The organism is Capsulimonas sp. (genome assembly GCF_039929585.1).
In the GTDB taxonomy this organism is placed as follows: domain Bacteria; phylum Armatimonadota; class Armatimonadia; order Armatimonadales; family Capsulimonadaceae; genus Capsulimonas.
Genome location: NZ_JBDSQY010000228.1, coordinates 1 through 48,681, shown reverse-complemented (window position 1 = coordinate 48,681; position 48,681 = coordinate 1). Strand labels below are relative to the sequence as shown.

The window sequence follows — 48,681 nt, the reverse complement described above, 5'->3', positions numbered from 1 at the left end:
AATGAAAAGCGGCGAATGTCCGTATTTTCTCAAAAACTCTCCAAATTGCCAGGTTTGATACCGCTGTTGCTTGTGATAGAATAGGATATGCGCTAGAAGAAACGGGTGAACTATCCAGGCCCTGATTCGAGACGCTCCCCCCTTGCTCCCAACTGCGTCCGTTGATACAGATTGTCACGTCAAGTTCCCTCTTCTAATTTTTGCCTCGCCTTGTTCTCAGCCGCATTGTGTCTGAGAAGGAGGGCGGATCGAACAGCGCTGGAAGGAACTTGATCTATGTGGCGCCGGTTTGACGAAGGTTTGAAGCGCGCGATTTTGAGCGCGGCCGAAGAAGCAAAAGACAAGCGACTGACAACAACGCTTCTCTTTCAGCGAGTGAACGCTGAGTGCGCCGAGGCGGCTCGGCTGCTGCGGCGATTGAACGCATCGGCGGCGTTGACCGATGGTGAGGATCTTCATGAGGCATTGGGAGGCGCTCTGGGGCTGACGCCGGAGGCGCGCGCTGTGTTCGAGCGGACTTACCAAATTGCGGCTGATCTTGGCGATTGGTCCGTTCGCGGCGAGCATTTTCTTCTTGCCCTCGTGCAAAATCCAGAAACAAGCGACGCCGGACGTGCGCTGGCGCGTGCGGGAGTCAACTGGGCGTCGGCAGGCGCCGCGCTAATGGCGATGCAGCCTCGAAGGCTCCGGGCGCCGGAGGGCGTCGCCGTTCCCGGTTTGGCCGCGCGCCGCCTAAAGAAAGGGGTTCGAGCGGCTGTCGGCCGCGCCGCGCGTTTGACCCTTGGGGCGCCGCGTTACCGCAAGTCGTTCACCGCCTACGCCCTGTTCCACGATCGCACCGCACGAAATCCTTACCCGATGTACTCCTGGATGCGGCGCAAGCCCGTCTTTTGGGATCCACGGATGCGGCAGTGGGTGGTGACTGGATACGCCGATGTATCGGCGGCGCTTGCGGAGAACCGGCTTTCGCTGCGCTCCTTTTCCCCGTCCGTGCTGTCCGATGAAGAACTGGCGCCGATTGTCCAGCAGGAGTTTCGTCTGCTTCCGGGGCATCTGGACCGGCAGATGCTGTTTCAGGACGCCCCGGATCAGGTGCGTCAGCGCGCTCAAGTGGCGAAGCGGTTTACCCCGCGCGTGATCGGCGAGATGCGCGCGCAGATGGAACTGCTTGTTGAGGAGATGCTGGATGGCGCCGCCGGTCGCGGGCGGATGGAGCTGATCGCCGATCTTGCGGTCCCATTCCCGATTGTCGTCATCATGCGCCTGCTCGGCCTGCCGGAAGGCGAGCGGGCGCGGTTCAAGAAATGGTCCGTGGATTACTTCACCCATATCACGTTTGAGACGACGCTGGAGCAGGATGTCGTCACGTATCAAAGCATCCGAGAGGCGTCGGAATACTTCCTGTCAGTGATTGAAGAGCGGCGTGAGAACCCGGGCGGCGACCTGATCTCCCTGCTTCTCCAGCCAGACGACCAGGGCGAGCGGCTATCCGATCAAGATGTGATCTCCAACAGCATGATGCTGCTTGCGACCGGCCATGAAAATACGACCCGGCTGATCGGCGCCGGCGTCGCCGCCTTGCTGACCCGTCCCGATCAGTGGACGATGCTGCGCAATGATCCGTCCCTGATCGCCGGGGCGGTAGAGGAATTCCTGCGTTTCGATTGTCCTGTGCAGTGGGTGGTGCGTCATCTGCGTGTGGACCTCGAATGGCGCGGCCACTCGATGAAGAAAGGGCAGGGCGTGTTTCTTGGTCTGGCGGCGGCCAACCGCGATCCGGCGCAGTTTCCCGATCCCGACCGGTTCGACATCACACGCGAGCCTAACCGCCACGTCGCCTTCGGCTACGGCTCGCACTTCTGCCTCGGCGCCGCCCTGGGACGCCTCGAAACACAGATCGTCGTCAGCGCTCTGATCGCGCGTTTCCCCACTCTCAAGTTGGAAGAACCCATCGAATGGCTGGACAGCGTCATCGCGTTTCGAGGTCCGAAATCGCTCGATGTCCGATGGAATTGATGGTAAAGCAGGAATTCTCCCCTCGCCGACGAAACGGTGTTCCGGGCGCGGAGATGCGATAAACGTCGCTGGGAGATCCTGACATGAGCGAGAAATGCTGGCGAGTGCGGTTTGGGGTAATTGTGCTGTTTATGCTTGCGATCTTGGGACAGGACGCGATGGCGCAAAACCTGACCGGATCGGGAGCGACATTCCCTGCTCCGCTTTATCAGAAATGGTTTCGGACTTACAAAGCCGAAACTGGGATTGAGATTGAATATCAAGCCATCGGGTCCGGTGGCGGCGTCAAAGCGATTACGGAGCACACAGTCGATTTCGGCGCTTCCGATTTGCCTCTGACCGAGGAACAGGCAAAGGCGGCGCCCGGGATTCTACAAATCCCCATGACTGCGGCTCCCGTGGCCGTGGTGTACAACATTCCTGGGGTTGACGGTCCTGGATTGCGAATGGACGGTGAGGTGCTCGCGGATATCTATTTGGGCAAGATCACTCGTTGGAGCGATTCGCATATCACACGGCTCAATCCCAGAATCAAGCTGCCGAATCTCAAAATTACACCTATCCATAGTGGAGACAGCCATACAACAATGCTGTTTACGCACTACCTCGATCGGCATAACGCGAATTGGCGTAAGGATTTGGGTTGGGGACGAAAAGTGGCGTGGCCCATTGGATATAACGCAAAAGGTTGTGCTGGCGTCATTGGCCTTATGGTTAGCTTCCCTGGAAGTATTGGCTATGTCGAGTTGTCGTACGCCTTGAAGAACACGACTCCTGCTGCGGACTTGCGTAATGAAAGCGGCAAGTACGTCGCTCCCTCCATCACATCGGCAATCACCGCCATGGAAAGCATGGCGTCGCCGACCGGTGAATGGAATATGGACGATACGTTTACGGCGACGCGAGGATATCCACTGACGGGATTTACTTATATCCTGGCGCCAGGGGCTGGAGCGAAGGCGTCATTGAAGCCGTTTCTGGTCTGGGCTCTGGTGTCTGGCCAGGGGTTTGCGGCCGATCTGCTCTATGCTCCTCTGCCGTCGGCGATACGTAAACGCGTGCTCGCAAAGGTGGCCGCGATGGATTGAATCGACTCTTCATTTCGTCAAATTCTCCGTATTGATTTGATCCCCTTGCTTGTTAGCTTTCATTCCTGACTGGGTATGAATCAGCAGAACCCATGGAATACCGCGTCGATGCGGGAGGGGAAACGGATCGGGAGGATCGGGGTGTGGCGGCAATACAAACGACGATAGGGGATGGATCGTGGACGGTGGAGCGGGCGTCCACGGGAATTGTGGGGCTGGACGATGTGCTCGGCGGCGGTTTTCCCCGCAACCGTCTTTTTTTAGTGCAGGGCGATCCGGGCGTCGGCAAAACGACGCTGGCGATGCAGTTCCTGCTGGAAGGGGCGCGGCAGGGCGAGCGTGTGCTTTATGTCACGCTTTCTGAAAGCCTGGAAGAGATCCGGGATGTCGTTCATTCGCATGCATGGTCGCTGGATGGGGTCGATATTTACGAGTTCAGCCAGGAAGACCAGCTCTCCGCGCAGTCGCACAGTACGGTCTTTCATCCGGCGGAAGTCGAACTTGGCGAGACGATGCGGCTTCTGCTGGAAGTTGTTGAGCGGGTTCAGCCCGCGCGCGTTGTCTTCGACAGCCTTTCCGAACTGCGTCTCCTCGCGCATGATTCGCTGCGCTACCGGCGCGAGATCCTATCCCTCAAACACTATTTTGCCGGCCGCAAATGCACGGTGCTTCTGCTCGACGACCGCACTACGGACGCGGGAGACCGGCAGCTGCAAAGTCTTTGCCACGGCGTGGTGGCGCTGGATAACACCGTTCCCGAGTACGGAGTGGAGCGGTACCGAATCCGTATCACGAAGATGCGCGGCGTGCGCTTTCGCGGCGGCTTCCACGACTATATTATTCGGACGGGCGGTCTGGATGTTTATCCGAGACTGGTCGCCGCCGAACACAAAACCGAGTTCATCAACAAGCCGATTGCAAGCGGCATTCAAGCGCTGGACGATCTGCTGGGCGGTGGTTTGGATCGAGGCGCCAGCATCGCGCTGATGGGGCCATCGGGCTGTGGTAAATCCACCATCGCCACGCGCTATATCGTCGCCGCGGCGATGCGCGGCGAGAATTCCGCCATGTTTTTGTTCGAGGAAACTCCTGCGACTCTCTTCCAGCGATCGCGGTTGCTGCATATGGACTTGAAGCCGCACGTCGACAATGGCTGCGTCGAGATCCAATCGATCGATCCGGCGGAGCTTGCGCCGAATGAGTTCATTCAGCAGGTGCGCGACTCCGTGGAGAAGGGCGGCGCGAAGATCGTCCTGATCGACAGTTTGAATGGCTACCTCAACGCCATGCCTGGCGAGCGTTACTTAATACTGCAGCTGCACGAGCTGCTCACTTATCTTTCCCAGCAGGGCGTCACCACGCTTTTGATCACCGCGCAGGCGGGAATGATGGCGGCCGCGCCGGTTCCTGGCCTGGATATCAGCTATATCGCGGATACGGCTCTGCTGTTCCGCTACTTTGAGTTTGGAGGCGCGATCAAGAAGGCAATTTCCGTGTTCAAGCGCCGCAGCGGCAGCCATGAGCAGACGATCCGGGAACTGACGCTGGGCGGCGATGCTGGCATCAGCATCAGTGAGCCTCTGACGCAGTTCCGGGGGCTGCTCACTGGTGTTCCCACGTTCGAGGGACCGATGGAGGCGTCCGCGTGACCGGATCTACAGAGCCGACGCCATCGGACACGCGCGTGCTTGTGCTGACGCCAACGGGCCGCGACTCCGCAACCACATGCGCGGTGCTTCAGGAAGCCGGCTTCCAAGTGGAGCCATGCCCAGACATGACTTCGCTTTGCGATTTTATCGCTGATGGGGCTGGAGCCGCCTTGCTGGCGGAAGAAGCCCTCACCCCCCAGGCGCTCAGCGCCTTTTCCACGGTGATCAAAGCCCAGCCGGCCTGGTCAGACTTTCCTATCGTCCTTCTCTCCTCCAATGGCCGAGACACGCACGAAAGACGGCAAATTTTGGCGGAGATCGACGCCTTCACCAATGCCGCCATTCTGGAGCGTCCCCTGCGAAAGGCAACGCTTGTGAGCGCCCTGCGCGTGGCGCTCCGCTCAAGGAAGCGACAGTACGAGATGCGTTCTTATCTGCGCGATCTTGCACTGCTCGAGCAGGAGCGTGAAGACCTTCTCGGCCAGCAGAGGCACATCGCGGAAACTCTTCAGCGCACCCTGCTCAAGGCGCCCGCGCCGGACGCGTTTCTCAATCTGGAAGTCGAAACGCAATACGCGCCGGCCTGGATGGAGGCGATGATCGGGGGCGACTTCTTCGATGTTTTCGCGATTGGGGATAAAGTCGCGCTGGTGGTCGGCGATGTGGTTGGCAAGGGGATGCGTGCGGCGTCGATGATGGCCGAGGTCAAGTTCGCGCTGCGGGCCATCGTGATGCAGAACCCGAACCCCGCGCAGGCGCTCGCGCAGCTCAATCGTTACGTGCTGGCCGCCGCGCCGGATGATGTGAACGACGATCCCCGTCTGGTCGCGGTGCTCCTGGCGGTGGTGAAGGCCGGCTCCGGCCAGACGGAGATCGCCGTGGCGGGCGCCGAACCGCCGGTGCTCATTCGGCGCGGGGCGAAGGCGGAGGCCATCCTTGCGAACGGCGTTCCAATCGGCGTAATGGAAAAAGCCGCCTACGACACGGCGTCCGTAACCCTGGGCGCCGGAGATATCCTGCTGCTCGCCACCGACGGCATCACGGAAGCGCGCCGGGGCGGCGAGTTCTACGGCCCTGAGGGACTGATGGCGGCCGCCGACGCCGCCGCTCCGCTGGGAGCCTCGCTCGCCTCCTGCGGGGAATCTATCGTCGCGGACGCCCGAGCCTACTCCGGCGGCGCTTTCCGCGATGATGTGTGTCTGCTGCTCGCCCGCTGGGGCGTGTGACGACCAGTCGAAACGGAATGACAACACCGCGTGGCTCCGCGCGGCGTTCGCTCCACGATCTTCTCACTTCCAACTCCTCTATTTTCGAATGGTGCGCGCGAGCAATTGCAGTGCGATATGCAGGCTTTGGTCGAGGTTGTCCGGACGCCCGAGAACGAACCTCTGAGCGCTGGCGTTCCGACAATCACCGCACCTGCGCTTACGAGAAGCTCCGTCTGGCCGCGCACGGCTGTGCTGGTGGCGAAACCATGCAGCAGTTCGCGGGGCGGCAAATCCCGAATGGAAATCAAATGCGTGGAGACCGCGTGTTTCTCCAGAACACGTCGAGCATGGCCGAGAACTCCGTGGGACACGGACGAGTGTGAGGGACTGCCGCTCAGAATGACGATATCGTACAATCGTTTATCCTCCAAAAACACGCAAGGCTGCGAGCGCCTCCAGAAGGAGGGCCCGCAGCCTCAAGTCGTCTCGCCAGCTTTCTTTAGAATAATTCCCTAGAAATATACTAGGGAATATAGTTTTATCCTGTTATCCAGAATGGCTGATATTTTGTCAAGGATTTTACGAATTTCTTCTCTACTCATCCTCGTCTTCCAAATCCATCTCCGCCTGATGGCGCCGAACGGCGGCGATCGCGACACCCGCTAGCGCCGCCGCGCCGACGCCGGCCGCGATTGCGGGAACGGGATCGTGGACGGGCGGGGGAATCGACACCACACCGTTCTGATCGAACCGGGCCGGCTGGTTCACATAGCGTCCGTGCGCCGGGCGATGGAATGTTCGCGCGAGCGTCTCCAGATCGTCCGCGACGCTTGGCCCGGAGAGTGGACGCCCATGTCCGGTCCCGACCACCTTCGGACGCAGGGACGCCAAACGCTGAACGGAATCGCGCGCGGCGTCCCAGTCGCAGGTGGCGTAGGAAGGCGGGCGCGTAATCTCGGGCTTCTGCGTCACGGTGTCGCGAAACGAGTCCGTGTCCATCGTGATAAAGGCGTCGCCGACGATCAGCACGCCATCCGACTCTCGGAAGAACGAGACATGTCCTGGCGCATGACCTGGTGTATGGTGAATATCCCAGCCCGGCATGATGTCCACCGGTCCGGATCCGGGCAGCAGGCGCACCCGGTCGCCCAGATCGATCCCTTTTTCCGGAAACGTGCGCGAGAGAGCGGGAAAGAAGCCGCCGACCGTCGGATCGAACGGTGGATAATCCGCGCGCCCCGTCACGAACGGCTCCTCCATCCGGTGAACATAGATCGGGACATCCCAATGATCCGCCAGCGCCTTCACCGACCCCACATGATCGAAATGCGCATGCGTCAGCACAATCGCCTCCGGCCTGCTGTCCTTCCCAAACCGCTCCTCCGCCGTTCTAATAATACTCGGCGCTCCCAGCGGCATTCCCGTATCCACCAGCACCCACGGCCCGCCCGGCTCGCCGACATAATAGAAGTTCACGATCTTCCCATGCGCGCACGCCACCCCCGGCGCGATTACTTCGATACTGTGACTCATCCCTGCGTCCTCCCCGGTTAACAATGATATTCGGTTAGTAGAGATTTATATCCAAACGTCGTATCTATCACACCTGACGTATTGTAGGCCAGAGAAGCGCATTGGCTTAGGTTACCAACGCACGGATCATTCTGCTCCTAATCTCTCAACTCAACACGCCGCGTTTTTAAGCTTTGCGCGGACTTCTTCCAATATCTTCCCCAGCATATTCTTCCCCGATCCGTCTTTACCAATGCCCCAGTAGTAGTCGCCGGGGGCGTTCTCAACGATCTCTTCGTCGCCTGTCGAAAGCAGCAGTTCGCGCAGGTCTGAGTGTGTTTCGAACTTTTTCAGAACGCAGGCGCGCATCACATCGTCTTTGACGGATTCCCAGTTGGGGCGCAGGGGGACGCGGCGGCTGCGGCCGAGGTCGGCGGCGAGTTTTGGGCTGTGGGCGTCGCGGATCTTGCGGCGGTAGGCGGCGTCTTCGAACTTTTGCGCCTGGAAGTAGTGCTCAGTGGTCGGCCACCATTCACCGTCGATTTTTACGCCATATAGGGCGAAGTTGGAGAACTCTCCGTAGGGTTCGCGTGTTGAGTAGAAGTAGAGAGGCATAGTTTTGTCACACTCGCTGTCACAGTTGTGACAACAATTTACCCGAAGACGCCGCCAAAGCGCGAATTTTTCTGGCGAATAGACGCCTAGATGGAACACAGTGTGACACTGTCACAGTTTTCGACGTCGGAGCGCCGCCCAAGGCTGACTCCCGCGCAGCGGATGCTGCAAATCGAGACGATCTACTATGAGCCGGGCGCAGTCGAAAGACTGCGTGGCCGAGAAGTGTTAGATCGCTTTCCCGATGCGGCGAAAATCGAAGTTGCTTCCCATCGTGATATCCCTGGTCTTTATGGAAATGAGGGGCGGGTCCGCGAATGGGTGCACACCAAGCGCGGCACGCTCGTACTGGGAGTGCGTAAGACGATGCCGGTGCGCGTCAATGGCCGCAGTGCGGACTTTATCGCGCCGGGGCAGGCGAGCGGCTGCGCGATGGCCTGCGCTTATTGTTACGTGCCCAGGCATAAAGGCTTCGCCAATCCTATCACTTTGTTCGTCAATATTGAAGAGATCAATGCGGCGATTGCGCGGCATTCCGTCTCGCAGGGCTTCAAATGGGAGCCGAGCCAGACCGATCCCGAGCTGTGGGTGTATGACATCGGCGAAAACAGCGACTGTTCCGTGGACGCGCTTTTGTCGGATAACATCAAGGATCAGGTCGCGTTCTTTCGGACGCTTCCCGGCGCGAAGGCGACCTGGGCCACGAAGTTCGTCAACCGCGAATTGCTGGATTACGATCCTCAGGGCAAGACGCGTATCCGTTTTAGTCTAATGCCTGCATCGATCGCGCGGGTAGTGGACGTGCGCACGTCGCCGATGGCTGAGAGGATCGCCGCCGTGAACGACTTCGTGGAGGCCGGCTATGAAGTCCATCTCAATTTCTCGCCGGTGATCGTCGCCGAAAACTGGCTTTCCCTCTACTCGGAACTGTTCGAGCAGATCGACGCTGTGCTGTCGCCGCACGCCAAGGCGCAGCTGGCCGCCGAGTGCATTTTCCTGACACACAACGAAGGGCTGCACAACGTCAACCTGGGCTGGCATCCAAAGGGGGAGGAGCTATTGTGGCGTCCCGATCTTCAGGAAACCAAGCGTTCAGAGATGGGCGGCGTGAATGTCCGATATCGCACTGGGATGAAGGGACGGATGGTGAGTGAGTTCATCGCTTTGATGGCCACGAAAATACCATACTGCCGAATGCGATACGCGTTTTGAGGGGCGCCGCCTTCTCCCAGCGATGATCGCCGGGAGAAGCGGCCTCGGGGTTATTCTTGTGGGACGGTCGGCTGAAGGATGCCGGCGAACGCGGAGCGGAGGCTGTATGCGAGCAGGCACCAGAGAACTGTCGCGAAGAGGCCCGGGCCGATCCCTTTCACATCCATCAGCGCGTGATACAGCAGAATATTGACCAGGACGGGAGCGATAATCGTGAGCGCCAGCGGCGCGTAGCGGTTTACCAAAAACAGAACGCCTGCGATGAGCTGGATCGCAAATATGAACGTGAAATAGTGAGACATCGCCAGGGCGCCTAGAAATTGTCCGGCCAGTCCGGCGGGTGGGGGCGGCTGGTGGATAAAATGCAGAAAGCCGTTGAGCCCGAAGACGACAAACATAACGCCGAGCAGAATGCGCGCGACGAGAGCGGTGATTTTCATGGAATGAGTTTCCTTTGGAGTAACAAACTGTCGTCGCGCAACACTTGTTGAATATGCGACAGATGTTGTATAGTACTCATTGTTGCGTATACGTTCAATGATCAAAAATTGCGTTCTGTCGCATAAGCAACAGAATTGGTAATCTGTTGGGAAAAAATATGGCTGAGAGTGTATTTCTGATCCTCCATGGCCGTGGCGGCAACGCGGTCGACCATTGGCAAAACCATCTGGCGCGTGGCCTAACCAATGCGGGCGTCGACGTTCGTTATCCACGGTTTCCCAGACCCGAGGATCCTGATCTCACGGATTGGCTTCACGCGTTTCGTGAAACTTTGAACGAAATTCCCGAGGACGCAAGGCTGACGGTAATCGCGCACTCGCTGGGGAGCATTTTGTGGATGCATCACGCTGCATCGCGGCAAGGGTTACAGGCGGACCGGGTGCTGCTGGCGGCGCCGCCGTATATCGTCCGGGAAGTTCCTCTCGCGGGGCAGCCGCTGGGGACGACTCGCTTTTATCCGCCCCCGATGGATAAAATTGGGATTGCAGCAGCGGGACGCGAAACGACGATCGTTGCTTCCGACACGGATGACTTTGCGACATTTGCCCAGACGGAAGCTTATGCGGCGGCCCTTCGTGTTCCGATTTACAAACTTCCCGGCGCGGGGCATATCTCGCCGTTCTATGGATACGGCGAATGGCCCTGGGTATTAGACTGGTCTCTGGGGCGCGCGAATTTCCCGCCGTTTCCGAATAGATGAATCGGCGGTTGTGACGGCGTTGGGTATGCTGGACGCGAGCTGGAAATCATTGGCAAAAAGTAGCGTTCCGAAAGGGTAACAACATAATGAGCGACGTTTTTCTCGTACTGCACGGCTGGGGCGGAAACAAGCCCGAGCATTGGCAGGAACACCTTGTCCTAAAGCTGAAGAATGAGGGCGTCGATGTCCGGTATCCCACATTTCCGGACCCGAAGAATCCGAACTTGGCCGCCTGGATGACTTCGCTGCACTCCGTGCTGGATAAAATTCCTTCGGATGCGAACTTGACGGTTCTGGCGCACTCATTAGGCGCTATTTTGTGGATGCATCATGCGGGGATGTCGGAGACGCCTGCGCATGGACCGCAGGCGGCGCGTGTGCTGCTGGTGGCCCCGCCTTATGTCATTCGCGAAATTCCTCCGCTCGACGCTCCTCCCGGAGCCGCCGATTTCTTCCCGCCGCCGATGAGCAAGACAGGCATTGCGGCGATCGGCCGCGAAACTGTAATCGTCGCCTCCGATACCGACGATTACTCAACTTTCGATCAGTCTTCAGCTTATGCGGGCGGTCTCGACGTTCCGATTGAGAAGCTTGCCGGCGGAGGGCATATTTCGCCCTACTATGGATATGGGGAATGGCCGTGGGTATTCGAATGGGCGCTCGGCCGCGCCGCACTGTCGCCGAAGCCCAATAAATAGGGCGCGCCGCCTCTTCGTTCTGGTCGCGAAGAGGCGGCGCGTGAAAAATTCTCTAGAAAAATGTGAGCATCGCAACCAACGCCGCCTGGCAAGCGTGAAAGATTCATGATACAATAGACTGATCGCGCCGGAGCTTTAGGCGCCCCGAAACTCCGTACGAAATTTTGCCTCATTCATCGCCACGCAGGAAAGGTTATTCTCCTTGCTTACGGAACAAAGTGGGACTTCCACTCAACAGGATGTCCTTAGTACATTTGTCAACGTCAAATTTGGCATCGTCGGCCGCACGGTCTCTACCAAGGATGACCCCAATACCTCCGGCCTCTTTCATTTCTGGCTTTCTCGTCACGCCGTCGAAGTCGGGACGATTGAGATTGGAAGTATTATCGCGGCGTATGCTGACGATGGCCGCGAGCTGACATTCGGTACGGTTCAGGAGATGCGCTCTTACAGCGAGGCCGAGAGCTTTACCGCAGACTTCGCCATCCATGACTATGGACAGCCCTACGCCATGATCGGAGGCGAGCAAGCTGAAGTGGTTGTCGCCACCTGCGCCGTGATCCGCAATCTTTCCTCGCGCACGCGTCCGATCGGACGCTGCCGGGTTTACTTCCCCAGCCCGCGCGGCATTCAGTTCGCCTTTGGCATTGTGGACGCTCAGGGACACTGGGCCTCCAGCGGCGCAGCCATCCCGATCGGCATCTTCGAGAATGGGGACGGCACCATCGCTCCTGTCAGCGTGGATGAGAACTTCCTGGTCGGACCGGAAGCCGCCCACCTCAGCGTCTCGGGCATCTCGGGCCTTGCCTGTAAGACAAGCGCTTTGCAATTCGCCTTGAAATCCTTGCAGCGGCACACACGCAAAAAGATTGCCGTTGTGGTGATGAACGTCAAAAGCAAGGACCTGCTTTACATCGATCAGATCAACACGCGCTTGCAGCAGGATCGCTGGTCGCAGCAGGTCTATGAAAACCTGGACATCCCGATCCAGGCCTTCGTGGATGCAAGGTTCTTCGCGCCGTCGCATCCCAAGAACCGCAATATGACCCAGAGCCTGCGCACCCTCCCCACGGAGAGCTACCGCTGGGATCTGAAGATGCTCTACGACGATATCCCCTCGCTCTTTCACGCCTCCGAGTGGGACGATAATATTGAAGGCGCCTGGTACGTAGTCCGTGAGGAGATTGAGCGCGGTCGCATCATCACCTACTCGGATATGATTATCTGGATCGACAAACTGCTCTCGACCTCGGGGCTGACGGAGTGGCCGCGCGGGTATACGTCGGCGACCTGGTTCAAATTAAAGGGACACCTGAAGCGGTTTACGCTGATGTACCGAGGGTTGATCGAGACCGATGAAGAAGGACGCGATATCCCGTGGAATCGCATTGGCCACGGCGACATGTACGTGGTCGATATCCAGATGCTCTCTCAGGGCGGCCAGAAACTGGTGTTCAGCCGGACGATTCAGGCAATCACGCAGCAGCTGGAAACGCGCAAGGGAGACCTGGATGCAGTTGTCGTTTTCGTGGACGAGTTGAACAAATTCGCCCCAGCGGCGCTGGATCGCACCCCACTGAAGACGAAACTGGTCGAGGTGACCGCGCGGGGCCGCAGCTTAGGACTCGTCCTGTTCGGCGCACAGCAGTTCGCTTCCTCCGTTGAGAAAGAGATTGTGGAAAACAGCTCCACCTTCATGTTCGGCCGCACGGAAAGCACGGAGATGCGGATGCCGAATTACTCCGGCTTCAGCCCTGAGATCAAAACTAAACTGACAATGCTTCCCCAAGGGCAGCTCCTGGTGAAGTTTCCAAAGTTTCCGCAGCCGATCTTCGTCAAATTCCCATATCCGCCTGCGCTCCCCGGCGACGATTATGTCGAACCTGCGTCATAGATTTTCGAAATTCTCATTGAGCGCCTAGCGGCCAAATCGGCCGCTAGGCGCCCAATATTGTTTTGAAGCTGGCTATTTCGCGATCGTGGCGGTGAGGAACTGCTTGAGTGCGATCTCGGTTCCCCAGGAACCGCCGTGCTCACTGCTGATCTTAACCATTCCATCCGCCGTAGCGGTTCGCGCCCAATCACGCTGCAGCTCACATAGGACACCGATCCAGCTCACGGGCTGCGCTCCTGCCTGATAGACTCTTTGCAGCGCTGCTTCGTGGGCCGTGACGGATGTGCCGGCGACTGCGTCGGCGACAGCGAATACTTCAAACCCTTCGCGAAGAGCGTCCAGCGCGGGAAACGCCAGGCACACTTCCGTCCAAAGGGCTCCCATTATGAGCTTCTTGCGGCCGGTAGCCCGCACGGCGGCAACGAAGTCGCTATCCTCCCAAGCATTAATGCTGGTCCGGTCGATCCCGGTCACGCCGGGCAATGCGTCCCGGAGCGCGGGGACGGTGTCGGGGTTCGCGCCGCTCGCGACGCCGACTGTCGACAGCACGACAGGAAGGCCGAAGAGTTTCGCCGTTTTCGCGAGCGCCACGACATTGGCGAGCAGAAGACCACTGTCCATGGAACGAACGGTGTTGAACTGAGGCGCCTGATAGTCGATGAGAACGAGCGCCGCGTTTTCCGAGGTGAGCAATGCGTCCGTGATCGGATCTCGCTGAATTTGACTTGCCATGTGTTTCTCCTGATTGAAAGTGGTGAGAGCGCCGTGCGCTTACATACGGTGCTTGTTCATGTGGGGCGGGGCATGAGGGGATTTCACAAAACTAACTCCAGAGGGACCATAACCCGTGATCTCGACGATCACGGGGCCATGCGTCATAGCGAAGTGGTTTGCGTGGGCCGGTTCGGCGTAGACGCTGCCGGCGGGCAGACGTTTGACTTTGCCGGCGTCGAACTTGGAGCCATATCCAAAGTACCAAGTCCCTGAAATGACCGTCGCGATACGATCGTCTGGATGAGAATGAGCGGCGATCCGCGCATGGGGGCCGACTTTCAGAAGGATTGTGTAAAGCCCCTTCTGAGATGGATCGCCCCGGAGGACGACTTCCTGGACAAGCGGATTGCGTGACGAGCCGGTTTGGGACGGCAAGCGTGAGTGCGCCGCTTTCACTTCCGCCGGATTCAAGCGCAATTGGCCTGCGGATGATGGGGATTGCGCGGATGCGCTCAGCGATGGAAATACGAGGGAGAGCAGCGCGATCATTGGCGACAGCCAAGTGGCGCGTCGTTTGTGGGGTGGTGTCAGCATCTAAGTCCTCCTGATCTTGAAGTTCTGAAGCGAACCTATTATCACAGGTGAACCATTATGGCGGCGTTAGATCTGGCTCTTGTTCTTTCTCCGCGAGCCGCTTTGCGGGCAAAGCGGCTCACGTGTCATCGCGAATTGAGGTGATGGGGATTCAGGATAAGGGCGTTTCTAACTTCCCAGAGCGCGCACGACAAGCGCCAGGGCGTCCGCCGGCAGGTCAAGTTTGAGGGCGGCCTCATGGCCGGCGTCGGACATCTTTTTCCATGTCTTACGCACGATATCGATCACCTTCTCGTCGTCATGTTTGACGGCGAAGTCGGCGAAGTAATCCTGGAGGAAGACGAGGCAGATGACGTCTTCGAGCGTTTTCATCTCGGGGTCGCCGTTTAGGTTTTCTTTACGAAGAAGGCTTTGGACGCGCGCGATGACATCGCCGTCATAGTTGACTTCCTGGAGAACGGCCCCGGCGATTTCGGCGTGGCGTTTCTTGAGGTCGGTGCGCCATCGGAGGTAGCCGGTGCGATCCATGGGATAGTCGGAGCGGGGACTGGCCCAGCGCTGGATGTGCTGGCTGCGCGCGGCGAGCTGCAGCGCGGCGGAGGCGTTCGGAGCGAATTTCTCCAATTGCCGCGTCATACGCTGTGCATAGAGAAGCTCGCGCGGATGGGCTGCGCCGTCGACAATGTCGTGATTCGGATCTTCGGCGTTTATGGCGTCGAAGCGCTCGAACGCGGCCTGTAGGCGTTCGTTTTCGGTCATAATATCTCTCCCGGCGTTCTTATTCCGCGTCCGGCGGGCGCTCTCCTGCTTGGAGCGCTGCGCCGGACGCGAATGCCAATAGAGATTATTTGGTTCCGGAGTCGATATCGTAGACGATCGTGACGTCCGCCGTGACGACAATCTCCTGTGGAACGATCGGCGTGGTCTCGGCCGCATCCGACGCCCCGGCGCGCATGTTGAACATGACCGGCTGATAAGTCGGCGCGCCGCCCTCGTCCAGACTGATCAAGCGGCCCAGGCTGACGCCGGAAGCGCCCGCCATCAGGTCGGCTTTGCTGCGGGCGTTGGCGACCGCCGCGACGAGCGCGGCGCCCTCGGCCTTTTTGCGGTCCGAGAGATCGAAGGCCAGGCCGTTGACGTCGGTCGCGCCCGCCTTGGTCGCCTGATCAATGATGACGCCGCCCTTGGTCAGATCACGGATCGTGACCTGGATCGAGTTGCTGACCTGGTACCCCGTGAGGGGCGCCGGAGACTTTTTGTAGTCGTATTGCGGCTGGACCGTGTAATACTGGGTCTGAATGTCTTTGTCGGTGACGCCGCCGGCGTGCAGCGCCGCCAAAACGGCTTTGACGCGCGCGGCGTTTGAGCTTACGGCGTCCGCCTGATTGCGGGAAATCGTCGTGACGCCCAGGGTGGCGCGGAGAACATCCGGCTTAACCTTCGTTTCGGCGTGGCCATGCGATGTGATGCCTTCGCTCTGCATCACGAGACGATCGACGCTGCGAATAGGGGCCGCCGACGCCGGTGTCAGCGATCCCAGGCCAGCCGTAAAGACCGACGCCGCGACCAATGTCGCGGAAATATATGAAACTCGCACTCGTTTCTCCTTCAGTGTTCCGAAAAATGGTCTTGCATTTGATGAGACGCTGGAACGAACGGTTTGGTTCCCAGGTTCATTAAGATACGGCATTGTACCCAGCGCTTCGATTATTCCGGCAGCAAATCCGCAAAGACGAAGCCGTCACGCTCCACGATTTCACCCAATGTCGCGGCGACTGGATGATGGAACATCGGGCCGTCGAACGCGAACGAATGGAACTCGCCGGACTCGCCGCATGGATCCACATCGGCTGGGAGAGCGGAGAGAAAATCGCCGTCGAACATTCGGCCTGCGTAATCGGCGGGCAGGCGGCGGGGATCGACGCAGGTAAGACGGGCTTTCAGCCCAGCGGCGATCATCTCCTCGGCGAGCGCGTGCGTTGGCCGGCCCCAGATTGGAAAGACCGGGATCAAGCCCGTCTCGGTCAGGGAGCTTTCCCGGTAAGCGCGCACGTCTTCCAGATAAAGGTCACCGAAGGCGATGTGGGTGATATTCCATTCGTCGCGCGCCCTTTGCAGCGCCCGCGCCATGGCCGCCTCGTAATCGGCGTTGGAGCATGGCCAGGGGATCGGAACGATCAGGAGCGGCAGACCGGCCGCCTCCGCTTGCGCTTCCAGCAGCGTCCGGCGCACGGCGTGCATGGCGACACGGTCGAACTCGGCGTTGATCGTGGTGAGAAGCCCTGCGATCTCGTATTCCTGAGACTGCTGAAGCGTATAAAGACACCAGGCGGCGTCCTTGCCGCTGCTCCAGGAGAGCAGAAGACGGGGCCTGGCGGCGGGCGGCGCGGGGATGGTCATTCGTCGAGGCTCCTTCGTGGGTGAGAACAGATTGTATCGGAGCGAGTGTCACTATGTCAACATTGATTTTGAGAGATAGAGCTTTGGGAGAGAAGAGAAGAATGCTGCATTTGTCCGATGTCGAGACCGCCGCGGCCGTGGTGCGTCCGGTCATCCATCACACTCCGCTGATGACCTGCCGTACGATCGAAGAGCGCCTCGCGGATGGCGTTTCCCTGCGGCTCAAAGCCGAGAACTTTCAGCGGACCGGGGCGTTTAAAATTCGGGGCGCTTATTACCGAATGTCGCAGCTGACGGACGCTGAGAAGCGATGCGGCGTGGCGGCGGTCAGCGCCGGAAATCACGCGCAGGGTGTGGCCCTCGCGGCGCAGTTGCTGGGAATTCAGGCGACGATCTTTATGCCCGAGACGGCCAGCATCGCCAAGATGAAAGCGACCGAAGGCTACGGCGCCGAAGTCGTTCTCGCGGGCAAGAACTTCGACGAATCGGCGATCGCGTGTCATCGATATGTCGCCGAGAACGATGCGGTCTACATCTCCCCCTATGACGACGACGGCGTAATCGCAGGGCAGGGGACGCTGGGACTGGAGCTGCTTCAGGACATGCCTAATGTCGAAACAGTGATGATTCCCATCGGTGGCGGCGGCTTGTTCGCGGGGGTTGCGATGGCGATCAAGGAAAGCCGACCACACGTGCGTATTATCGGAGTTCAGGCTGAAGGCGCCGATACGGCGGCGCGCTCGTTCCACGCTGGACATCTTCTGCCGCGTGAAGAACCCGTCAGCACGATCTGCGACGGCATTGCGGTCAAGTCGCCAGCAGCGCGGACCTTCCAGTACATTCAGAAATACGCTGACGATGTGGTGACCGTCTCAGACTTCGCCGTCGCGGAGGCGATGCTGCTTCTGGTGGAGAGGGCGAAGCTGGTGGTGGAGCCGAGTGGCGCGGCGGGGCTTGCGGCGCTGCTCGCCGGCAAGGCCGACGCGCGCGGTGAAACGGCGGTAATCCTCTGCGGCGGCAATATCGATGCGCTGCGGCTGGCGGATATCGCCCAGCGAGAGATGCTCCGCGCGGACCGTTACCTGCATCTATTCACGGCCTGTGACGACCGCCCGGGATCGCTCGCGCGTCTGCTCGAAGTGGTCGCCACCGAGCGCGGAAATGTCATTACCGTCAGCCACAATCGGCTGAGCCCGCATATCGCTTTGGGTAAAACCCGCATCGAGCTGCTGATCGAAGTGCGAGACCGCAGTCATCGTGAGCAGATTCTGACGGCGCTGCGCGGTGATGGTTACCCCGTGGAAACCCTGCTGTAGCCAGCTGGCGTTTTGGATGAAGCGCGGCGTTGATTATTGATTCTCGACGCCCATCACGCGATAGCCGTTTTTTTCCCGGATCAATCGGTACAGGGCGTGAACTTCCTTGCCGTTTACGCCCGTCAGCGACAGCTCCATGGCGATCATCTGTCCGTTCTTGCTCGCAAAAGCACTCTTGTACTCCACGCTCTTCGAATTGCTGAACTCGGGATAATTTTGACGGATGATGGTGCGGAACATGTCTGGCGATCGGAATTGACTGCGGAGCATGACGCTTTGAAAGGCCATGGCTTTATTGTAGTCGTCTTTCTTGAAGGCGTCCAGCTGTCCTCCGATGCAGGCAATTGCATCTGCCCGCTCCTTGGGAAGCGCCATGCGCCAGTTGCGCGGGCCTCCCATATGGTCGTCGTGGAAGTCACGGTTCGCTTCTCCCTTGAGCCTTGGTGGATGCTTGACCTGGAAGTGTCGCAAAACGACGCCGCCGCTGATTAGCATCATGGCGATAAAGGCCCCCGCCGCGATGGTTCTTGGTTTCATATATTACCTCGCGCGTGGGGAGGATGATTGGCGATGCTGAGTTCTCGATACCCGTCATTTTCCAGGATCAGAAGAAAATCCCGGTTGTAGACTTTGCCGTCTTTATCGATGATGCTGGTTTGCAGGGTGACCATTCGTCCGCCGCTGTCAGCGTAGGCTCGCCCATACTTCACGGATTTCTGATGTGCGAACTCTGGATGCGCTTTAAGGGTCGCTTGACGGTATTTCTCAACCTGGCGGTATTCGCCTCTGGCGAATGCGCCTTGATATTGTTGAGCGGCGGCGTAATCATCCCGCTGGAACGCTCCCATCAGCCCTTGAACGCAATGGATGGCTGCAGTCCGTTCGGGCTCGGTCGCATGACGACCGAGGGGTTTTGACGACCATGACATGGCGGCGCCGCCGCCGGGCGAGCCCGCAACGCCCTGGCCACCGATACTGCCGCTCCTATTTGCCGTTGCGCTTACTGGGGATCGCTGCGCCTGTCGGTATCTCAGCGTCGCCCCCCCGCAGATCAGCGCCACGGCAATAAAAACTCCCACAGCAATGGTTCGCGAGTTCATCACAATCTTTCACTGCGCCTTTCGCATACGCCCGTCTCCTTGACATTTCGTTTCCTGCGCCTTCTTTTCCTGCGCGCTTGGGCATATTTTTACGGCGGCTTTCATATTGGAAGCTTACTTGCTCAGGAAATGTTCTTGCTAGGATGGTCTCGGTCGGCTTGACATTCGTGACGAGCGCCCAGTATAATAATCCCATCGCGTCCAGTCACGGGCGATTAGCTTAGTGGTAGAGCGCCTCGTTCACATCGAGGAGGTCGGGGGTTCGAATCCCTCATCGCCCACCAAGATCACTTCTGCGGGGTATGATCACCGTGATTCATACCCGCATGGTCAAAGCTCCCGTAATCAACCCCTCATTCTCGCAGGCTTCAGTGTTCGGCTGTTCCATTTCAATCTTGGAAGGACCAGCGTTCGATGAAACTGCACGACGCCATCTCAGACTATCTCAACTACATTTCTGTCGAAAAAGGACACGCTAAATCCACGTGTAAATCATACACGGCATGGTTACGCCATTTCGAGAAGTGGCTTACGGAAAACGGCTATCCTGATGCCGATCTTGCCGCGTTCGACATAGCAGTGCTGCGTCGATATCTGTATACACTCAGTGGCCGTGGATGTCGCCCACGAACTATTCGGGGAGCTTTCGCTCCAATCAAGGCGTTAGGAAACTTCCTTTTAACCAACGGCGCAATTGACGCAAATCCATCGAACGCATTGACAATGCCAAAGAGAGACGCCGCCCAGCGGCTCACCGTTTCCACGGAGGAGGTTGGGCGGCTCCTCCAAGCGGTTGAGCGCATCAGAAACCCGCGTAAAAAAGCGCTGAATCGAGCGATCCTTTCTGTCTTAGTCTATTCTGGGGTGCGCGCTCAAGAACTTCTCGATTTGGAAGTGGGCCACGTCAATATCGCCAACAAAACACTGCTTGTCGCGTCGGGCAAGGGTAGCAAGTCACGTCAGCTTCATCCGCCTGCGGAATGCTTGTCAGCTTTATCCGAGTGGCTTGCATTGCGCGAGCCCGACTGCAAAGTTCCGTTTCTATTTGTATATGATCGCGGTCGCCGCATTGGCTACCAAACGCTGTGCCAAACGCTGGAGGACATTAAAGCTCTTGCCGACCTCTCTGGGCAGCCGAATATCAAGTGCCATAGCTTGCGTCACGCATTCGCCACAAGAATGATGGAGAACGGCGCGCCAATCAAGGCTATCCAATCCGCCATGGGTCACAGTTTGACCGAGACGACGTTTCGTTATCTCCATCATGCGGAAGTCCAGAACAAGCTGATGTCAGAATATGCTTCCTTGAATATTGCAACGGCGCAAGATGTTGCGGAAACGCCCAAAGCCGCGACGCGGCGATCTGATTTCATAAAGCGCAGGCGGGATGGTAACTCGTAGACCGATCTCGAACTGCTGACGGCGCAGTGCATCTTATTGCCTCGGAGTATCCGCGTAATGCGGATACTCCGAAGAACTTTAGAAGAGCACAAGTCTCAGAGCGACTATTCAATCGGCAAAGTCGCCCCCTCGAAACCACCGCACTCTCCACCATCCTCCAGATACTGCGGCCGAAACGGCCCAACGATCCCCTCCGTCAACATGGGGATCGGCGCGCCCGACCCGTTTTCAGCCAGCCGCTTGACGCGGCGCACATCGGGATGGCTGGCGGCGATCCGCTCCGCCCAGGCACTGGCATGGTTGTTGATAATGCTTTTAGCGGCGGCGACTTCCTGTGCGGTTCCGTGGTAAATGACGGTTTCGTTGGTAAATCCGCGCGGGGAGATTTTGATGTAGGTTGACATATCGATCCTTCTTGGCGGCTTAGGCCGCTGGCTTTGATATCTTGTATTCGTGCCTTTTTGCCAAAACCGCACAAGATTTTTTGATCAAGAAAAAATTATTTTTGAGATGGCGGCGCAAGTGGGAATCTTATTCGGGCGGTAAGAGCAGAGCGACTATGGAGAATACGGATCGAGTGTGCAGGAACAGAGTGATGCGCTCGCCATGAGGCCGAGGTATTCTAAGAAAATGTCTATTCAGTACAAGAATAACGCCTATCATGAAGCGGGGCACGCCGTGGTGGCTCACTTAGTCGGCCTAGACTGCGTGCAGGTCGCGATCCAAGTGCGAAATGGATACTGCGCTTTCATCGAACCCCCTGATCTTTACCTGCGGCTTCGAAGTCGAGATCAGGGCGCAACGTCGTGGGCGAAAGCGAAAGCTGTGATGTTGGCTGGAGGCGTGGAGGCGGAATCGGTTCTGCTGAGAGCCAGACACATTGTCGGTAATCAAGATGATCGAGGCCAGATTGCTTCTTTGCTCGCTGACATCAACCCCGCCCCAGAAATCGATGCTCCGTCGCATGAATGGTCATTGTGGCAGAGGAAAGATCAAGAGATGCGGCGGCGCATTAGACGCAGAGCGAGGCGTCTTGTCGTCTTTGCCTCTGCAGCGATTTCCACGCTCGCCGAACACTTGATGGAGAAGCGAACTATCGTTGGCTCGGAAGTGATCGAACTCATAGAGCCGCTGCTTCCTGCGCACCAGGACTGGTCAATGGTCGGCTGGTTGGATTGTTCCAGTGGCATATTGCATCAAGGATCAGTCGCTCAGAGAATCTCATGATTTTTCCGATTTTTGACACCCGATAATAAGCATATAAAGTATCGTGAGTAACCGCAACCCGATGGCGCCAACTACGGCGACGGATCAACTCCGTGGCGGACCCCGTTCACTTCGCGAGTTTCAATTCCGCCGTCCCCCGAACTGGGTATCATATGTAGAACGCAGAGGCGTGATAATCAAAGGACAAATCATCATGGCATTTTCAGCAGTCAGCAAAAAATCAGGCACAGAATACTTCCTCCATGCCCGCACCGCCGCGAACGGCAAGACAAAGCTCTACTTCTTCGGCAAAGAAGTGAAGGATGGTGCAGTCGATGCGCTGCCCGATGGATATGAGATTTCGGAGAACGCGCTCACGGGATTGCCGATCTTGAAGAAGGCTGTGGCAGGGTAGGGATGGATGTCTGCGTGATGCGCAGGCGATCAGTGTCGTGGCGGCGCGGGCGAAATGTCCGTGCCGTCTTTTTGATTCTTCCTATCTTGGCAAGATATGCCGCCGTGAAGCTGTCTTCGTGAATGGCGAGTTTTGGTGCTCATCACAGATTGCAGTTCAAGAATTCACAGTTCAGACATTCGGGTACAATCGATAATATGGCGGCACAGACGAAATTCACAGTGTGGCTTACGAGATGCGGATGACAGAACTGGAGCAACTACAAGACGAATTAGCGCGTCTGCGTCAGGATCATCATGCGTTTATCGATGATGCCTCCGATTTACTAGCCCGACTTGATCGTGGAGGACGATTTCTCTATGCCAATGGTACCTGGCTCCGAACGACAGAAGCTTCCGCCGCCAATGTACTGAGGAAGACGATGCGAGAGCTAGGAGTGCTGTCAGATCAAAACTTGTCTTTGTGGGAGCAAGCTGTTTCATCCGCCTTCAGTGTAGGGCGCGAAACGCACATTCACTTTGAACTTTCCAGTCCCAGTCGCGGTGTTGGCTTCTTCAAAGCGATTTTTCGACCTGAGATCGGCCCTTCAGGTGTTGCAGACGGCGTAATTGTTGTTATCCATGATCTCACCGAACGCAGAAACACTGAAGACAATTTTCGCGTCAGCGAAGATCGACTGCGGCTGGCGCTGGAGGCTGCGGAAATCGGCACATGGCACTGGGACATTCCCGCGAACCAGCAGACGTGGTCGGAGAAATGCAAAGTTCTCTTCGGTTTGCCGCCAAACGTCCCCGTGAGTTATGAGACTTACCGCGCGCGGCTGCACCCTGACGACAGTAAACTGGCGCGCTTACGTGTTGAGCGTGCGATTGAGCTGGGCGAGCCCGTGGAAAGCGAATATCGCGTCGTGTGGCCTGATGGGTCCATACACTGGATTTTCGCCAAAGGTCATCCCTTCTACGACGCGCAAGGACGGCCAGCACGCTTTGAGGGAATTATCCAGAGCATTGATGCCCGCAAGCAAGCTGAACATGCTGCGATGGAAGCGGCGGATCGAAATCGCCGCTTTCTGCAAGACGTGCTGCTTTCCGTCACTGATGGTAAACTGCATCTATGTCATTCTTCCGACGAACTTCCCCTACGTCTCACGCCCTGTTCTGATTCAATTGTGCTATCGACATCCGAAGGTCTTTCAGATATCCGTCATCGAGCTCAGGAAGTCGCTCTGAGTCAGGATTTTTCCGCCGAAGGTTGTTATGACCTTATCACTGCCGCGAGTGAAGCGGCCATGAATGCAATTGTTCATGCTGGGGGCGGAGAGGGCGTTGTGTGCAGTGACGGAGACAAAATCCAGGTTTGGGTGAAGGATAGCGGGAAAGGCATCGACATGGCGCACTTACCACATGCCACGCTGAAGATGGGATATACTACGGCGGGAACGCTGGGGCATGGCATGAAGCTGATGTTGTCTACCGCCGACCATATTTGGCTGCTGACGACACCATCGGGAACGACGGTGGTAATTGAGAAAGATCGCCTTGCGAAGGAACCTGATTGGTTTTAAGATGTATTTGTAACACGACTATCATTAGCGATTCTCTTTTTTCAGTTAAAGCCGTCTTTAATGCCAGGCGTTTATCATTATGCTAATCTGAACGACGATTTGCAATACATGAACCATGGGTATAATTATCGCTAGGTATGATCTTATCATACAGTAACTGAGGTTTCCATGCCACGCGCCAATTTGCTTCTTCACGAGGCAATGACCTACATTCTCAATATCGGCGACAGTATTCGAGACCCATTATTGATTCTAGATACCAATCTTCGAGTAGTGTCGGCGAATCGATCCTTTTACAAAACTTTTCGATCAACGGCGGATGAAACTGAGAATCAACAGCTTTCCGACCTCGGGAACGGGCAATGGAATATTCCTGAACTTATCTCGCTCCTTACAGAAATCCTCCCAAAAAAGAATTCCTTCGACGACTTCGAGATATCCCACGATTTTCCAAAGATCGGGCGTCGTGATATGCTGATCAATGCCCGAAAGCTGTTCGGTGCAGGTAACCGCGCTGATCTTCTCGTTCTCGCCATAGAAGATGTCACTGAACGTAAGCAGGCGCTGGAAGCGCTCGCTGTCTCAGAAACGAGATATCGCCGTTTGTTTGAAGCGGCTCGCGACGGCATCTTGATCCTTGATAGCGAGGATGGAAAGATCACCGACGCCAATCCTTTCATGACGGAACTGCTGGGTTATTCCCGTGAGGAATTTATCGGCAAAGAACTCTGGGAGATCGGCCTCCTCAAAGATGAAGCAGCAAGCAGGCATGCTTTTCAGGAATTGAAGCAGCACGGCTACATTCGCTACGAGGATATACCGCTCGAAAGCCAGGGCGCCACGGAGCGTGAAGTGGAGTTTGTGAGTAATATTTATCAGGAAGGGAATTCCTCGGTCATTCAGTGTAATATTCGTGATATCACGGAACGAAAGATGCTGGAGGCAAAGCTCGCCGCCGATCAAAAGCAGGACAAGAAGATCGCGGCTGATTTACAGCGCACTATCCTCTTCCAACCATCCGAAGACGCATTTTCTGGTCTGGCCGTTCAAACGGTTTATTCCATGGCATCGGATGAAGCGCTGGTCGGTGGAGACTTCTGGGATACGTTTGCCTTTGATAACGGGCATGTTGCTCTGGTTTGCGGCGACATCATGGGGCACGGTCTTTCGTCCGCCGTTTTTTCTAGCGAGATCAAATACATCCTGCGAGGCTACACTCGGGAACACGAACAGCCATCACGCATTTTACATGAGATAAATCATTATCTTTCGCAAAGCAATCGCTTGTTTTTGAACGGGATAAATACCGAAGGCGGCGATATGCCAGTGTGTCTGTCACTGGCGATCATAGAACGTGAAACAGGGATAGGTACGCTTGCGGTTGCGGCGATGGAGTGGCCGCTCTTGGTTCGCGCCGATGGCGCCACGGAGGTCTTAAAAGCGTCAGGGATGCCGCTGGGTATCCATATCGGTCAGGAGGCGGTTTACAACCAGGTGGACTTCAAGCTTGCAAAAGGAGATACGCTCGTGATGACCACGGATGGAATTACCGAAGCCCGTCATGGGAAGAAGTTCCTGGGCGATGACGGCCTGGCGCGGTTGGCAGTGAAGAATCACGGGGCGTCGCTGAAAGCAATGGCAGAGGCAATTCTCAACGGCGCGGTTGAGTTTGCGCACGGAGAATTGCGTGACGATGCTTGCCTGGTTCTTGTGCGGAAAACGTGAGATCATTCTTGCAGGAAAAACTTTGAGAACTGTTTAGCTTTGAATTTCTTCAGCGCAAACCGACATGATTTTGGGGGCGATGGCGGAAAGCGGCAGGATGAAATCCACATCGCCTGTCATTGCGGCGCTGCATGGCATGCGTGGAAAATCGCTGCTTTCTTCATCTTGAGCAATCGTGACGCCGCCATTGGATTTAATCTCCTGTATTCCCTCGGCTCCATCACAGTTGTTACCTGTGAGGACTACACCGATGACGCGGCTGCCGATTCTACTGGCCAAGCTCTGAAATAATACATCCACAGATGGCCGAGCAAAATGAATTTTCGGGCCGATAGAGAACGTGATGGCGCCATCGTGGGAAAGGATGAGGTGCTTGCCTGGTGGAGCAATGAACACGGTGTTTGCTGCCAGTCGGTCATTTTCCTCTGCTTCTCTGACGCAAAGGCGCGTGTGGCGGCTTAAGATTCTCGCCAATAAGCATTTCCTATGGGGACTTGTGTGTTGAACAATAATGATCGCTGCGGGAAGGTTGGAAGGTAAGGCCGATAAAATCACGCTGATCGCTTGAAGCCCGCCTGCGGAAGCACCGATACCAACCACATAATGCTGAGCGGAAGCATGGGGAAAGAATGATGTGTGATCGGTTGAAACAATTGGACTTACTTGAGCCATCATATGATCATTCTTCCGCCTGAACATCCATGAACTTGTGAAACTGACTTAATTTAAACACTCGTTCAGGCTGAGAATATGGCTGAACAATAATCCGTAGTTTACCGCCAATAGCCTCCACTTTGCGCAAGTGGAGAAGAAGAGCTAGACCTGCGCTGTCGATAAAGTCAACCTTGCTGAGATCAACAATGACGACATCTGGTTGAGTATCAGCCACGGCCTCTACGATGCTCGCCTGGACCGTTGGCGCAGAGAAGAGATCGAGATCGCCCTCAATACCGAAACGCATCACTCGCCCATCGCCTAAACGGTGTTGGACAACATTAGTCTCTTGCATAACTGTGGAAGCCCTTGAATGGTTGAGTTTCTCAGAGCATACCCAATTATTGGACTTGTCGGCCCACCCGCATGAACGATGGCATTCATTCCTGTTTCGCTGGCCGCTGTGACCAGATCATGCCGCCCTTTCTTCTGTGCGCCCTGTTCGCTCGGTCACTTCCCAAATTCTTTGTCGTAAATTTGTGCAATTCCGAGTTCAGATTGTGTAAATGCGTCTGCGCGTCGTGCAGCTTGGTGATATCTATGACAAAAAACATAAAGCCAAGCACGTTATCTACAGTGTCCGTTTCTGGACTGAGGATAGTACGGACGAAGCATCGTCCTCAGATGGCGTAATCCATCAGAATGTCGTAACTCACCGTATTTCCAGCAAGCGTATCTTCCAAATGGGAGCGAATAGTGAGATACGCGGCCTCGCCAATCACGTCCTGGATTCGCTTTCCTTGCAGATCAGGAGGCTGAAGGCCAAACCACTTCTTGTACGTTTGATTGTTGAATCGATAGCGGCCATCGGCACCGACATAAGCTATCAGCAATGGGTTGTTGTTTGCAATAAGCAGTAAACGCTCTCTGGAGATTTCGACCTCATCGGAGCCATGAGATTCTGATTCATCAGTGTCGTACATCGTGCTTCCTTGCAAATACCCTACTGGTATTTATACCGTGAAATCGACGTGTATTTTGTGTGCTTATCTCACAGCATAAAGCGCTAATTGCGTCGCGCCAGCAAAACCGCAACGTCGTCACGGAATGAACCATTAGCAAAAGCACTAGCCTTGGCGACCAGCGTTTCAGCTTGAGATTGAACATCAATGTTCATGGGCAGTTCTGTCACAAGCCGCAATAATCCATCAGTCCCGAGTAGATCGCGACGATCTTGTCCCGCCTCGCTGATGCCATCCGTGTAGAGGAGAAGAGCATCACCTGATGACAATGTGAATTGTTGTTCACCATATTCCACATGCGCCGCAACACCCAGCGGTGGCCCCGTGGTTCCTGTGGCTTCCACCCTTCCGTCTGCTCGCTGAATCAATGCAGGTTCGTGTTCGCATGAACAAAATGTAATCGTTCCTGTGGCGACATCGTAGACACCGACCCAGGCAGTGACGAAACCAATGAGCAGATCATGGGCAGTGACGATGGAGTTAAGTGCTGTGGCGGCTTGAGCGGGGGCACGGTAAAGGTAGAGTGTCGTGCGCAGGCTATTGCGGATCAGGGCGAGCTGCTGGGCAGCGGCAAGACCCTTCCCAGATACATCGCCGATCACGATGGCATACAGTTCTTTATCGATAGCAAAGACATCCATGAAGTCGCCGCCAACCGACGCCTCATCGAGTGCGGGCCGCGTGAAGCTACCGATGGATAGACCAGGGACATGCGCGGGAACCGCTGGCTGCAGGGCCTCCTGAAGATGCTGAGCAATCGCATGTTCTTTGCGGCTGACGCGGGCTGTTTCCAACGCCGTTCGCGTCAGTGTCGCGGCTTGTTCGATCAGCGCGATTTCATGCGCCGTCCAGATGCGTGGCTCATCCATGGAAGCCCACAGCGCGGCTACCAATTGCCCATCGTCGAAGAAAGGCACCGCCAACAGCGCGCGATTTTGGGAAGAGAGCATCCCCTGGGCGATGGCTGGGGACAGCACCGCGTGTACATCGGGAATAACCGCCGTTTCGCCACTTGCGAACAGTTCCGTGAGCATCTCCTTGAAGTCCGAGAGGCGGTAGTCGCCAGCAAGAGAGGCAAGGTCGCGTCGGTGGTAATCACGCCCCGCATGGGCGGTGTCATGAGGCGCATCGTAGGTAAGATAGAAGCAGCGGGACACGCCCAGCGCTTCCCCGACCAGTGTTGCCGCCTGTTCCTGAATCGCGTCGGGGACGAGTTCGCTGCGAATGGCTAGGCCGATACGTCCGATAAGCGCTTCTTCTTTCAGACGTGCTTGCTGCTCGGTAAGTAAACGCGCCGTTTCCACAGCGGATCGAGTCTGGGCCGCGACCGCCTCCACAAGTCTGATCTCTTCATCTGTCCACTTACGCGGCTCGTCGGCCATCGCCGCAGAAAGGGTGGCAACTAGTCGCCCCTCCTCGAAAATTGGTACGGCGATAGCGGATCGCAATCGAAGCTGGCGAAGGGCTGTAAGAAGCACCTCGGGAAAAGCCCACTGCTCGTCCATCGCATCGGTGACCACGAGAGCCTGCTCATTGGGATAATAGTCTTCTGGGTTTACCTCGAAGTCTGAAATTCGATAGCGGCCCGCCACGGATGGTAGATCGGCGTGATGGTAGTCCTGGCCGACCCAGTTCAAGTCCGCCGCAAGATCGAAGAGTGAAAAATAACATCGATCAGCGCCGAGCGCCTCGCCAAGTGCGCGCACCGCCACTTGCTGGATTTCTTCAGGGTTCGTGGTGGCGCGGATCGCCTGCAAGATGCGGCTTAGCAGCGCCTGATGCTCGGCTCGCGTTCGCAGTTCAAATTCGACTTTCTTCCGTGAAGAAATGTCGATGGTGATCCCATCAAAACGGATGGGAGTTTGATCTGCCGCATAGTGGAAGCGCCCGATTGCATTGATCCAACGTATCTGTCCTTCCTGGCTGATGGTGCGATATTCCACGTTATAATCGACGTGGCCAGCCATGGCGCGCTCGATGGCGACGCGAGTTGGCTCACGGTCATCGGGATGAAGGATCAAGTAGAACAGCGCAAAGTCGATATCCGCGTCAGGCGGCAGAAAGAAATGGCGCTTGCACGTTTCATTCCAAACGATCTTGTCCAGCGGCAAGTCGCAATAGAACGTCCCAAGTTGGGCCGCGCTGACCGCGAACGCCAAATCGTCTTGGCTTTGCCGCAGCTCTTCTTCGGTTCTTCTCAGATCGGCGATATCCAGAAGAATGCCTTCCATACGGTATGGAGCACCTTGGCTGTCATAGTAACACTGGCCGCGCGATATTTGCCAATGCACGCTTCCGTCAGACCAGACGGCGCGGTACGCGACATCGTATCTCTCGCCGCTTTTCACGGCGTCCGTGATCGCCTGCTGTGTTCGCTCCCGATCATTGGGATGGATCGCGTCCATGAACATTTCGTAGGTGGGGGTATCGACCGTGGGCAAGCCCAGGAGATCGCGCGTTGTATCCGACCAGAACAGCTCGTTCTTGACGATGTCCCAGCGCCAAGTCCCAATTTGAGCGCCCTCCACAAAAAGCTGCTGGCGTTTCTCGCTGTCTTGCCGTTCGTTCTCCAGATGCTTACGTGTGGAGATGTCCACAATCACGGCGATCAAATAAAGCGGGGTGTTTGTGGTTGTATCGCGTTCGAGGGAGGCTGATACATTAGTCCAAAGAATGCCGCCGTCTTTCCGTAGATATCGCTTCTCCAACGAGCAGGACTCGATTTCGCCCGCCCATAGTTGTCGAGACAGGTCGATATCTTTGGGAATGTCTTCGGAATGCGTAATCTGCTGATCGTTGAGCCTGAGCAGTTCGTCATGCTCGTATCCCAGCATGACACAGAAACATCGATTTACGGCGCGCCACGAGCCGTCAGGGGCGATGTAGGCGAGACCGATCTGAGCCGTATCAAGGAAAGATTCCCATTGATATTGCGTAGAGGTGTTCCTCATTGAGGGGCCACAGCGCGATCTACAACTTGATTGTCTGTGTTTGACATGAGGTGGATTAACGTCCAATGGAAAATCAAGGCGCGAAGGAAGCAAATGTGCGAGGGGATTATTGTCCATCGCGTTGAAGCACAAATCCGAGAAGCCTGAATCGCTGGGAAATGGACCGTGCAACAAGCGTGGACGGTCAATTGTCGCTGGCCACGGGTCAATTGCTACGCTATATGTAAATTATACCACGGAGGGCGCCGAAGAGTCAGGAAATGGGTTGCGCGATGCTACGGGAACATGGACTGGGTGCGGCGCTAATACGAGAATGTTCCTGCCAAAGGGATATGAAACTACCGCGAACATGCTTAAGGTGTTGCCGATCCTGAAGAAGAAAGTTGCGGCGTAGGGGACGAATGGGGCTTTAGCGACTTCCGCACCATAAGCCCCATTGAACTCATCACGGCCACTATGAAGCGACGCGATCTACGTGAGTAATGTCTTCTCGGATTTACGCAGCATCACGGCGTTCACGGCGACGATGATCGAGGAAGCCGACATAAGCAGCGCCGAGACTTCGGGGCGCAGCGACCATCCCCATGCGTGGTAAAAGACGCCCGCCGCCACGGGAATCGCCGACAGATTGTAAATACTGGCCCACACCAAGTTCTGTTTCATCTTTCGGACGGTCGCCTTCGAAATCAAAATCGCATTCAGGATGTCGAGCGGGTCCGACTTCATGAGTACGACCTTGGCCGCTTCAATCGCCACGTCGGTGCCTGCGCCAATGGCGATGCCTATATCCGCCTGCGCCAGTGCTGGCGCGTCATTCACGCCGTCGCCGACCATTGCAACAAACTTCCCTTCGACTTGAAGCTGCTTGATATAGTCCGCCTTGTTCTCTGGAAGCACTTCGGCGAAGACGCGGTCGACCCCGACTTCCTTGCCCACAGCCTCGGCCACTATCTTGTTGTCGCCGCTGATCAGCGCGGTCTGGATGCCCAATTTCTTGAGCTCCGCCACAGCTCGCTTTGCCGAAGGCTTGACGGGGTCGCTCACGCCGACCACCGCCACCGCTTTATTCTCGACGGCAAGCAAGATGACCGTCTGCCCTGCCGCCATAAACTTGTCGAGGCTAGACTGAATGGGTGTGAGATCGATTTTAGTATCGGTGAGGAAGCGGGCATTTCCCACAAGAACGTGCTGGCCCTTCACAACCGCTTTCAGACCATGGCCTGCGATGTTTTCGAAATTCTGGACCTTCTCTTCGAACTGAAGCTTGCGTTTCTTGGCTTCTTCGAGGATCGCCACGGCAAGCGGATGACTGGAATTGCGTTCGGCTGCGGCAAGTATCTTCAGCGCCTCATCTTCCGTGGTCCCGTCCGCCACCGCGACATTTACGACGCGCGGTTTTCCCTCGGTGAGAGTGCCTGTTTTGTCCAGCGCCACCGCCGTGATGCGCGACGCGCCTTCCAGGGTCGCCGCATCCTTGATAAGGATATTGTGCTTTGCCCCGAGCCCCGTACCGACCGCCACCGCTGTTGGTGTCGCCAGTCCCAAAGCGTCAGGGCATGCGATCACGACCGCTGAAATTGAAAACGTCAGCGCGGTCAAGAACGATGCGCCCGCTCCCCATCTCCAGGCAACGAACGTGATGACTCCCGCGCCGACCGCAAGCACGACTAGATAGGCCGCAGCTTTGTCCGCCAGACGCTGACCTGGCGCTTTCGAATTTTGCGCCGTTTCCACAAGCTTGGCGATCCGCGCGAGAGTCGTTTCCTCGCCGACACCTGTCGCTTTGAACTTGACCGATCCCGCGCCGTTGATCGATCCCGCTACGACCTTGTCACCAGGATTCTTCTCCACGGGCAAGCTTTCGCCTGTTACCAGCGCCTCATCGACAGACGTTTCGCCTTCCGTAATTTCGCCGTCCACGGGAATGCGGTCTCCTGGACGCAGTGCGAGTAAGTCACCCTGGACGACTTCCGATGTCGCCACTTCGATTTCTTTGCCATCGCGGATCACGCGCGCTTTAGGCGGGACCAATTTGAAGAGGGCCTGCAATGCATCGGATGTGCCGCGTCGAGACTTCATCTCCATCCAATGGCCGAACAGCACAAACGTCACCAGCATCGCCGCCGCTTCGTAGAAGAGGTCAGACGAACCCACGAGCGTCAGATACACGGAAGCGAGGTACGCCGCCAGCACGCCGACCGCGATAAGCACGGACATATCCAGCTTGCGGGCCCGCAGCGCGAAAAATGCTCCCGAGATAAACATCCAGCCGCACCAGAACACCACGGGGGTGGTCAGCGCCAGGAGCGCCCACGATCTCGCCGCAGCAGGAATGCTGATTGTAATCCCAAGCATTTTGCTCATTGGCGAAAGCAAGACGATGACCACGGAGAACGCGAGTGCGACCCAAAATTTATGGCGGATGTCCGCCTCCATCCCCTTGGCCATCTCGGAATCGTTCATGTCGTGGGACATCCCTCCGTGGTCGTGGCCCTTCAGTTGATGCTTTTCGCCGTCGTCAGGCATACCCGCCATGTCCTCCATCGCGGGGCGGGGCGCGTCGGATTGATCTTCGGCATGTTCATGGGCATGCCTCTCATGAGGATTGCCTTCGTCCACTGATTCGTTGTTTTTTGCCGTCGCTGTGTGATTCTCATGTGTTTGTTGCATAGTGTTCACCATCTTTTCTTTCGCCCATCACGTACGCTCGCAATTAACTGACGTGTCGCAACCGCGATGCGACCACTGGAAGTTGTTTCCATCCGAGCAAAATACCGATAAGGAGTAGGGACACGCTGGTCAGCAAATACGGCGCCTGCGCTTTCCAGGCAAATAGCGCCGCGCCGATGATCGGACCTAACGCTTGCCCGAGATTGTTCGCCGAGTTTTGCAGGCCAAGGGCGGCGCCAGTGGCGGAGCCGCCGCTTTTGGAGATGGCTGTCGAAAGGTTGGGAGAAACAAATGCCATGCCAAGAGCGATCAACCCCACAGTCCCATAAACGAGCGGCTCGGCTCGCAGCGCCAGGAGCAGCAAAAGACCGATCCCCATAAGAAAGAACCCAATGGAAATCTGCGTTCTTTCCGCCACTCGCCCTGACAAATAGCTCACCGCGCCTGCCTGGAATACCGACATTACGGAACCGCAGACCATGAACGCGATGGCGACTTGCGCGGGGTCGTAGCCGAGCTTGGCCTGCGTGAACAACACAAACGCGGTCTCAAATAGCGCGAGACTGAGCTGGCTCATCACCGACAAACCTAGCGGCAGTCGAATTCTGCGGCTCACCTCTCGCCAGTTCGACGCCTGAGTTGGCGGCGATGTAGATTTTGGATGGATCGATTTCGATTCTGGAAGCCATCGGAGAGCGGCGAGGAGGGCGGCGAACGACATCAGCGCCGCCGCGAAGAACGGGAGCGAAAAACTGTTGATCAGAAGGTGCCCAAATCGCGAGTAGAGATGCCCGTCGCGCCATGCGACCATGCCGCCAAGCGCGGGGCCAGTCACCGCGCCCAGGCTCACCGCAGTCCCGAGCCAGGCCATGCCCCGCCCTCGGGCTTTTTCGTCCGTGGCGTCGGCGACGTATGCGGCTGCGGCTGGCATCGTAGCCGAGGCTAAAATACCGCCGAGGATACGCGCGAGGTAGAGGAGCGGCAAGGTGGTCGCCATGCCGAACAGCAACTGCGCCATGCCGTAACCTGCCATTCCCATCAATAGGAGTGGTCGCCTCCCGACTTTGTCCGAGAGCCGTCCCCAGAATGGAGCCAGCAGAAGCTGCATGAGTGAAAAGACACTGGTTAGCATCCCCACATGCCAGGCCATCGTCTTGTGCGAATCGCCAGCGGACATCGCCAGGCGCTCGGCGTAAAATGGCAGCACGGGCAGGGTGACGCCAAATCCTATCGAAACCACAAAAAGACATGCGATGAGGACGAAGAGATGTTTTCGCATTGTGGTCAGCATTTTCGAGCGTGTTTGGCGCAGGGGCTGCGAATGAACGAGATGGTTTATTCGCAGCCTCTTGTGGTCAGACAGTCATTCCATGAATTCGCCCATGCGAATTACATCTTCATGCCAGCCATGGAGTCTTCTTTCGCGGCATCATGAACTACGCCGTGCATCGCCAGGCTCGTATGGATACCTCCGTCAAGGATTTCATGAGCGCGCGAAACTTCGTTCGCGCTTCCATGAACCACGACCAGGAACTCGCCCGCTTGCAGTCGCTCCTGATAGATCAGGGCTTGATCTCTTGGGATACCGAGCGCCACGAGGCCGTTGATGAGCGCTCCCACGCCCGCGCCGCCGATGGCGCCAGCAATCATTCCCGAGAGCGGGCCCATCACCATGAACGCCCCGAGCGCGGGCATAATGAAGAACCCCATGGCTCCGAGCATTAGGCCGAAGATGCCGCCAAACCATGCGCCGTCGCCTGCTCCCGCAAGCGCTGCGTCCGCTGGCCGATAGAAGCCCTGAATATCCTCGTGAGTTTCAAAGTTGCGCCCGATAATCGAGATCGTTTCGACGGGCAGGCCATCGGCTGCGAGGCGGCGCACCGCTGCTTCCGCGTCAACGTGACTGCGATAGATCGCGACTATGGACTCAGGCGCCGCATTGACCGTATTTGGAAGTATGCTGTTCATGTGATTCTCCTGGCGACTCCGTAGACTGCGTTACTTGGACTTGGGCGTGACCATCATATTGCAATGGTATGTCTGGCCCATACAACTCATGGTTCCTGACATCTTCATGGGTTTGTTCATCGGCATTTTGCCCATGTCCATCCCCTTACCATCTTTGCCCATCATGGAATGCGCCTTCATTCCCTTGGATTTCCCCATGGGCATCATATCGCACTTCATTTGACACGCCTTGCCGTTGGCGGTCACTGGGCCGTCCATTTTCATTTCGCCCATCATGCTGCATGATTGGCCCGATTTCATCTGTCCGCTTTGGGCGTGAACGACTGCGCCAAGCATCAGGGCAGCGGCGGCGTAGACGGGGACTTTCTTTAACATGGATGTATTCATAGTCGTATTCCTTTTGGTCTTTCAATCGTGAATTTTGCAGTCTCTTTCAACTGCGGGACTGCGTATTGCATCTGAACCTATTGCCAGCAAGCTCCCTTCTTGCACCCAACGGACTATCGGATAAACTCGGGTCGAAAACCATTCATACCTTTTCATCGCTGCTGGTTGGATCGGTCCCTGTTGACGCCTCCATCCGAGACATGTTGTGTGCTCCATGCCCGTGGTGCATAAAGAGATGCATCAGCGGGCAGGCAAGCAGCAAGAGGAACGGCCATTGCGGCCAAACATGTCGTCAGTGCGTCGCGGCCAAGACCGCAGCGACAATGCCGAGTGAGACGCACAACGCAGTGAGCGCCCAAAAGCCCTTGCCGCGCTTCGTCTGGACCGTCTTTCGCATGTCGATCTGGTTTTCCATGTTCATCGTACCGTTTCTCCTGCGGCGCCGTTTAAAGAATGAGCTTATGCATCGGCTATCATGACGGAAACGTTAAAGTCAGAAGCTCCTGGGCCATACTCAATTGTAGTCGAAGCGCTGCAAACAAACATCCGCGTTATGGCCGATTCTACTACCGACAGTAGAATGTCAATTTGTTAAAGTCGCACATTCTTGAGACGAAGCGAATTGGTCACCACAGTGACGCTAGAAAACGCCATTGCCAGGGCCGCGATCATCGGGTTCAATAAGCCCATTGCCGCCATTGGAATGCCGACGATGTTGAAGATAAACGCCCAGAACAGGTTCTGACGTATGATTTTCATCGTGCGCCGCGACAGAAGTATCGCATCGGCAACCCCTCCAAGATCGGCGCGCATCAGCGTAATGTCCGCTGCTTCCATGGCGACATCCGTTGCCTTGCCCATCGCGATCCCAAGATCGGCCTGCGCCAGAGCGGGCGCGTCATTCACGCCGTCGCCTACCATCGCCACGGCTTGCTTGCCGTCGTTCTGCCAGGACTTGATCGCGGCGGACTTTCCTTCAGGTTTCACGCCCGCTTGTACGTCACCGATGCCCAATTGCCGCGCCACGGCGTGCGCCACGCGGGGCGCGTCGCCCGTGAGAAGCGCAATCTCGATTCCCATGGCCCGAAGCCGAGACAATGCTGGAGCGGCGCCTGGCCGCACCGTGTCCGCCACCGCGAGTACGCCTGCGATTTCATTGTCCACGGCAAGGAGCATCGCCGTCTTTCCTTCGGTTTCCAGGCGCGCCATATCTCCACCCACTGCCTCGGGTATGGCTACGCCGTTGTTCTGGAGAAGGGTGGTCGTGCCGACCAGCACATTCCGTCCATTAACCTTGGCGAACACGCCCTGACCAGCGACACTGTGGAACCCCTGCGCCTCGGCGGTCAGATGTTCGGCGTTCGCCGCTTCCACAATGGCCTGACCGAGCGCATGCTCCGAGCCGCGCTCCGCCGCCGCTGCCAGCCGCAGCACTTCGTTTCGATCCAGGATTGTGTATACCACGACATCCGTTAGGACAGGACGACCTTCCGTGATCGTGCCTGTCTTGTCGAAAACGATGCGGCTGACTTTGTGCGCACGCTCCAGCGCCTCTCCATTTTTAATGAGTACACCCAGGGATGCGCCGCGACCTGTTCCCACCATGATCGCCGTGGGAGTGGCGAGACCGAGAGCGCAGGGGCAGGCGATCACCAGCACCGCCACCGCATGTGTCAGGGCTACCGCGACCGCCGCATGTCCGAGCAGCAGCCAGCCGAGGAATGTCAAGGCGGCGATCCCGAGCACCACGGGCACAAACACGGCGGAAATAGAATCGGCGAGACGCTGCACGGGGGCCTTACTCCCTTGAGCTTCCTCCACGAGACGCACCATATGGGCGAGGACGGTATCCGCTCCCGTGGCGGTTGCACGGTAAAGCAGGCTCCCGCTGCCATTAACCGTGCCGCCGATTACCGCGTCGCCCGCGTTCTTCTCCACAGGAAGGCTTTCTCCCGTGAGCATCGCCTCATCCACGGTGGACGCGCCGTCGACAACGTCTCCATCCACGGCGATCTTCTCGCCAGGACGGACGCGCAGCAGCGCGCCTGGCCGAATGCCTTCGATAGCCACATCAGTTTCACTTCCATCCGCATTCACGACACGCGCCGTCTTTGGCGCCAGCGCGACCAGCGATTGGATCGTGTCCGACGCTTTGCGCTTCGCCCGCGCTTCCAGCCAGCGTCCCATCAGGATCAGCGTCACGATGGTCGCCGCAGTCTCAAAGTACACCTGCGGCATCGACGGCACGGTGATGAGCTGGCTCAAACTGTAGAAATACGCCGCTGATGCTCCAAGAGCAATCAGCGTGTCCATGGTCGCGGCTCCGCCCTGACGCAGCGCATTCCAGGCTCCCTCGAAAATCGCTCGCCCCGCCCCGAAGACCACAATGGCGGTCAGCGCCGCGAGTGTCCATTCCACCCACAGCGGTCGCATCATCCAGGTCATCGATAGGATCAACACAGGCAGGGTTAGCAGCGCCGCTCCAATGAGATTGATCAGCGATCCGTCGAAGCGTGAAGCCTTCGGCTCACTTTGGACGGCGGATTCTGGTTTCGCGCTGGCTCCATATCCCGCCTTCACCACGGCAGCGATCATGGCGTCCGTGGAAACCTGGCTAGGATCGTAGGTGATGCTGGCGCGGTTCGTCGCCAAATTTACGGCGGCGTCCGACACGCCCGCGATCTTCTTCAGGGAGCGCTCGATGCGTCCTACGCACGAGGCGCAATGCATTCCCTGGATATCTAAGGTGCATGTTTCGGGCTTTTCTATTGTTTCGGCAACCATCATTCGCTCTCCCGCAATCTCTGCTGCTCTGCATCTCTCCGCTGGCCGAGGAAGTCCTGCGCCAGCGGATGCGATCAACTTTGCGCTTCGATCAGTTGCTGCAACAGGAGCTCTGGGACTTCTCTTGCGCTTCGCCGTCGCTCGCGGCCTGGTCTACGGCAACTAGGTCAATCGGACTGGCCGTATACCCTTCTTCCGCAACTGCTTCCATCATCTGATCGATGCTGGCGGCTGCGGGATCGAACGTCACCACCGCCGTCTTTTCCTGCAAGTTCACCTGAGCGGTCTGCACTCCTGATACTCCTCGCAGCGCGTTGGTCACATGCTTCACGCATGCATCACAGGACATTCCTTCAATATTCAGCGTCTGAGTTTCCATCTTTTGATCCTTTCATTTCAAGAAGCTGGACAGCACGACTGACCCCTCTTCCACGAGCCGCTCCTGATCCCGCACCCTTCGAGGCGGCTGGTCAGCAGTTTCACGCCGTCACTTGTCCCGACACGCGATTGGCTTGGCTCTTGAGGTTTTTGCGAGCTTGTTCGTTCCTTGGTATACCCCCGTAGGGTAATTGGCTGTCAGTAATAGTATATACCCCCATGGGGTATTAAGTCAAGCGCCCGAACCCAGTTTTTTGACGCCGCGCAAAACTAAAGGGCGACTCCAAATTGGAGTCGCCCTTCGATATGCAGCATTGTGGGCGCCGCCTACATCTTCATTCCGCCCATTTTCGAACTCATCGCCTTGACGGGAACGAGCTTGCCGCCGTCCATGGGGTCTTTGTAATGATCCTTTTTCGCCGTCGCCGCGCTCATCTTCATGTGACATTTCTGACACTGATAGGTCGTCGCCTTCATCTTCTTAGCGTGATGCGCGGCGTAGGCGGAAGGGCTGCTCGCGAGAGCGGCGGTGACGGCAAGCATGGCGCTTGCAAGCATGATCGATTTCTTCATTCGGGTTTCTCCTGTGATTTGACCGTCTGAGCGTCTGCTCGTGGGAGCAGTGTGTCGCGGATCGCGACTACATCTTTTCGTACTTACCCTTGGCGGCATGGGCCGCAATCCCCGCGCGATCTTTGTCGAAGCGCGGCTTGCACTCGGGGCAGCAGAAGTAGTACGTTTTGCCTTTGTATGTCTCGTGGCCAACAGCGGCCTTTGTCGATGCGATTTTATCGCCCGTCACGGGACAGATCATTGCGGCGGACTTCATCGCCGATTTCTTGTGCATGCCGCTCGGGTGCGCCATGGCAGTGGAAGTCAAAGCGGCGAGCAGCGCCACGGTGGTCATTATTGTTTTCATATTTATCTTTCTGAGGCCCAGCCTCTTGTGTTGTGATCTACTTGGCGTTGAAGTTGAATGTCGCCGTCTGCGCGGCTCCTCCGCTTGGCGGCGTTACTTTGATGGTGACGCGCCATGGCCCCGACATGCTGAAGTTTGCTGTGGCGCGGTACTGACCGTTGCCAATTTCCTTCGGCTGAGGATGCGTGGTTCCCATGTCCATGGAGGTCATCGCCACGGAAGTGGTGATTTTTGCTCCTGTCACGGGCGCGCCCGATGCGTCCTTGATAGTGATCAGCAGAGAGTTATCTCCGTACTTCGGACTGCCAATCGATCCCATGATTTTCAGCTTGGCCGATGTCGCTTGCGGCGCAGGCGGCATTTTCATTCCAGGCGTCGTGCTTCCGCTTGCGCCTTTTTCGGATGACGGCGCTGGCTGCATCGTCGGCGCGTCTGTCGGCTTCTGCGTCTCGCCTAGGGCTTCACCATCCATCTTCATCCCAGGCATGGAAGTGTCCCCAGGCGCAGTCGTCGGTGGGCCGCTGTCTTCGTCGTCTTTGTTCTCGGTGAAGTTCTGCTCATCGAACTTCATCTTCATGGCGGGCATTTTCATCCCTTCCATGCCGCTGCCGCCGACCATCATCTGGCTCATCATTGCGACCATGCCCGTATTGGCGCCAAAGCCTGCCCGCGCCTTCCAATTTTCCTTGCCCGTGGCGACGTATGTTCCTTGTTCTTGAAGCTGAGGCATCTTCATAGGTTTCATGTCATCCATGGCGGCGCCTCCGCTTGAGGCATCCATTTTCATGCCGCTCATTCCGCCGCCATTGGTCTTCATTCCAGGCATGTTCATGCCAGAGGCATCGCTGGAATCCTCGGACGGTTTCCCGTAAGGACCGTAGCCTGGAAAGGGCAGATCGGCGATTGGCCCCGTTCGGCTGGCGGATGAAGCCGAGTCAGACCCTCCCATGGACATTCCGCCCATGTTCATGCCTGCCATGGTGGAACTTGCGACGCTTGCCTTGGAAGCGTCGTTGTTCGTGGGACTGAATGTGACAGTCGGAGACTTCCAGGCGGACTTCCCGCCAGCGTCGAAGCTCAGCGCCGCCTTGCCGATCTCTGAGCGAAGCGTGGTGCGCCATGGGCCAGCCATACTAAAATTCACGGTGAGACGGTAGTGACCGTTGCCCATGTCCTTCACGGCGGGCTGGGTGGTTCCCATGTCCATGGAGGTCATTTGGACACGTGCTGAGAGCTTGAGTCCGCTCACAGGTTTGCCGTCCGCATCCACGATCATCAAGTCAAGGTCATTGTCGCCGACGCGCGGCGACGCTGGGGTCAGCGTGGCGGTCAATTTGAGCGGCTTGCCAGTTTCCGCCTGCTGCGTTTGGCCTGCGGCGGCGGCACCTACGGTGAGCATCATGGGGCCGATCATGGCGACCCCAATTGCGAAGCAAGAGACCACGCGAATATTGATTGGTTTCATACGAAGTACCTTATGGACGTCCCGCTAGTCGGGGATGTACTGATGGTTGAGATTGAGCAGCGAGCGGCGCGGGCCAATACTGCGATTGAACGTGGCGTCGAAATTGAAGATCAAGCCGACCTGAACCGAGTTCTCCTCCCGCCCTCCGCCGTAGGCATTGGCGAGGGCGCCGTCGCGACGCTGATACACGTACTGCGCCACCGCGTCCACGCCTTGGCCCAGGCGCTTCACGCCCGTGAGAGCGGCGCCGTAGGAATTGGCGTTGGAGACTTTGTCATAGCTCTTGTAACCCATGGTCAGTGAGAGCTGGGACGACGGCATTCCAAAGGGGCTGTGCAGATAGCGCACCGCGACCGCGACCGCGTTGGAGTTGGCGCGGAACGTATCCGAGGTATTGCTGAACTTGCTGGTGTTGTTGCCGAATGTGTAATTGTCCAGCACGCGCAGGTCCACCAGGTTATTCAGACTGGGTTTGAGATTAATCACGCCGCCCGCGTAGACTGCCTGGGAACTGCCGCCTTCGGATCGTCCGACGCTGCGATATTCGTAGCCTGCGCCATACGAGACGACCTTCTGGATCGCCGCCAATGTCGGTGGGCTAAGATGCTGAAGGCTCACGCCATACGAGTTCAGGCCCGTATCCCCCGACTGTCCCGCCGTATTGATCAGGTGCTGAACGTGAAAGTTCGCGAATGTGCTCAGTCCTCTGTTGAGAGTGACGGCGGCAACGTTCGAATATCGATGCTCTTCCACGTTTTCGCCGTTGGAGAACGGATTGAGAATGTTGGTGAACGAGATCAAGTCATCGCCGCGCAGGGTCGGGAACTGCACGATCTGCGCCGTGGGCTGATCCGTGCGTCCCAGGTAAGTCTCGAAGCTATGGCTCTGGTAATCGACATACGCCTGATGCAGGAACAACTGCGTTCCACTTCCCGTGTTCGACTCATCGAGGGTAAGCCCGCCGAGTGAGAAACTTCCGATTGCGCCTTTGTAGAGACGCTGCGCCGCTCCGAACATCAATGCGGAATCAGAGATATTGATCTGGCTGCTGCTCGCCTTGCCGCCGCCTGGAAGCGCATTGGGAGACCGTCCCAGGTCCAGAGTCGCGACGCCCGTGCCCGCGATCTCAATCTGCGGCTGTGTGCTTGGCTCTTCTGGAATAGGCGTTTGCTGGGCCTGGGCAAAGCCCTGCGGCGCCGCCGCTGCGAGCAGGCCGATCATTGCGGCTCCCGAGAGGACGCCCGCCGTGCGGCGGGCCTGTGAGAAGGGGCGATGGGTGCGCGAATACGGTTGCGAGAATCTCAATGCTGCGTCTCCTTTGTCTGTCCGTCGTTCTTCGTTTTTGTTAGGAATCGATCATGATCGTGTCTTTGAACGTGACGCCGTACTTCTCAGCATCCTCGTACATCAACATTGTCATCATGCCGCCTGGGTGAATTCCATTGTTCGTCGTGGACAGATCGCTGTGGTCGTGAAAGTGCCAGTTCCCTGGATTTGTCCCCTGGATGATGATGTCCGAGGTGGCGCCTGGGAAGATCGGGATCGTGTTCAGCCGCACGGGCGCCGCCAGCGGCGAGCCATCCTGGCACACGTGCCAGAAGTCGTGTCCGTGCAGGTGAATGTAGTGGGGCATCATGCCGCCGCCGATCAGACGCACGCGGATATTCTCCCCATACTTGATGAACAACTCATCCGTCATCGGATACGACTTCCCGTTGATCATGAAGAAGTTCGGGGTGATGACGCGGTTTGCCCCTGTCATGGAGGAAAGGTAGGGCGGCGTATATCCGCCCTTGATGGCGTCCAACAGGCTCTTCTTATCTTTGAACCAGCCCATCATTCGACCATTCATCTCCTTCATGAGCTTCGGGTCTTTGTTCATGGCGTCCATGGTCATGCCCATGCCGACCATTTCGTTGAGCTGCTCCCTGGCCCAGGCGGTATCGATCTCCGACAAAAGCATCGTGTATTCGCGCTCGTAGGGGAACGTTTTTTTGACGATATCGTCTTTGGCCTCGACGATGAGCGACCCGACCAACCCCGCCATCTGATGCAGCGTCGTCATGACGTGGCAGTGGTAAAAATGCGTTCCCGCAGGCTGGGCGCGGAACAAGTATCGGAACGTCTGATCTTTGAAGACGGGCCATTGCGTCCCCATCGGCACGCCATCCATCTCATTGGCCAGGATCATGCCGTGCCAGTGGATCGTATGGTTCTCGGGCGAGCTATTGACCAGATCGATCTGAACCCATTCGTTCTCGGGAACTCGAATTTCTGGCCCAGGGTACATGTTGTTAAATAGAAACATGTGCGCCTTAACCCCAGGCACGATCTCGTGTTCGCCAATCGTGACTTCGATGCGGAACTTGTGGATTTTCTCGCCTTCCTTGGGCGTCTCACGCGGCGCAAACTGTGGCCTGGTGGCGAGAGCGTCGAACGATGCTGGCCAGGCGGTCGCGGGCTTGTCCAGCGGAGCACTGCCGTCGCCGAAGGCGGCGGTCGCGGATCGACCCAGCAGAAGACTCGCGCCAGCAGCCGCCCCGAGGTGCGTCATGAACTGACGGCGTGAATTTGTAGCCTCTGGCGCACTTGGCGCTTCATTTTTCTTCTTTGCAAATCGTCGGAAGATACTCATGAGAATGGTCCTAACTATGATGAATGGAATCGACTGACGGGGCGATTAGCGGACTTGGATTACTCCCCACATCCCGCCTGGAGCGTGACCGCGCACCGTACAGAAATAGGAGTATTTTCCAGGCTGCTTGGGCGCGGAAATTACCATCGCAGCCGCGTGAAGCTGGGCGCCATCAACATGGGGAAGCTGGGCGGCTCCAACAGATGAGGCAATAAGACTGCTCTCGCCTGTTTTGAAGCTGCCGCGCCACGCGCCGAACCTCACGTTGTGGAGCATATCGCCGTCATTGTTGACGAACAAAACGCGCAGTGTGGAGCCATGGGGCGCAACGATAGTCGGATTTCGTAGCCCATTGATCCGATAGGAAAGCATGTCGTTCTCTGGACCTGTGTGGACGACTAGGCGGATCGTCTTTTGAGTAAACGTCAACGTTTTCTTGTCACGGGAGATGACGCCATGAGTGGCGGCTTTCTCAGCGGAGGCCATGGTCGCCGCCGTCACCGTCTCGTTTCTCGATGACACGAGCTTGAATGGAGACGCTTTTACAACGACGTTCTTTGCGAGCGGCGCGGCGGACGCCGCAGTCTCTTGCCTTCCCGAAAGCATGGACGCTGCTCCCAAAATGATGGAGCCTACTAATTTCCAACTCACAGCCATGATTGTTGCTTCCTATAATTGAAATTCTACTGACGGTCGAACTATGAAGCATAGAGTTGCACTCCCCAGATGGAACACGCCATGTCTACGGAAACAGCTTCGCGACCGCCTCCAGGCTGCAATGCGCGAAACACACGGCTTGCGCTGAGACAAGCACAGTGACACCGATAGCCGCGAGCAGCAGCGTGACCGCCCAGGCTCCGAGCGCCTGCATGGGCGGCTCAGTCGGCTGGGGCAGCGTCGCGTTTTTAGCTTGGGCAATCAGCCGCTCGACCCTCTTGCTCGGTGCGCAGGCGGTTTCATCGGCAAAGGCGAGAGCCGTCGCGGGAAGAGCGCGGGCAATGGGGCGGTTTGCAACAGGAGCGCCGCTCGCCCGCAGGATCGCGGACGCCATCGCCAGAGGGTTGCGCGTCGCCGCCACCGCCGCGTCGTCACACGCCAGTTCCGCCGCCTCTCGCCAGCGCCTTGCCAGAAGCCGCACGGGACGAAAGGCGAAGAACAGGCAGTTCAATGCTCCCACGGCGAACGTCGCCAGTACGTCGCGGGACCGCATGTGAGCGGCTTCGTGTGCAATCACGGCCACCAGTTCGTCGTCTGTCGCTTCTTCCACGAACTGACGCGAAAGCACGCAGCGGGCATTGAAAAATCCGAGCACGCTGGAATATGACGCAGGGATCGCGCACTCATAAAACTTGGTCGCCTGCAAGTATGGCGCTCGCTGGGCCACCAGTACCAGAGCCATGGACAGTTTCGGTGTCGGCGCCATCAAAAACGGAGCCAGGCCGCGCTCCAGTGAAATCGTGGCGGTGAAGAGCCGAACCAAAAGAGAAATGCCCGCGAGCGCCATAATCCACGCCCAGCCGTTGACCACAAAGCCCACGGCGGTATTTCCATTGACACTCGTTGTTTGGAAGACGCTCGTGAACATCTGCTGGCAGAGCATACTGTGATGCTCCATCCCTCCCATCGCGTGGCTATGCTTGAACGTCGCGCCGCCAACCGTGGGGACTGCTGCTAGAACAGGAGGCAATGTGAGCGCGGTCATGAGAACACGTTTGGTCGCGGCATGGCTGATGCGTCCGCGCAGAATCCGTAGACCCGCAGTTGTGATCAGCCAGGAGGCCAGATAGAGAACGGAACTCAGGGCCAGAAAGAATAGGGCGCTGACCAAGATCAGAGGCGGGTTAATGACCATGATCATTCTCCACGTCCGTACTGTTCTGCATGCTCTCAATTTGCTGAGCCAGTTCAGACAGCGTCTTTTCTGGCGAGCCTTGATCGGCGGTCGGCTGCTGCGCAAAGTATGTGGCGACCGCGCGCGGAAACTGCGCAATCAGTCGATCCAGCACGCCGCCGACGATGCGCTGCTGCAGCGCTTCTTCGGTCACGGTCGCCCAGTATCGGTAGGCTTTGCCGACGCGCTGCCGCTGCACGATTTCTTTGTCGTGGAGACGGTCCAGTGTTGTCAGCACGGTTGTCAAAGCGATCTGACGATCCTGTTCAATGTTCTCATGGACCTCGCCGCCAAGCACGCCTTCGGCGCCGCTTTCCCACACGCGGCGCATCACGGATAGCTCAAGGTCGCCCAGCGGTGCGTTCAGTCCCGTCTTTTCGGGTTTCGTTCGTCGGATGGGGTTTTTCACGTTCGTTTCCACTCAATAGCGCCAGTGTCTGGAGTCGTTATACCATGCTATACGATTGATCTCAACAATTAGTTCTATCGTCGGTAGATTATTTCCGATGCGCCGAAAATAAAGAAACATCTCGCGCAATATTGAGCTTCTACCGACAATCAAAGCAAATGCCCGAGAGGTAAACCCGATGAAGAAAACAACTGTTGTAATCCTGTTCGCAGTTTCCGCTATCATGCTGACGCCGTCCGCCAGCCGCGCCGATCACACCACGCATCCCGAACTCGCGGCGGCGATTAAGATGCAAGCAGAAAAGGTCCAGCATGACGCCGCCATCTACCAACGCCACCGTGTTACGTCCGAGGTGCTCTCCATCGACGCCGACGTTCGCAAACTCGATAAGCTCATCGCGCCACACGGCTGCCTTAAGACACAGCGCACGTCATTGCAGGAGGCATTGTCTCAGCTCCACTCGGCGAGTCAGGATAACAACGCGGATCGCACGACCGCTGCCGTGAACGATGTTGCCGCCATCAGCAGTGCGGTAATCAAGCTGTCGTGTGATATGATCGCCAAATAATTCCAAGGGCGGTGCTGCATTCGGCCTGTGGTTGGAAGCTTCACGTTAGTACACCAGACGGATCAATTCATAGCTGAACGCCGAGATAAAGACCCAGGCGCGGCGCCGAGCATCAGCGGCTTGACGCCTTTTTCCTTGAGTTTCTTCACGCTGATCTCTAAACTCATCGCCGCGAGCGATACCGCTAGGAGAAACTGGTTCGCGGTGATGATCATCTTCTTGATGTGCTGCGGCAGGATGTTCAACATGTTGAACGTGTGAAGATGTACTATACTAGGGTACAGTATATGAGAGATTTTTGAGAAGGCGTTAAACAACTATGTCTCACACCATTCGTGACAAAAAGAAGCTCCTCGACCGCGTTCGCCGCATTCGTGGACAAGTGGACGCCATTGAGAAGGCGTTGCAACAGGAGCAGGAGTCAGGTCCAATATTGCAGACCATCGCCGCTTGCCGAGGCGCGATTAACGGTTTGATGGGCGAAGTGATCGAAGGGCACATTCGCCACCATGTTGTCGATCCTAATGTACCGCCGACAGACGACCAATCCGAAGCTGTCGAAGAGCTAATCGATGTTGTCAGAACATATCTCAAGTAGAAAGGACGAAGATTATGGATATAGGTCAGGAAGCCGCGCCGCACGGCGGCATGTGGACGAAAACAGAAAACGGATTCGTTGAAATCAGTGTCTTTGAAACAGGTGTTCCGCCGCAGTTTCGATTGTATTTTTTCGATAATGAAAAGAAGCCCGTGATGCCGCCTAAAGACGCCGCCGCATCGCTGGATACCATGCGACCAGAGGGCGTAAAGCAGGTTTTCGACTTCACGAACGAAGTCGTTTACTTGAAATCGACATCAGACATCCCAGAACCGCACGAATTCAATGTCGTTCTCAAATTGTCCCAAAATGCACGAGAGGAAATCCACGAAGCGAAGTTTACCGAAGAATCACACGGTCATTCTCACGATCACGGGCATAGCCATGGTCCAGAGGGGCATTCCCATGACCATGGCGGCGGATTGCTGGGATGGTTTAAGGGAACATTCGCGCATTCGCACGCTGCCGCCGACAAGATCGACGAAACGATGGAGTCTAACGCTCGCGGAATTTGGGCGCTCAAAATTTCGTTGATTGGCTTGCTGGTCACGGCTCTGCTGCAATTGGCGGTCGTGATATTTTCGGGGTCCGTGGCGCTCATGGCCGATATGATCCATAATTTTGGAGACGCCACAACCAGCATTCCTCTCTGGATTGCTTTTGCATTGGCCGCGCGGGGAGCGAGTCGTCGTTTCACGTATGGCTATGGGAAAGTTGAGGATGTTGCGGGCGTTGTGATTGTGCTGGTCATATTTGCGTCCGCCTGCGTCGCCGCTTATGAGAGCGTGATGAAGATCATCCACCCTCATCCCATGCAGCATCTCTGGTGGGTCGCGGCTGCTGCTGTGGTAGGGTTCTTAGGCAACGAGGCAGTGGCGGTGTTCCGACTTCGGGTGGGCAAGGAAATTGGCTCGGCGGCGCTGGTCGCCGATGGGATGCACGCCCGTGTGGACGGCTTTACCAGCCTGGCCGTTTTGATCGGCGTGCTGGGGACATATTTCGGTTATCCTATCGTGGACCCAATCGTCGGAGTCCTCATCACCGTCGCGATCCTTTTCATTGTGAAGGACGCCTCCATCGCCGTATGGAACCGTTTGATTGAGGGCATCGAGCCAAAGATATTATCGGAGATCGAGCACGCGCCGATGCACGTGCCAGGAGTACAGTCGGTTCATCAAGCTCGCGCTCGCTGGCATGGTCACCGTGTGTTCGCGGACCTGCATATCACAGTCGATCCCGATCTTTCCGTTCACGACTCTCACGCTATCACGGACGCAGTTCAAGATGCGCTTCGTGAACATGTCGCTTCATTTGGCGAGGCCGTGGTGCATGTTTGCCCTGGAGAGAGGAAAGCGCTGGCGGCGTGATACCAACAGGAAACGAATACAAAGGAGTGCGAGCTTGGACAAGAAAACCCATTGGGTAGAGGTCTTCGGTCTCAAGTATTCTCACAAAGACATTCTCCTGTAATCGCCTCGCGCCCCTCCTTGATCAAAAACGGGATCAGCGCCAGCGCCACCACGCTGTCGAGCCACCACCAGCCAAACAACCGTGTTGCCGCCAAGCCGACGATGAGAACGATGGAAAGATAGCCGCAGGTGATCGCTTCTATTGCATCGGCGCGCAACGCGCGGGAACCGAGACGTGCGGCGACTTTCAGCTTGTAACCCGCCAAGATCGGCATGCCGATCTTGGCGATTAAGCCAATCACAATTCCCCAGACGCTCTCATGCGTGTCCGTATGGCGCGGGGCGAAGAACAGTCCATATGCGGACATGCCAATGACATACGCCGCAAGACGTACAAGCTGTAACCCACCAGGAGCGCCGCGCGGCGCTCCACGCTTTCAATTCT

Annotated in this window: 50 protein-coding genes, 1 tRNA gene and 1 pseudogene; 19 read left to right on the top strand and 33 right to left on the bottom strand. The window is 57.0% G+C overall.

Annotated features, from left to right (window positions below; genetic code table 11):
- The first annotated feature begins 276 nt into the window (after positions 1-276).
- The 5 genes from ABIZ35_RS17205 to ABIZ35_RS17185 all read left to right on the top strand — a co-directional run bounded on the left by ABIZ35_RS17205 (position 277) and on the right by ABIZ35_RS17185 (position 6,344).
- A complete protein-coding gene (locus ABIZ35_RS17205; RefSeq protein WP_348221139.1) occupies positions 277-2,016 on the top strand; it encodes a cytochrome P450 in 1,740 nt (579 codons plus the stop codon).
- A gap of 83 nt (positions 2,017-2,099) precedes the next feature.
- Positions 2,100-3,104, top strand: a complete 1,005-nt coding sequence (gene pstS / locus ABIZ35_RS17200) for a phosphate ABC transporter substrate-binding protein PstS (RefSeq protein ID WP_348221138.1) — start codon at positions 2,100-2,102, stop codon at positions 3,102-3,104.
- A gap of 92 nt (positions 3,105-3,196) precedes the next feature.
- Positions 3,197-4,753 (top strand): ATPase domain-containing protein, encoded by a 1,557-nt coding sequence (locus ABIZ35_RS17195; protein WP_348221137.1) that lies wholly within the window; start codon positions 3,197-3,199, stop codon positions 4,751-4,753.
- Complete coding sequence (locus tag ABIZ35_RS17190) at positions 4,750-5,979, top strand: PP2C family protein-serine/threonine phosphatase (protein WP_348221136.1); 1,230 nt, start codon at positions 4,750-4,752, stop codon at positions 5,977-5,979. Before ABIZ35_RS17195 ends, ABIZ35_RS17190 begins: the two co-directional genes overlap by 4 nt.
- Positions 5,980-5,996: 17 nt before the next feature.
- Positions 5,997-6,344 carry a hypothetical protein gene (locus tag ABIZ35_RS17185; protein ID WP_348221135.1) on the top strand — a complete coding sequence of 116 codons (348 nt, stop codon included), beginning with the start codon at positions 5,997-5,999 and terminating at the stop codon, positions 6,342-6,344.
- Positions 6,345-6,555: 211 nt separating this feature from the next.
- On the opposite strand, the gene ABIZ35_RS17180 is transcribed toward ABIZ35_RS17185, so the two are convergent.
- Together ABIZ35_RS17180 and ABIZ35_RS17175 are read right to left on the bottom strand one after the other, a co-directional pair.
- The gene (locus ABIZ35_RS17180; protein WP_348221134.1) at positions 6,556-7,494 is read right to left on the bottom strand and encodes an MBL fold metallo-hydrolase; all 939 of its coding nucleotides are present in this window, start codon (positions 7,492-7,494) and stop codon (positions 6,556-6,558) included.
- Positions 7,495-7,644: 150 nt separating this feature from the next.
- Positions 7,645-8,088, bottom strand: a complete 444-nt coding sequence (locus ABIZ35_RS17175; protein ID WP_348221133.1) for an NADAR family protein — start codon at positions 8,086-8,088, stop codon at positions 7,645-7,647.
- 162 nt (positions 8,089-8,250) lie between these two features.
- On the opposite strand from ABIZ35_RS17175, the gene ABIZ35_RS17170 reads away from it, so the two are divergent.
- Positions 8,251-9,300, top strand: a complete 1,050-nt coding sequence (locus tag ABIZ35_RS17170) for a spore photoproduct lyase family protein (protein ID WP_348221140.1) — start codon at positions 8,251-8,253, stop codon at positions 9,298-9,300.
- A gap of 50 nt (positions 9,301-9,350) precedes the next feature.
- Here the strand turns inward: ABIZ35_RS17170 and ABIZ35_RS17165 are convergent, their stop codons facing one another.
- Positions 9,351-9,740, bottom strand: a complete 390-nt coding sequence (locus ABIZ35_RS17165) for a hypothetical protein (protein ID WP_348221132.1) — start codon at positions 9,738-9,740, stop codon at positions 9,351-9,353.
- Between the two features lie 158 nt (positions 9,741-9,898).
- On the opposite strand from ABIZ35_RS17165, the gene ABIZ35_RS17160 reads away from it, so the two are divergent.
- The 3 genes from ABIZ35_RS17160 (at position 9,899) to ABIZ35_RS17150 (ending at position 13,093) form a co-directional block, all read left to right on the top strand.
- Positions 9,899-10,501, top strand: coding sequence for an alpha/beta hydrolase (locus ABIZ35_RS17160; RefSeq protein WP_348221131.1), 603 nt, complete (start codon positions 9,899-9,901; stop codon positions 10,499-10,501).
- 86 nt (positions 10,502-10,587) lie between these two features.
- On the top strand, positions 10,588-11,199 hold the full coding sequence (locus ABIZ35_RS17155) for an alpha/beta hydrolase (RefSeq protein ID WP_348221130.1): 612 nt from the start codon (positions 10,588-10,590) through the stop codon (positions 11,197-11,199).
- Between the two features lie 202 nt (positions 11,200-11,401).
- Positions 11,402-13,093, top strand: coding sequence for a hypothetical protein (locus ABIZ35_RS17150; protein WP_348221129.1), 1,692 nt, complete (start codon positions 11,402-11,404; stop codon positions 13,091-13,093).
- Positions 13,094-13,165: 72 nt separating this feature from the next.
- On the opposite strand, the gene ABIZ35_RS17145 is transcribed toward ABIZ35_RS17150, so the two are convergent.
- From ABIZ35_RS17145 to ABIZ35_RS17125, 5 genes are all read right to left on the bottom strand, one after another.
- Entirely contained in the window at positions 13,166-13,825 is a 660-nt protein-coding gene (locus ABIZ35_RS17145; protein WP_348221128.1) for a hydrolase, read from the bottom strand.
- Between the two features lie 39 nt (positions 13,826-13,864).
- Positions 13,865-14,401, bottom strand: a complete 537-nt coding sequence (locus ABIZ35_RS17140; protein WP_348221127.1) for a cupin domain-containing protein — start codon at positions 14,399-14,401, stop codon at positions 13,865-13,867.
- Between the two features lie 168 nt (positions 14,402-14,569).
- Positions 14,570-15,160 carry a DUF4202 domain-containing protein gene (locus ABIZ35_RS17135; RefSeq protein ID WP_348221126.1) on the bottom strand — a complete coding sequence of 197 codons (591 nt, stop codon included), beginning with the start codon at positions 15,158-15,160 and terminating at the stop codon, positions 14,570-14,572.
- Positions 15,161-15,245: 85 nt separating this feature from the next.
- Entirely contained in the window at positions 15,246-15,998 is a 753-nt protein-coding gene (locus ABIZ35_RS17130; protein WP_348221125.1) for an SIMPL domain-containing protein, read from the bottom strand.
- A 110-nt stretch (positions 15,999-16,108) separates the two neighbouring features.
- Positions 16,109-16,801 (bottom strand): ATP-binding protein, encoded by a 693-nt coding sequence (locus ABIZ35_RS17125; protein WP_348221124.1) that lies wholly within the window; start codon positions 16,799-16,801, stop codon positions 16,109-16,111.
- A 101-nt stretch (positions 16,802-16,902) separates the two neighbouring features.
- On the opposite strand from ABIZ35_RS17125, the gene ilvA reads away from it, so the two are divergent.
- Positions 16,903-18,117, top strand: a complete 1,215-nt coding sequence (gene ilvA, locus ABIZ35_RS17120) for a threonine ammonia-lyase (RefSeq protein WP_348221123.1) — start codon at positions 16,903-16,905, stop codon at positions 18,115-18,117.
- 33 nt (positions 18,118-18,150) lie between these two features.
- On the opposite strand, the gene ABIZ35_RS17115 is transcribed toward ilvA, so the two are convergent.
- Positions 18,151-18,654: a DUF4864 domain-containing protein gene (locus ABIZ35_RS17115; RefSeq protein ID WP_348221122.1), complete on the bottom strand. Its 504-nt coding sequence runs from the start codon at positions 18,652-18,654 to the stop codon at positions 18,151-18,153.
- Positions 18,651-19,217 (bottom strand): DUF4864 domain-containing protein, encoded by a 567-nt coding sequence (locus ABIZ35_RS17110; RefSeq protein ID WP_348221121.1) that lies wholly within the window; start codon positions 19,215-19,217, stop codon positions 18,651-18,653. The genes ABIZ35_RS17115 and ABIZ35_RS17110 overlap by 4 nt, the downstream gene beginning before the upstream one ends.
- Before the next feature lie 209 nt (positions 19,218-19,426).
- Here ABIZ35_RS17110 and ABIZ35_RS17105 point away from each other — a divergent pair.
- Together ABIZ35_RS17105 and ABIZ35_RS17100 are read left to right on the top strand one after the other, a co-directional pair.
- Positions 19,427-19,501: transfer RNA gene (locus ABIZ35_RS17105), tRNA-Val, on the top strand.
- Positions 19,502-19,631: 130 nt separating this feature from the next.
- On the top strand, positions 19,632-20,618 hold the full coding sequence (locus tag ABIZ35_RS17100; protein ID WP_348221120.1) for a tyrosine-type recombinase/integrase: 987 nt from the start codon (positions 19,632-19,634) through the stop codon (positions 20,616-20,618).
- Positions 20,619-20,722: 104 nt separating this feature from the next.
- Here ABIZ35_RS17100 and ABIZ35_RS17095 read toward each other — a convergent pair whose 3' ends face one another.
- Complete coding sequence (locus tag ABIZ35_RS17095; protein ID WP_348221119.1) at positions 20,723-21,022, bottom strand: hypothetical protein; 300 nt, start codon at positions 21,020-21,022, stop codon at positions 20,723-20,725.
- A 226-nt stretch (positions 21,023-21,248) separates the two neighbouring features.
- Here ABIZ35_RS17095 and ABIZ35_RS17090 point away from each other — a divergent pair, with 226 nt between their 5' ends.
- The 4 genes from ABIZ35_RS17090 (at position 21,249) to ABIZ35_RS17075 (ending at position 25,528) form a co-directional block, all read left to right on the top strand.
- The gene (locus ABIZ35_RS17090) at positions 21,249-21,845 is read left to right on the top strand and encodes a hypothetical protein (RefSeq protein WP_348221118.1); all 597 of its coding nucleotides are present in this window, start codon (positions 21,249-21,251) and stop codon (positions 21,843-21,845) included.
- 193 nt (positions 21,846-22,038) lie between these two features.
- On the top strand, positions 22,039-22,239 hold the full coding sequence (locus ABIZ35_RS17085; RefSeq protein ID WP_348221117.1) for a hypothetical protein: 201 nt from the start codon (positions 22,039-22,041) through the stop codon (positions 22,237-22,239).
- A 241-nt stretch (positions 22,240-22,480) separates the two neighbouring features.
- Complete coding sequence (locus ABIZ35_RS17080; protein WP_348221116.1) at positions 22,481-23,803, top strand: PAS domain-containing protein; 1,323 nt, start codon at positions 22,481-22,483, stop codon at positions 23,801-23,803.
- Positions 23,804-23,971: 168 nt separating this feature from the next.
- Complete coding sequence (locus ABIZ35_RS17075; RefSeq protein WP_348221115.1) at positions 23,972-25,528, top strand: SpoIIE family protein phosphatase; 1,557 nt, start codon at positions 23,972-23,974, stop codon at positions 25,526-25,528.
- 33 nt (positions 25,529-25,561) lie between these two features.
- Here ABIZ35_RS17075 and ABIZ35_RS17070 read toward each other — a convergent pair whose 3' ends face one another.
- The 20 genes and pseudogenes from ABIZ35_RS17070 to ABIZ35_RS16975 form a co-directional block, all read right to left on the bottom strand.
- On the bottom strand, positions 25,562-26,203 hold the full coding sequence (locus ABIZ35_RS17070; RefSeq protein ID WP_348221114.1) for a chemotaxis protein CheB: 642 nt from the start codon (positions 26,201-26,203) through the stop codon (positions 25,562-25,564).
- 4 nt (positions 26,204-26,207) lie between these two features.
- Entirely contained in the window at positions 26,208-26,537 is a 330-nt protein-coding gene (locus ABIZ35_RS17065) for an STAS domain-containing protein (protein ID WP_348221113.1), read from the bottom strand.
- Positions 26,538-26,862: 325 nt separating this feature from the next.
- The gene (locus tag ABIZ35_RS17060) at positions 26,863-27,165 is read right to left on the bottom strand and encodes a PAS domain-containing protein (protein ID WP_348221112.1); all 303 of its coding nucleotides are present in this window, start codon (positions 27,163-27,165) and stop codon (positions 26,863-26,865) included.
- Positions 27,166-27,248: 83 nt separating this feature from the next.
- Positions 27,249-30,155 carry a SpoIIE family protein phosphatase gene (locus ABIZ35_RS17055; RefSeq protein WP_348221111.1) on the bottom strand — a complete coding sequence of 969 codons (2,907 nt, stop codon included), beginning with the start codon at positions 30,153-30,155 and terminating at the stop codon, positions 27,249-27,251.
- A gap of 471 nt (positions 30,156-30,626) precedes the next feature.
- The gene (locus ABIZ35_RS17050; protein ID WP_348221110.1) at positions 30,627-32,825 is read right to left on the bottom strand and encodes a copper-translocating P-type ATPase; all 2,199 of its coding nucleotides are present in this window, start codon (positions 32,823-32,825) and stop codon (positions 30,627-30,629) included.
- A gap of 43 nt (positions 32,826-32,868) precedes the next feature.
- Positions 32,869-34,116: an MFS transporter gene (locus ABIZ35_RS17045; RefSeq protein ID WP_348221109.1), complete on the bottom strand. Its 1,248-nt coding sequence runs from the start codon at positions 34,114-34,116 to the stop codon at positions 32,869-32,871.
- Positions 34,117-34,214: 98 nt separating this feature from the next.
- A complete protein-coding gene (locus ABIZ35_RS17040; protein ID WP_348221108.1) occupies positions 34,215-34,793 on the bottom strand; it encodes a general stress protein in 579 nt (192 codons plus the stop codon).
- Positions 34,794-34,823: 30 nt separating this feature from the next.
- A complete protein-coding gene (locus tag ABIZ35_RS17035; protein WP_348221107.1) occupies positions 34,824-35,180 on the bottom strand; it encodes a hypothetical protein in 357 nt (118 codons plus the stop codon).
- A 142-nt stretch (positions 35,181-35,322) separates the two neighbouring features.
- Positions 35,323-35,469 (bottom strand): annotated as a pseudogene (locus ABIZ35_RS17030) (DUF2933 domain-containing protein); the annotation flags it as partial.
- Positions 35,470-35,472: 3 nt separating this feature from the next.
- Positions 35,473-35,601 carry a hypothetical protein gene (locus ABIZ35_RS17025; protein ID WP_348221106.1) on the bottom strand — a complete coding sequence of 43 codons (129 nt, stop codon included), beginning with the start codon at positions 35,599-35,601 and terminating at the stop codon, positions 35,473-35,475.
- 170 nt (positions 35,602-35,771) lie between these two features.
- Positions 35,772-37,967: a heavy metal translocating P-type ATPase gene (locus tag ABIZ35_RS17020; protein WP_348221105.1), complete on the bottom strand. Its 2,196-nt coding sequence runs from the start codon at positions 37,965-37,967 to the stop codon at positions 35,772-35,774.
- Positions 37,968-38,055: 88 nt separating this feature from the next.
- Positions 38,056-38,343, bottom strand: a complete 288-nt coding sequence (locus tag ABIZ35_RS17015) for a cation transporter (RefSeq protein WP_348221104.1) — start codon at positions 38,341-38,343, stop codon at positions 38,056-38,058.
- A gap of 326 nt (positions 38,344-38,669) precedes the next feature.
- Entirely contained in the window at positions 38,670-38,915 is a 246-nt protein-coding gene (locus tag ABIZ35_RS17010; protein WP_348221103.1) for a hypothetical protein, read from the bottom strand.
- A gap of 67 nt (positions 38,916-38,982) precedes the next feature.
- Positions 38,983-39,261 carry a YHS domain-containing protein gene (locus ABIZ35_RS17005; protein WP_348221102.1) on the bottom strand — a complete coding sequence of 93 codons (279 nt, stop codon included), beginning with the start codon at positions 39,259-39,261 and terminating at the stop codon, positions 38,983-38,985.
- 37 nt (positions 39,262-39,298) lie between these two features.
- Positions 39,299-40,726 carry a FixH family protein gene (locus ABIZ35_RS17000; protein ID WP_348221101.1) on the bottom strand — a complete coding sequence of 476 codons (1,428 nt, stop codon included), beginning with the start codon at positions 40,724-40,726 and terminating at the stop codon, positions 39,299-39,301.
- A 24-nt stretch (positions 40,727-40,750) separates the two neighbouring features.
- Positions 40,751-42,031, bottom strand: a complete 1,281-nt coding sequence (locus ABIZ35_RS16995) for a hypothetical protein (protein ID WP_348221100.1) — start codon at positions 42,029-42,031, stop codon at positions 40,751-40,753.
- Positions 42,032-42,071: 40 nt separating this feature from the next.
- The gene (locus ABIZ35_RS16990; RefSeq protein ID WP_348221099.1) at positions 42,072-43,361 is read right to left on the bottom strand and encodes a multicopper oxidase domain-containing protein; all 1,290 of its coding nucleotides are present in this window, start codon (positions 43,359-43,361) and stop codon (positions 42,072-42,074) included.
- A gap of 45 nt (positions 43,362-43,406) precedes the next feature.
- A complete protein-coding gene (locus ABIZ35_RS16985) occupies positions 43,407-44,018 on the bottom strand; it encodes a hypothetical protein (protein WP_348221098.1) in 612 nt (203 codons plus the stop codon).
- Positions 44,019-44,103: 85 nt separating this feature from the next.
- Positions 44,104-45,213: a M56 family metallopeptidase gene (locus ABIZ35_RS16980; protein ID WP_348221097.1), complete on the bottom strand. Its 1,110-nt coding sequence runs from the start codon at positions 45,211-45,213 to the stop codon at positions 44,104-44,106.
- The gene (locus ABIZ35_RS16975) at positions 45,203-45,661 is read right to left on the bottom strand and encodes a BlaI/MecI/CopY family transcriptional regulator (protein WP_348221096.1); all 459 of its coding nucleotides are present in this window, start codon (positions 45,659-45,661) and stop codon (positions 45,203-45,205) included. Before ABIZ35_RS16975 ends, ABIZ35_RS16980 begins: the two co-directional genes overlap by 11 nt.
- Positions 45,662-45,839: 178 nt before the next feature.
- On the opposite strand from ABIZ35_RS16975, the gene ABIZ35_RS16970 reads away from it, so the two are divergent.
- Positions 45,840-46,229 carry a hypothetical protein gene (locus tag ABIZ35_RS16970; protein ID WP_348221095.1) on the top strand — a complete coding sequence of 130 codons (390 nt, stop codon included), beginning with the start codon at positions 45,840-45,842 and terminating at the stop codon, positions 46,227-46,229.
- 62 nt (positions 46,230-46,291) lie between these two features.
- Here the strand turns inward: ABIZ35_RS16970 and ABIZ35_RS16965 are convergent, their stop codons facing one another.
- A complete protein-coding gene (locus tag ABIZ35_RS16965) occupies positions 46,292-46,477 on the bottom strand; it encodes a putative sulfate exporter family transporter (protein WP_348221094.1) in 186 nt (61 codons plus the stop codon).
- A gap of 71 nt (positions 46,478-46,548) precedes the next feature.
- On the opposite strand from ABIZ35_RS16965, the gene ABIZ35_RS16960 reads away from it, so the two are divergent.
- Together ABIZ35_RS16960 and ABIZ35_RS16955 are read left to right on the top strand one after the other, a co-directional pair.
- Positions 46,549-46,827: a metal/formaldehyde-sensitive transcriptional repressor gene (locus ABIZ35_RS16960; protein WP_348221093.1), complete on the top strand. Its 279-nt coding sequence runs from the start codon at positions 46,549-46,551 to the stop codon at positions 46,825-46,827.
- Between the two features lie 14 nt (positions 46,828-46,841).
- Positions 46,842-48,194: a cation diffusion facilitator family transporter gene (locus ABIZ35_RS16955; RefSeq protein ID WP_348221092.1), complete on the top strand. Its 1,353-nt coding sequence runs from the start codon at positions 46,842-46,844 to the stop codon at positions 48,192-48,194.
- Positions 48,195-48,265: 71 nt separating this feature from the next.
- Here ABIZ35_RS16955 and ABIZ35_RS16950 read toward each other — a convergent pair whose 3' ends face one another.
- The gene (locus ABIZ35_RS16950; RefSeq protein WP_348221091.1) at positions 48,266-48,604 is read right to left on the bottom strand and encodes a cation transporter; all 339 of its coding nucleotides are present in this window, start codon (positions 48,602-48,604) and stop codon (positions 48,266-48,268) included.
- Positions 48,605-48,681: the final 77 nt, after the last annotated feature.

Bases quoted from the DNA above. Each gene is read 5' to 3' on its own strand.
- ABIZ35_RS17205 (WP_348221139.1), top strand. From the start codon at position 277: ATGTGGCGCCGGTTTGACGAAGGTTTGAAGCGCGCGATTTTGAGCGCG.
- pstS (WP_348221138.1), top strand. From the start codon at position 2,100: ATGAGCGAGAAATGCTGGCGAGTGCGGTTTGGGGTAATTGTGCTGTTT.
- ABIZ35_RS17195 (WP_348221137.1), top strand. From the start codon at position 3,197: ATGGAATACCGCGTCGATGCGGGAGGGGAAACGGATCGGGAGGATCGG.
- ABIZ35_RS17185 (WP_348221135.1), top strand. From the start codon at position 5,997: ATGACAACACCGCGTGGCTCCGCGCGGCGTTCGCTCCACGATCTTCTC.
- ABIZ35_RS17180 (WP_348221134.1), bottom strand. From the start codon at position 7,494: ATGAGTCACAGTATCGAAGTAATCGCGCCGGGGGTGGCGTGCGCGCAT.
- ABIZ35_RS17175 (WP_348221133.1), bottom strand. From the start codon at position 8,088: ATGCCTCTCTACTTCTACTCAACACGCGAACCCTACGGAGAGTTCTCC.
- ABIZ35_RS17170 (WP_348221140.1), top strand. From the start codon at position 8,251: ATGCTGCAAATCGAGACGATCTACTATGAGCCGGGCGCAGTCGAAAGA.
- ABIZ35_RS17165 (WP_348221132.1), bottom strand. From the start codon at position 9,740: ATGAAAATCACCGCTCTCGTCGCGCGCATTCTGCTCGGCGTTATGTTT.
- ABIZ35_RS17160 (WP_348221131.1), top strand. From the start codon at position 9,899: ATGGCTGAGAGTGTATTTCTGATCCTCCATGGCCGTGGCGGCAACGCG.
- ABIZ35_RS17155 (WP_348221130.1), top strand. From the start codon at position 10,588: ATGAGCGACGTTTTTCTCGTACTGCACGGCTGGGGCGGAAACAAGCCC.
- ABIZ35_RS17145 (WP_348221128.1), bottom strand. From the start codon at position 13,825: ATGGCAAGTCAAATTCAGCGAGATCCGATCACGGACGCATTGCTCACC.
- ABIZ35_RS17140 (WP_348221127.1), bottom strand. From the start codon at position 14,401: ATGCTGACACCACCCCACAAACGACGCGCCACTTGGCTGTCGCCAATG.
- ABIZ35_RS17135 (WP_348221126.1), bottom strand. From the start codon at position 15,160: ATGACCGAAAACGAACGCCTACAGGCCGCGTTCGAGCGCTTCGACGCC.
- ABIZ35_RS17125 (WP_348221124.1), bottom strand. From the start codon at position 16,801: ATGACCATCCCCGCGCCGCCCGCCGCCAGGCCCCGTCTTCTGCTCTCC.
- ilvA (WP_348221123.1), top strand. From the start codon at position 16,903: ATGCTGCATTTGTCCGATGTCGAGACCGCCGCGGCCGTGGTGCGTCCG.
- ABIZ35_RS17115 (WP_348221122.1), bottom strand. From the start codon at position 18,654: ATGAAACCAAGAACCATCGCGGCGGGGGCCTTTATCGCCATGATGCTA.
- ABIZ35_RS17110 (WP_348221121.1), bottom strand. From the start codon at position 19,217: ATGAACTCGCGAACCATTGCTGTGGGAGTTTTTATTGCCGTGGCGCTG.
- ABIZ35_RS17100 (WP_348221120.1), top strand. From the start codon at position 19,632: ATGAAACTGCACGACGCCATCTCAGACTATCTCAACTACATTTCTGTC.
- ABIZ35_RS17095 (WP_348221119.1), bottom strand. From the start codon at position 21,022: ATGTCAACCTACATCAAAATCTCCCCGCGCGGATTTACCAACGAAACC.
- ABIZ35_RS17090 (WP_348221118.1), top strand. From the start codon at position 21,249: ATGTCTATTCAGTACAAGAATAACGCCTATCATGAAGCGGGGCACGCC.
- ABIZ35_RS17085 (WP_348221117.1), top strand. From the start codon at position 22,039: ATGGCATTTTCAGCAGTCAGCAAAAAATCAGGCACAGAATACTTCCTC.
- ABIZ35_RS17080 (WP_348221116.1), top strand. From the start codon at position 22,481: ATGACAGAACTGGAGCAACTACAAGACGAATTAGCGCGTCTGCGTCAG.
- ABIZ35_RS17075 (WP_348221115.1), top strand. From the start codon at position 23,972: ATGCCACGCGCCAATTTGCTTCTTCACGAGGCAATGACCTACATTCTC.
- ABIZ35_RS17070 (WP_348221114.1), bottom strand. From the start codon at position 26,203: ATGATGGCTCAAGTAAGTCCAATTGTTTCAACCGATCACACATCATTC.
- ABIZ35_RS17065 (WP_348221113.1), bottom strand. From the start codon at position 26,537: ATGCAAGAGACTAATGTTGTCCAACACCGTTTAGGCGATGGGCGAGTG.
- ABIZ35_RS17060 (WP_348221112.1), bottom strand. From the start codon at position 27,165: ATGTACGACACTGATGAATCAGAATCTCATGGCTCCGATGAGGTCGAA.
- ABIZ35_RS17055 (WP_348221111.1), bottom strand. From the start codon at position 30,155: ATGAGGAACACCTCTACGCAATATCAATGGGAATCTTTCCTTGATACG.
- ABIZ35_RS17050 (WP_348221110.1), bottom strand. From the start codon at position 32,825: ATGCAACAAACACATGAGAATCACACAGCGACGGCAAAAAACAACGAA.
- ABIZ35_RS17045 (WP_348221109.1), bottom strand. From the start codon at position 34,116: ATGCTGACCACAATGCGAAAACATCTCTTCGTCCTCATCGCATGTCTT.
- ABIZ35_RS17040 (WP_348221108.1), bottom strand. From the start codon at position 34,793: ATGAACAGCATACTTCCAAATACGGTCAATGCGGCGCCTGAGTCCATA.
- ABIZ35_RS17035 (WP_348221107.1), bottom strand. From the start codon at position 35,180: ATGAATACATCCATGTTAAAGAAAGTCCCCGTCTACGCCGCCGCTGCC.
- ABIZ35_RS17025 (WP_348221106.1), bottom strand. From the start codon at position 35,601: ATGAACATGGAAAACCAGATCGACATGCGAAAGACGGTCCAGACGAAG.
- ABIZ35_RS17020 (WP_348221105.1), bottom strand. From the start codon at position 37,967: ATGATGGTTGCCGAAACAATAGAAAAGCCCGAAACATGCACCTTAGAT.
- ABIZ35_RS17015 (WP_348221104.1), bottom strand. From the start codon at position 38,343: ATGGAAACTCAGACGCTGAATATTGAAGGAATGTCCTGTGATGCATGC.
- ABIZ35_RS17010 (WP_348221103.1), bottom strand. From the start codon at position 38,915: ATGAAGAAATCGATCATGCTTGCAAGCGCCATGCTTGCCGTCACCGCC.
- ABIZ35_RS17005 (WP_348221102.1), bottom strand. From the start codon at position 39,261: ATGAAAACAATAATGACCACCGTGGCGCTGCTCGCCGCTTTGACTTCC.
- ABIZ35_RS17000 (WP_348221101.1), bottom strand. From the start codon at position 40,726: ATGAAACCAATCAATATTCGCGTGGTCTCTTGCTTCGCAATTGGGGTC.
- ABIZ35_RS16990 (WP_348221099.1), bottom strand. From the start codon at position 43,361: ATGAGTATCTTCCGACGATTTGCAAAGAAGAAAAATGAAGCGCCAAGT.
- ABIZ35_RS16985 (WP_348221098.1), bottom strand. From the start codon at position 44,018: ATGGCTGTGAGTTGGAAATTAGTAGGCTCCATCATTTTGGGAGCAGCG.
- ABIZ35_RS16980 (WP_348221097.1), bottom strand. From the start codon at position 45,213: ATGGTCATTAACCCGCCTCTGATCTTGGTCAGCGCCCTATTCTTTCTG.
- ABIZ35_RS16970 (WP_348221095.1), top strand. From the start codon at position 45,840: ATGAAGAAAACAACTGTTGTAATCCTGTTCGCAGTTTCCGCTATCATG.
- ABIZ35_RS16965 (WP_348221094.1), bottom strand. From the start codon at position 46,477: ATGTTGAACATCCTGCCGCAGCACATCAAGAAGATGATCATCACCGCG.
- ABIZ35_RS16960 (WP_348221093.1), top strand. From the start codon at position 46,549: ATGTCTCACACCATTCGTGACAAAAAGAAGCTCCTCGACCGCGTTCGC.
- ABIZ35_RS16955 (WP_348221092.1), top strand. From the start codon at position 46,842: ATGGATATAGGTCAGGAAGCCGCGCCGCACGGCGGCATGTGGACGAAA.
- ABIZ35_RS16950 (WP_348221091.1), bottom strand. From the start codon at position 48,604: ATGTCCGCATATGGACTGTTCTTCGCCCCGCGCCATACGGACACGCAT.